Source organism: Chitinophaga caseinilytica, from assembly GCF_038396765.1.
Classification (GTDB): domain Bacteria; phylum Bacteroidota; class Bacteroidia; order Chitinophagales; family Chitinophagaceae; genus Chitinophaga; species Chitinophaga caseinilytica.
Map to the genome: position 1 here is coordinate 455,858 of NZ_CP150096.1, position 57,671 is coordinate 513,528.

Here is a 57,671-nt window from a genome sequence, read left to right on the forward strand (position 1 = left end):
GTTGGCCACATCATGCTCATCGGTGAACAGGCGCTCTGCAACATATCCCCAACGCACCTGGTCGGAACGCCCCTCGCGGCGGAGGTGCCACAGGCTTTTGTCGTAAGCCGGCTCTTCGTTCTCCAGTATTTTCGTTGTCGCATATGTAAACGTACCACGTACATTGAGCCAGGAATTTTTGTTCAGGGTGCGCTTGTATTCCAGCGTCATATCTATCCCTTTACCTTCACCCACGCCCACGTTGGCCTGCTGGATAGACCGGAGCCCCATGGTGGAGGGAATATTGTAGCGGGACAGCAGGATGTTTTCACGGCGCTCCTTGAAAATGTCGGCCTGCAATGAGAAATCCTTGAACATCTCCAGCTCCAGGCCGATATTGGTTTTGTATGCGCGCTCCCAGGTAATGAACGGGTTGGGGTAACGGTTGATAACCGTACCGCCGCCGCCGTAATTGAACTTGTCGCCAAAATAATACCCGTTACCGCCGCCCAGCGAAAGGTTGGCCAGGTAGAAGAAGCGGTCGGTTTCGGAGCCGATCTGGTCGTTACCCACTACACCGTATGTTCCGCGGAATTTCAGCCTGCTCACAACGGGCAGCAACGGCTCAAACCATTTCTCCCCGCTCACATTCCAGCCCGCGCCCACAGATGGGAAAAAGCCGAAGCGGTTACGCCTTTCGAAGCGCTCCGAGCCATTGTAGCCGAAGTTGAATTCCACGAGGTAGCGGGAATCGTAGTCGTAGGTGAAACGGCCAGATAAGCCCTGGTTGCGCCGGGGAAGCGCCAGCAACAGATCGTTCGCATTACCGTCTACGTTGTTGGAAAGCAGCGTAATGAGCATCCCGCCGATATTGTGCTTTTTAGCGATCGTAGCGTTGTAGTTCAGCGCAGCCTCCATGTAAGTGTAAATATTGGCTCTCTTGTCTCCGCCCTGGAAGTTGAGATATTTGGTACCGCCTCCGGGATTGAGGGGCTCCAGGCCACGAACGCCTTCTTCCGGATCCACCGTCACCGTATAATAGAACGGATAGAACCGGCGGTTGAGGTTAAACTCGGCATAACGCTGGGTATACGCCATCACCCGGCCGCTGAGCCCAGGCACGAGGAACCCGAAGTCCTGCTTCAGTTCCAGCTGCGCGATGAGGGTGGAGTTGTTGTTCTGCGTAAACCCGGAAACCGCGTCGGCAAAGGGGTTCATCATCAGGCTGCCGTTCGTCATGCGCGCACTGCCGAACAGCGGGTTTTTCTCGTCCGGCGCAAAAGAAGCCGGGAAATAGGCCGGGAAAGCCACCGGGTTGGCGCGCGATGCGTTCGTGAACAACTGGTTGGAGCCGCCCTGCGGACCGCGGTAATCGTAGAACCGGCCCGTGGTACGGATAATCGCTTCCGTCGTTTTGGTCAGCTTCACGTTGATATTGGAACGTATCTCGTAGTTACGCGCCTTGATGTTACTGTTGAACGAGTTGTCGGCGATCGTGCGGAGGAGGCCGTTGTCAATATTGTAAGTCCCCGAAACATAATACTGTGCCCTTTCCACACCGCCACTCAGGTTGAAGTTATAACGCTGGTTGTTGGTGCTGTTTTTCAGCAGCAAGCCCATCCAGTCGTTGTTGGGATAGACATAAGGATTGTCTTTGTTCACGCGGTGGCGGATGGCGTCTTCGGTATAGCGCCGGGTTGTGGCGCCCGAATTGAATCCCGCTTCGTTGGCAAGGCGCATGTACGTGATATTGTCTGCCAGCTTCAGGCTCTGTGTATTGCTGGAATTGGAGTTTTCTACCCGCACGTTGAAGCGCGTACTGGTGATGCCGCCCGATTTCGTGGCCACGAGGATCACGCCGTTGGCGCCGCGGGCGCCGTAGAGCGAGGAAGCCGTCGCGTCTTTGAGGATGGAGAAGCCGGCGATATCGTCGGGCTGGATGCGCGCCAGGTCGCTGGGCGTGCTTTCCCGGCCATCGATGAGGATGAGGGGATTTACTTTACCGCTGCCGAAGGTGGTGACGCCGCGGATGAAGAAGTCGGCATTGTCTTTCCCCGGTTCACCGGAAGTCTGCATGGCGATCACACCCGCCAGGCGGCCGGCGAGCATGGTGGTAAGGTTACTGGTAGGGCCTTTCAGCTCTTTGGGATTGATGGTGGTCACGGAGCCGACCATCGTGGTTTTCTTTTGGGTACCGAAGGCCACGATGGCTACTTCGCCCAGCATTTTGTCGGAACTTTTCAACTCCACGTTCAGCGTGCGGCTGTCGGTAACGGCCAGTTCCTGTTTGATATAGCCCATGAAAGAGAAAACGAGGGTCGAGGGGCCGGCGATCTTGATGGTGTATTCCCCGGAGCCGTTCGTTTGCACGCCTTTCAGCGGGTCGGTTTTCAGTGTGATGGAAACCCCGGGCAAAGGCATCCCCGTTGAATCGGTCACGCGACCTTTCACGACGATGCCGGTGTCTTTCGGAGCGAAATAGGCGGCGGGTATAGCGCCGGCGCTGACAGTGGATTTCGCGTTATCCGGACGGTCTTCCGCCAGAGGGCTGGCTGCCATGGCGGCGCCGGCGGCGAAAAACAATCCCAACGTCAATTTCAAGCGCAGGATCGCCCTGTCGGCAGTAATGCCGGAATTGACCTTCAGTGGAAATAACATAGCGTAGGTTGTTGCTTGATTTAAGTGATTTAATACATCGGTACGTGGACCCGTTGCAGACAAAACACTGCCCGTGCGCGAAGCGGTCGCACAGGGTTGGTTATCTGTAACAGTAATAAGTGTGGCGGTTACTGCATATTCATCTTGTAGCGAATTTGTTTTGCTTTTGGCTGATTACGTTCTCATGTTTCGGGAAGGAAATAGGTATCCCCGTCCGCGCATGCGCGCAAACCTGCTTCGCTATCCATTCCCAATTTGATTTTTTGCTGATTGATCAGGAAGCGCACCTGCCTTCCCCTGTTTCTCCCCCGGGCCGGATTTAAACACGCTGCATCAGTTCGTTTGCGTTCGTTGGGTTCCCGGGCTTCTCTAACGTGGTATTACCTCAAATTTTCATCGTACAGGCTAAAGATAGAAAATAATTTTAAAAATACTAAGCTAGTAAGAAATATTTTTAGATAATTATCGCCAACTAACGGGATGTTTTTAATTTTATTTACAAACTAAACCGATTTTGCAAGACCGCTCCGCCGGGGCTTACATCCCTCGATACCATAGAAAACGATATACGCGTAGCACAGGATGGGGATGATGAAAGCCGTTGTCCACGATGCGCTATCGATCAGCCATCCCTGCAGCACCACGATCACCGCGCCGCCGGAAATGGCGGTAGACAAGATCCCCGACGCCTGCGTGATATGCTTCCCCACGCCGTTTACCGACAACGAGAAAATAATGGCGAACATCACCGAATTGCAAAGCCCCACGCTGATAAGCGCCCACACCGCCAGCGGCCCGCCGCTCGTCATCGACACCACGATCCCCGCAATCGCCGCCAGACCATTGATCACCAGCATCCTTTCCGGCCGCACCACGCGCAGCAACCCCACGCCCAGGAGCCGCCCGATCAACATCGCCCCCCAATAAAAAGATACATACCGGTTCGCCTCCTGCTCCGTGATAGCCAGCGTATCGGCGATGTAATTGGTCAGGAAAGACCCCACCGCCACTTCGGCCCCTACATAAAAAAAGATCGCCAGCGCCCCCAGCTTCAGGTTCCTGAAACCCAGCGCCGATCCGCCTTCCGCCTGCCCCTCTTCCACAGGCCGCACCTCCGGCAGCTTCATCCGCCACAACACCGCACTGATCACCACCAGCAACAACGCGATCCCCGCATAAGGATATTTCACGGCCGACGAGCCGCCGGCCGCCATCCCGGGCAATATCACCGCCGCACCGAACAACGGCGCCATGATCGTGCCCACGGAACCTACGCTCTGGATCATGTTCATGCGCGACGAAGCCGTTTCCGGCCGCCCCAGCACCACGATGTACGGGTTGGCAGACACCTGCATGAAAACGATCCCCACCGCTACGATGAACAGCGCCGCCAGGAAAAGGTAATACGCATGCAGCAAAGCCGCCGGGTAAAACAACAGCGCACCCGCCGCCGCCACGAGAAAACCCGTCACCATGCCCTTCCGGAACCCGATGCGCGACACGATCCGTCCGGCAGGAATGGAAAAAATCCCGTACACGGCGAAAAAATAAAACTGCACGAGCGACGATTCCGTGTAACTCAGCGTGAACCCTTCCTTAAAATAAGGGATCAGCGTATCGTTGAGACAGGTGATGAAACCCAGCATGAAATACAGCACCGCAAGCGATAACAGCGCGGGCAGATAATTGCGGGACGAGGGAGTAGCGCCCTGGTGGACGCTCATTTCGGGCGAAAGTACGTTGGCCATAATACGATCAAATCTGGTTGGTTATACAGTTACGGTTTGCGAAACGGCGATCTCCTCCAGCGTTTTCCAACTGAGGAACAGCGAGCGCGGAACATGGAAACAACCTTTCCATTTCCCGCCCTTCAGCGGCAGCAGCACTTCTCCCCTGCGGTTTAGGTACCCGAACCATTCGCCGAACTCGGCGTCGCGGAAATGCCGCCAGGTATAGTTATGCAGCCGGTGAAACCACTGGCGGCAACGCTCGTCGCCGGTGTAGCGATAGCCTTTCAGCATGGCCACAATGGCTTCGTGATGCACCCACCAGAGCTTCTGGTCCCATTCCAGTTGTTGCGGAGGCCGTCCTTTCGCGTCCATAAAATAGAAAATTCCTTCGAATGATGTATCCCATCCAAATTCGAGCATGCGCAAAGCGATGTCTTTACACCTGATCATGAGGGCTTCATCGCCCAGGCGATGTGCGATGTCCATGAGGAACCACATCGATTCCAGGCTGTGCCCGGGCGATACGAGACGGCCTTCGAAGGAATCCGACAGGCGCCCGTCTGGCGTCACGTTTTCCATGATGAGCCCGGTTTCCGGATCGTAGAAATCTTCCATCACCGCACGCACACATTCGCGGATGGTGCTGTCTACCGTTTCGTGCGGCAGCACGTGCTCCACTTCCAGCACCAGGTTGGAAAGGATCATGGGGAGCGATAGCCCCTTCAGCGGCCGCGTTCCGGGAACGGCTTTGGAGTAGCTGCCCTTCGGCTGGCTGAACCGGGAAAGGATGCTTTGAAACGTGCGCAGCGCCACATCATTATATTCCGCCTTGCCGGTAGCTTTGCCCAGCTGCGCGAACGCCATGGCGGCGAAGCAGTCGGAAAAAATGTTGTACGCCTGTACGAGGGGACGGCCTTCGCGAGTGAGGCTGAAATACCAGTTCTCATGGGCGTCGCGCCCATGGCGCAACATAAAATCAGCCCCGTGCTCAGCGGTTTTCAGCCATTCGTCGCGCCGGCCCAGTTTGTTGCAGAGCATGGCGAACGTCCACACCTGGCGGCCCTGCAGCCAGGCGAATTTATCGGTATCGAAAACGTTCCCTTCCCGGTCGAGACAGGTGAAAAATCCACCAAACTCCTCGTCTATGGAATGTTTCAGCCAGAATGGGATCACATCGTTCAGCAGGTTGTCGCGGTACTGCTCCGCGATTTGTAACAGGTTCATAAGTTGATAATAAAAGTTCTGAATCGGGTCGTAACAAAAGATGCGGCGGCGGGCCGTTGCGAACAGCCTTCCCTTCACCCGACAATAATCGATTGCATGAAAAGCGGTTTTTAGATGAAGGCGGAACGGTCGCTCAGAAGCACAACTTCTCATAACGCGGCCACCGGTCCACGGTTTTTCGATCATATCCGGTGCGCGTCCCGCTTCGACGGCGCCCGGCATAATGCAGGACTCTAAATAACAATTTTATTTAGAATACTGCAACTAGTTTTTTAATTATTTTAATAAATATGGGAGATATAAACCTTGGGGCAAATTTTGCTACTTTGACCCCTTCAATGAAGTAGCAGCGAAATGAGCCGTCATACCTTTTTCGAAGATCTCCGGAACGATGCCATCACGGGCGTAGCGTACAAGAACCTGCAACAGAAGAAGCAGGTTTTGTCGTGGTTCGTGAATGCGGGCAACACCACCATCGCCGATCTGAGCCGCGAGCTGAACGCCAGCGTACCGAAAGTGGGCGAGCTGATCAACGAGCTGATCGCCGACGGACTGGTAAAGGATTACGGGAAGATAGAAGCGGCGGCGGGCCGGCGGCCCAACGTGTACGGCCTGGAACCGGATTCGTTCTTTTTCGTGGGGGTGGATATCAAGCAATATTATGTGAACCTCGGGCTGGGGGATTTCAGGAACAACCTCGTCCGCACCCAGGAAAAGGTGCCTTTCCATCTCAAGAATACCCCGGAGGCCCTCAACCGATTGTGCGACATTATCACCGAGTTCATCGCCGCTTCGGGTAAAGGGAAAAAGAAAGTCATCGGCATCGGCGTGAACCTTTCCGGCCGCATCAATTACCGTTCGGGCTACAGTTTCAGCTTCTTCCATTTCCAGGAAGACCCGCTCAGCAAGGTGATCGAGCAGCGGCTGGGCATTCCTACTTTCCTGGAAAACGACTCCCGTGCCGTGGCCTACGGTGAATTCAGCAGCGGCGCCTATCACGAGAAAAATGCGTTCTTCATCAACCTCGAGCACGGCATCGGCATGGGGCTGTTGTTGAACGGACAATTATATTACGGTAAATCCGGTTTCGCCGGAGACATTGGCCACATCCCGGTGTTCGACAACGAAATCCTTTGTCATTGCGGAAAGAAAGGCTGCCTGGAAACGGAAGCTTCCGGCGCCGCGCTCACCCGCCTGTTCATCCGCCGCCTCCGCGAAGGGGCGAGCAGCATCGTAGCCAAGCGCATCCCCAACCCGGACGATGTGCAGCTGGAAGACATCCTCGCCGCCGTGAAGCAGGAAGATACCCTCGCCATCGAGCTCATCGCGGAAATCGGGGAGAAACTCGGCCGGGGGATCGCCATCCTCATCAATATCCTCAACCCGGAAGTGGTGATCCTCGGCGGGGCACTCGCTTCCACCGGCGATTATATTTTACTGCCCATCCGCAGCGCTATCAATAAATTTTCGTTGACTTTGGTGAATAACGATACCAAGCTCGTGCTGTCCCGCAAGGGGGAACATGCGGGCATGGCCGGCGCCTGCCTGCTGGTGCGCGACCGCCTTCTGGCGCTGATCGATTAAGGAAAAATGGAGCGGCAAATGAAAATTTGCACCCTGTATGCTATTTCACTTAACACGTATCTAAATCAGCAATTATACTTTACGGTCTATGCCGATCTCGTGCCGAGTGAAGTCTATCATCCAAGAATTTCAGCGCAGGGATCGGGATAGGCGGCCAATGTTATCAACTGTTGCGGCAGCGGCCCGTTTTGCCAAACGCCATGCAATGCCAGCGCGGCTCCCAGGGCGGTAGCCTGCGGCACGGTAGCCGCAAACACCTCCATTCCACGGAACTGCGCCGCCAGCATGCGCATGAACACTTCGTTCTTCCCGAACCCTCCGTCCACAAAGATCTTCCGTACCGGCGCACCTTCCAGCACGAGCGCGGTGGAATGGTATTGCGCGGTCACGAGGTCGTATATCAATTGATGGTAAGCTGCTGTATCGGAATGGAAACCGGCCAGGTCACGGCTGGCGAAATCTCCGCCAGGCAACATTTCTCCCATCATCGCCGCGATGAACGGCACTGATTGGTAATGCGCCGGCTCCCGGTTGAAATGCGCCGCGATGCGCGCCACTTCCCGCTCGTGCACGAACCCTGAAAACAGCCGCGCCGCTTTCACCGGCCGCGCGTCGTACGAAAGGTAGCACAGGCAATCCTGCTCCAGCTCCCCGGCCGTGAGCGGCGTGTCGTTGAAAGGGTTCAGCGAAATGCACCAGGTGCCGGTGGAAATAAGCACGAACGGTTCCCTGAATTGCAACAAATACGGGATGAGCGCGGCGGAAGAATCGTGGAGGCCCGGCCCGGTGGGGATTTCCCGTCCTGCCACAGTTCCGTTCACCACTTCGCCCGCGTTCCGCAACGGCCCCATCACGCCCGCCAGTCGCTCGTTTTGCACCCACGCATGGTAATCCCGTTTTTCGAAATCCCACAGCGCGGTATGGCAGCCGATGCTGGTGATATCCGCGCAGGGCGCGCCCGTCAGCAGAAAACTCACATATTGCGGCAGATGCAACGCATGTTTGACCTGCGTAAAAAGCTCAGGACGCTCCATTCGCAGGCGATACAGCTGCAGCCCCGAATTCAGGCTATCCAGCGCGGGAGACGCCGTTTGCCGGGAGAACCCCGATTTCCCGCCGTATCGTTCGTATAGCCGGTTACGTAGCTCCGCCGGGTAAGATTTGAGATAATTGTACAACGGCGTCAGCGGCTTCCCACCGGCATCGATATACACGAGGCTCGCGCCGTAGGCGGACACATTCACCGCACGCACGTCCACACCCGGCAGCGCCAGGGCTTCTTCCAGCGATGCGTGCACGAATTCGCGGAGACTGTGGAGGCACTCGCAGGGATCCCCGTCTTCGTCGGCCGTTTCGGGCAGCCGCACGTTTTTTTCATGCACCACGCGATACGCCCCGTCGAAGAGGAACAGTTTTTTATTGGTTTTGCCGATGTCGAGCACGGCGATAACGGGAATTTTCGTCATGGTTTATAAACCTGTAGCAATGGTCGATACCCCTCTCCTGCTGATGAGCCCCGAACGGACTTTCTCGCCGCGGTACACGCCCAGCGGACTGAGCGCACCGCCCGCCCGGAGGCGCGCTTCGGCTACCAGCGGCCTTACATCGGTACGGTACGCCTGTTGCAGGATTTCCTGCGCGGCCACCACATCGTTCCTTTCCTGCGCAGCGGTGAGCGCGGCGCGGTCTACCAGCAACGCCTGCGCATAGGCGATGAGGATCGCTTCCACGGATTGCAGCAGGTCTTCCAGCGGGTCTTTCACGTTGTGGGACGCGTCGATCATCCAGCCCAGGTCTGTCGCGTGTTTCATATTGCGCGCATTCATCCCGTCTACCAGTTCACAGAAAATCAGGAACAGCTGGTAAGGCTTGATGCTGCCCACGGTAAGGTCGTCGTCACCGTATTTCGAATCATTGAAATGGAACCCGCCCAGTTTGCCTTCCATGAGCAGCAGCGAAACGATCTGTTCGATGTTGGCGTTGGGAAGATGATGGCCGAGGTCTACCAGCGTGTATGCCTTTTTGCCCAGTTTGGAAGCGAAGAGGTACGACTGGCCCCAATCGCCGACGGTCGTGGAATAAAAATTCGGTTCGAAGGCTTTGTATTCGACGAACATCTTCCAGTGGTCGGGCAGTTCCGCATAAATCTCGCTCAAACCTTCCAGCGTGTTTTCGAACGCTTTGCGGAAGCTCAATTGGCCGGGGAAGCACGATCCGTCAGACAGCCAGACGGTGAGCGATTCTGAGCCGAGTGCCACGCCTTGGCGGATCACTTCGATATTATGTTCGATGGCCTGTTTGCGGACATCGCGGTTTACATGTTGGAGGGAGCCGAATTTGTAGCTGTGCTCCTGGCCCGGCTGGTCCTGGAAGGTGTTCGAGTTCATGGCGTCGAACCGGATCCCGTGCGCGGCCGCGAGGGCGCGGATGTGGGCGGGGTCTTCCGGGATATCCCAGGGAATATGCAGCGAAATGGCGCCGCTGGCGCGGTTGAGGCGATGCAGCAGCCCGATGTCTTCGATTTTTTCTTCGAGATTGCGCGGCTCGCCACCGGCGGGGAACCTGCCGAACCGGGTGCCCCCGGTGCCGAGGGCCCAGCTGGGGATCGCCACCTGGAATTCGCCGAGCAGGCGGAGGACTTCCTCGGCATGGGGGATTTCTCCCTGTAGATAAGCCAGCGCCCGTTCATGTTTACGGAGCGCCTGGCCATTATAACCGTCTATCTTATTCTGGTCGATTTGCATGGTGTACTGTTTTACTATCTGACAAAAGCCATGGCCACGCCGCCGTCTACGTTCAGCACGTTGCCCGTCGCTTTCTGCAATAATCCTCCAACGAATGCGAAACATGCGTCTGCAATGTCTTCCGGCAAAATCACCTGGTTGAGCAATGTGCGTTTCGCGTAATAAGCCGGCAGTTCTTCCACTTTCACGCCGTAGGCTTTGGCCCTGCCTTCCGCCCATGCGCCGGCCCAGATGGTGCTGTCGGCGATCACGGCATCGGGGTTCACGACGTTCACGCGAATTCGGTCTTTCCCCAGCTCTGCGGCGTTCAGACGGCTCAGATGCAGCTGCGCCGCTTTCGCGGACCCGTATGCGGCGTTGTTGGGGCCGGATACGAGGGCGTTTTTGCTGACGATGTTCAGCACATCGCCACCGAGATTCTGTTTCCGCATCATTTCCACACCTGCCTGCGTCACGAAGAACTGTCCTTTGACGAGCACATCGTACAACAGGTCCCAATCCTTTTCCGTATGCTCTTCCAGCGGTTTGGAGATGGAAAGCCCCGCACAGTTGACCACAATATCTATCCCGCCAAACGCCAGCGCAGCGGTGTGATAGGCGCTGGCCACGTTACCGCCGTCTTTCACGTCGAGCAGCGCGGCGGCGCAGGCATCTTTCCCGAATTCCTTTTCGAATGCGGTTTTCGCTTCCGCCAAACGGTCTGCGTTGTTGTCGGACAGCACTACCACGGCGCCTTCCTGCGCAAACTTCCGGGCGATGGCCTTCCCGATGCCGCCCGCGCTCCCCGTCACCAGGGCGATGCGGCCGGTAAGGGCTTTGGGCCTGGGCATGCGCTGTAGTTTCGCTTCCTCCAGCAGCCAGTATTCGATATCGAACGCTTCCTGCCGCGGCAGCGAAGTGTAGGAAGATACGGCTTCGGCGCCGCGCATCACGTTGATGGCGTTGATATAGAATTCAGCGGCCACGCGTGCCGTTTGCTTGTCTTTCGCGAAGGTGAACATACCAATTCCCGGGCATAAAATCACTACCGGATTTGCATCGCGCATGGCCGGGCTGTTCGGATGTTTGCACTTGTCGTAATATTCCGCGTACATTTTCCGGTAATCGTCGAATGCGGACGCGAGCTTTTCGCTGTTGGCGGCCGTTTCCGGATGTACGACCAGCGGACTGATCTTCGTTCGCAGGAAGTGATCGGGGCACGAGGTGCCGAGGGGCGCGAGGCGCTCCAGGTCGTTGGAATGGATGAACTGCAGCACGCGCTCATCGTCCGTGAAATGCCCGATCATCCGCTGGTTGGACGAGGCGAGGCCTCTTAGTACCGGCGCCAGCTCCGCGGCTTTGGCGAGCCTTTCCGCCTGGGGAAGCGCTTCCATGCGGGCGCCGCCGAAAACGGGGCGCGATTTGCCGAGGTGTTTCTCCAGGTATTCCGCACACTGCTCGATCACTTCGAGGGTGTTGATATAGGATTCGTACGCCGTATCTCCCCAGGTGAACAACCCGTGCGATCCCAGCATGATGCCGCGGATGCCGGGGTTCGCGTCCAGGCAGGCTTTCAGCTGTAGTCCCAGGTCGAAGCCCGGGCGCTGCCAGGGCACCCAGCCGATCTTCCCGCCAAACAGTTCCTGCGTGATCTTTTCCCCGTCTTTCGCCGCCGCAATGGCGATGGCCGCGTCCGGGTGCAGGTGATCGATATGTTTGAACGGCAGGAAACCGTGCAGCGGCGTGTCGATAGACGGCGCTTTGGATTTGAGGTCGTATATGCAATGATCGAAGAGGGCTACCATTTCATCTTCCATCTGCATGCCTTTGTAGATGGATTTCAGGCTGCGGAGGCGGTCTACGTACAACGCGGCGAGGCCGCTGCGCTGCAAGGTCCCCAAATCGCCGCCGGAACCTTTTACCCACATCACTTCCACGGGGTTGCCGGTGAGGGGATCGGGCGCGGTGGCCTTGCAGCTGGTGTTGCCGCCACCGTAGTTGGTGAGCCGGAGGTCTGCACCCAGCAGGTTGGAACGGTAGATCAGCAGGGCCACTTCATCGCCCGCCATCGCGGCGGCTTTGCCCTCATCCCATAAATAACTTACATGTTTGAATTGCTTCGTCATCGATCAATTAATTTTCAAGTGAACTGCCGTACCCTACCAGCAAGACAGACAAAATAATGGTGGCGATGCCCGCCAGCACTGTCCGGTAGGTTTTGGGGGTTACGCCTTTCCATTCTTTCAGCGCAAAACCCCACAACGTGGAAATGAGAATGATGAACGCCATGTGGAGTATCCACGAGCCGGCGCCGTTGCCGAGCTTGCTTTCGCCCATGCCGTAGAAGAAAAATTGCATGAACCAGGTAGTGCCGGCCAGTGCGGAAAAGAAGTAATTCGCGGCCAGGGGCGTTTCCCGGTTCGTATAATCCTTGAAAGAACGGTTGCGCGCGTTGAGGACCATGCACCAGATGAAGTTGGTCGTGAGCCCGCCCAGCATGATCACCACGAAGGTGACGTTGTTGGCGAAAAGCGGGTTTGCGCCGTTGACCACCGCTTCCTTCCCCATCGAGCCGCCTGCCGAAATGGCGAAACTCATGCAGGCGCTCAGAATGCCGGAGATGCTCGCCACCGTCAATCCTTTCTTCAAATCGAATTCCTTTATATTTTCCTGTTTCTGATCGTCCGTCAACTCTTTCTCTTTCCGCATGCCCGCTTTGCCGCTGATCATGATCCCCAGGAGGCAGACCGCCACGCCGAGCAACACGAACAATCCGCCGTGCGTGCTCACCATCGTCCCGAAATTGTTATCGCTTTCCGCAACAATGCTGCGGTAAATGGGCGGGATGAGCGCGCCGAAAGCGGAACAGAACCCCAGCGCCACGGCCATCCCCAGGCTCATGCCGAGGTACCGCATCGATAAACCGAACGTCAAACCGCCGATCCCCCACAACACCCCCAGGAAGTACGTCCAGAAAAGCGTGGTGCCGTCGGTGTTCAGAATGATGTCCATGAACCCCGGCACAGTGATCCATGCGGCGATGAAAGGAACGATGAGCCAGGAAAAAGTCCACCGGTGATCCAGTAACTTTCCCAGTTCCAGCCCCTGACTTTCTTGTACGGCAGGTAAAAACTTCCGGAGGCGAAGCCGCCCAGTAAGTGGAAGAACAATCCCAGGATAGCATGCATAAAAACGTGGATTTTGTATGTGGATCGCAAAATATGCATTGCGTGCGGAACCACTGTCATGCCCCGTCCTGCCTGTGTTTTTTCAATTATTTCACTACTTTGGACAACGTTATGAAAACACCAGACATCCTCCGGCATATCGCCATCGACGACTTCTCCGCCACGCCCAAATACCAGCAGCTGGCCGATGCGCTTTTGCAGGCGATCGGGGAAGGAAAGATCCGGCAGAACGACATCCTCCCGTCCATCAACGAGCTTTCTTACAAACTCGACATCTCGCGCGACACGGCCGAGAAATCGCTCAAGCTGCTGAAAGCCCGCGGGATATTGGGTTCCGTGCCGGGGAAGGGGTATTTCGTACAGCAGACGGGGCTGCGCCAGCAGTTCAAGATCCTGTTGCTTTTCAACAAGCTCAGCGAGCATAAAAAGATCATCTACGACGCGTTCGCCGGCAAGCTGGGCGATGCGGCGAGCATCGATTTCTATATCTACAACAGCGATTTCGGGCTGTTCAAAAAACTGCTGCAAAGGAACCTGTCGGAATACACGCATGTGGTGGTGCTGCCGCATTTCCGGGAGCGCGTACAGGTGGATGCGCTGCTGAACGACATCCCGCGCGAAAAACTGTTGCTGCTCGATAAAAAACTCAAAGGCGTGACGGGCCCATACGGCGCCGTGTACGAAAACTTCCGCGAGAACATTTATGAAGCGCTGGAGGCGCTCCGCCACCGGCTGGAGCATTACGGCGCGCTGACGCTTATTTTCCCGGAGAACACGTATTACCCGGACGAGATCCGCGAGGGCTTCCTGCAATTCTGCCAGGATTACGCGTTCCCTTCGCGGGTGGTGCATGCGTTGAACGATGGCGACGTGCGGGCGGGTGAGGTCTATATCAACCTCCGGGAAAGCGACCTGGTGGAGCTGATCGGGAAAACGCGGGCGCAGGGGCTGATGCCGGGCAAAGACACGGGGATCGTCTCCTATAACGAAACGCCACTGAAACCCTTTATCCTGAATGGTTTGACGACCATTTCGACCGATTTCCAGCTGATGGGGGAACTGGCGGCGGGCATGATCCTCGACGGATCGCTGTCGCAAGTGGAGGTGCCATTCCGGGTTACGCCGCGGGCTTCGCTCTGAGGGCACGCATGAAGATCGGCCCTAATATGACTGCCACGGGGCCATAATTTCGGGAAAACGAACTATCTTCGCGCTTCGCCGGCAGTGGCATTTTTTCACAAACCGTTGAGATTAACTGATTTAGAGGGGGCTAAAATTCCGTTTGAGGCCCGGTCGGTGATATTCTGTCGGTCTGGCGGCCCGCCCGCCCTGCTAAAAAGGCAGGTTTTCCGCACTGCGGGCCCGTGGCACAATCTTGGTTGACAGGATTGGGCACGGAAAGACGAACAAGTATATTTTCTGTGTTTTTAATATTAACAAAAAGCAAAAATGGCAACCGTAACCAGAGAGAACATTGGTTTATTAAATGATAAGATCACTGTGAAAGTGAGCCAGGAAGATTACCTTCCTAATTTCGAGAAAGCTGTCAAGCATTTTTCCAAAACCGCCAACATCCCTGGATTCCGGAAAGGCCAGGTTCCCGCCGGCATGATCAAAAAAATGAGCGGCCAGGCGCTGTTTGCAGACGAAGTGCTGAAAACGGTGGAAAAGGAACTGATGGGTTATATCCAGTCCGAAAAACTGGAAATCTTCGCCCAGCCCCTCTCCCTCGAGAACGAACCGAAAAACTTCGATTACAATACACCTGCGGAATTCGACTTCGCTTTTGAAGTAGGCCTCAAACCTGCGTTCGACGTAGATCCCCTGCTGGCGAAAACTTCCCTCACCCGCTACAGCGTATCGGTGACCGACGAGATCGTTGACCAGGAACTGGACCGTCTGCAACTGAAAGGCGGCAAATCCAGCGAGCCCGAAACCGTTACTTCCGAGAACAACGTGCTGAACCTCGAGTTCATCGAGACAGACAGCAAAGGCAACATCGCAGAAGGCGCAGAGAAAAAAGAAAACTCACTGCTTGTAAAAACCTTCTCCGCCGCCGCACAGGAAAAACTGATGGGCAAAAAAGTAGGCGACACCATCGTATTCCAGCTTTCCAAAGCTTTCGATAAAGACCGTATCGAATACATCACCAAAGACCTCGGCCTCGCTAACGATAAAGACGCTGCGAAAAAATACTTCCAGCTCACCATCACCAAGCTGACCCTGATCGAAAAACGTGAACTGAACGAGGAATTCTTCAACGAAGTGTACCCCGGCCAGAACATCGCTACCGCCGAAGCTTTCCGCGAAAAACTCCGCGAAGAGATCGGTAAATACTGGAAACAGGAAGCCACCAACCACCTGCACAACGACCTGTTCGAGACGCTGGTGCACGAAACGCCCATCGAGCTCCCGAAAGAGTTCCTGAAACGTTGGCTCCAGAAAGGCGGCGAAAACCCCAAAACGGAAGCCGAAGCCGAACAGGAATACCCGAACTTCGACCATCAGCTGCGCTGGACGCTCATCAGCGACAAACTGATCCGCGATAACAAAATCGACGTTTCTTTCGATGAACTGAAAGACAACGCACGCACCAAGCTCATGTCTTACTACGGCCTCGGCGGCGACCAGGCGGAGTGGATGGACAGCTACCTGGAGCGCCTGCTGCAAGACGAGAAATACGTGGACCAGACTTATCGTGAGCTCATCACCCAGAAGCTGTTCGACTGGGCCGAAACCAAGGTGAAAGTAAAAGAAGAGGAAATTACTGCAGAAGATTTTGTTAAATTACCTCATAAACATCACCATCATGAACATTAATGACGAATTCCGGAAATATGCGATTCACCACCGCGGAATCAGCAGCCTGGTTGTAGATAGTTATGCCCGTAACTCCCGCATCAATTCGCTCACTCCTTATATCATCGAGGAGCGCCAGTTGAACGTTACGCAGATGGACGTGTTCTCCCGCCTCATGGCAGACCGTATCATCTTCCTGGGCGATCCCGTGAACGACTATGTGGCCAACGTAATCACCGCACAGTTGCTGTTCCTCGAATCGGCCGACCGTAACCGTGATATACAGATGTACATCAACAGCCCCGGCGGCTCCGTATATGCCGGTCTGGGTATCTATGATACCATGCAGATCGTTTCGCCCGACATCGCCACCATCTGCACCGGCATGGCCGCCTCCTTCGGCGCCGTACTGCTGGTTGCCGGCACCAAAGGCAAACGCACTGCCCTGAAGCACGCCCGCGTAATGATCCACCAGCCTCACGGCGGTGCGGAAGGCCAAACCTCCGACATCGAGATCACCGCGCGCGAATTCGTGAAGCTCAAAAAAGAACTGAACGAAATCATCGCCTCCCACTGCGGCCAACCCGTGAAAAAAGTGGAAAAAGACGGCGACCGCGACTTCTGGATGACAGCCGACGAAGCCAAGGAATATGGTATCATCGACGACGTTCTGGACAAAAATCCCCGCAAGAAAGCTGTGGAAGGTGGCAACACACCCCAGTAATCGACGGACAAACGCATAAAAAAACGCTCCCGGCCGGGAGCGTTTTTTTATCTCCGCAACCCGCCAAACCGGGCTACGAACGGCAATAATCCATCATATGTAAGAATTTGTTAAGTTTAAAGCGGGATGGGGCAACAGGTAGGTTTTCCCCTTCCGAAACCCGCCAAAAAACCGTAATTTTGTAACCTCGTAATCGAGGCTGCAACAGCCTTACACTAAAAACCAGATAAATGAAAGAATCCAAGATACGCTGTTCGTTCTGCAACCGGAACAAAGACGAGGTAAGGATATTGATCGCAGGTGCAGACGGCCATATCTGTGAAAACTGTGTGGCCAACGCGCAGGAGATCATCGAGCAGGAACTGAGCCCCGCCGGCGAAGCGCCCCGCAAAAGCGGCCCCTCGCACTTCGTCCCGAAAGTGTCGAAACCGGTGGAAATCAAGCATTTCCTGGATGAATACGTGATCGGTCAGGACGATGCGAAGAAAATCCTCGCCGTGGCCGTTTACAATCACTACAAACGCCTCAACCAGCAGGTAACGGAAGATGATGTGGAAATCGAAAAATCGAATCTCATCATGGTCGGCGAAACCGGTACGGGCAAAACCCTCCTCGCCAAATCCATCGCCCGCCTCCTCAACGTTCCCTTCACCATCGTAGACGCAACGGTTTTCACCGAAGCCGGATATGTGGGAGAAGACGTGGAAAGCATCCTCACCCGCCTCCTCCAGGTCTGCAACTACGACGTGGAAGCCGCCGAAAGAGGGATCGTATACATCGATGAGATCGACAAGATCGCCCGCAAGAGCGATAACCCGTCCATCACCCGCGACGTGAGCGGCGAAGGCGTTCAGCAAGGCCTCCTCAAACTCCTGGAAGGCACCGAAGTGCTCGTTCCCCCGCAAGGCGGCCGTAAGCACCCCGAACAAAAACTTATCAAGGTAAATACCCAGAATATCCTGTTCATCTGCGGCGGCGCGTTCGACGGTGTAGACCGTATCATCTCCCGCCGTATCCAGACCCATTCCATCGGGTTCACGGTGAATAAGGAACAGGAGGAACAGAACCGCAAGCACATCCTGCGTTACGTGAATTCGCAAGACCTCAAGCAATTCGGCCTCATCCCCGAGCTGCTGGGCCGCCTGCCGGTGGTAACCTACCTGAACACCCTCGATAAAGACGCGCTGAAAGCCATTCTGACCCAGCCGCGCAACGCCCTCATCAAGCAGTACAAGAAACTGTTCAAAGTGGAAGGTATCGAGTTCGAAGTGGAAGACGATGCAGTGGATTACATCGTGGAAAAAGCCCTGGAATACAAACTGGGCGCCCGCGGCCTCCGCTCCATCTGCGAAGTGGTACTGGCAGACGCCATGTTCAACCTGCCCAGCACCACCGAGAAATCTTTCGTGCTCACCCGCGCCCTGGCAGCCGAAAAGCTCGAAAAAAGCACGCTCGTGGCACTCAAGGTAGCCTGATCACCCGAATTCCAAACCGATAAAATTTGTCCAGATGCAAGAGCTCATCCAGCAAGTGAAAGATAAAGCCGGCGTTAACGACGAGCAGGCTGTAAAAGCCATCGAAGCCGTGAAAGATTTCGTAAAAAGCAAGCTGCCCCCCATGATCGCGGGCAACGTAGACGTGTGGTTCGCCGGAATGGCGGGCGGCGCCCAACCCAAAAAGCCGGACGCCGCTGAAGATTTCCTGGATTAACAACAGTTAGGCCGCGCGGCGGATGCTGCGGCAAGCGTCAGACACCAGGCAATAAATGAAATCACGCGAATTCTGCGCGGCAGACACTAGCAACAATAACATATTCATCGTTTTTATACAGAGGCGCTTCCCGGCGCCTCTGCCTGTTTATAATAATGTTCCAATTCCTTCGCCTCCCGTCCTGATGGGGTTATGTGAGCGGGCGACATTCATATAACGCCGCATCCACCGCTTCCCCCTATGCCGTTCCAAAATATTCTTCCAACTTCCCCGTTCACTCCTGTCACCGGATGGTATATCGTTCTTGGAAGGGCCATAGTTACAGGGTTTTTAAATATCTGTACAATGCGGTCAGCTCTTCGTCCGAATACTTGCTGGTCATCTGCCAGGGCATATCGTCGTTTTTCAGGGAACGGCCGTCGGGCGTATTGCCCGTCCGCAGTACGGCGATGAATTCCTTTTCCGACCATTTGCCGATATTGCCCGAGGGCGTGATATCCCGCACGAAAACGCCGCCGGGAATGGGGCTTTCGCCACCTTTCAGGTTGGGTTTGTGGCAGCCGGTGCAGGACATGGAAAGATATTGGCCGTATTCAGCGGTAGGGCCTTTCGCTATCGGGGTCCCGGGCTGCCAGGCGTGATCGATTTTTTCCGCAGGGATGAGCGGTATCTGGCCGATGCCGGAAAGCACCGTGCCGAGGGGGCCCAGGCTGGGCGCGGCCGTTTCGTTATCGCGCGGGGTGGCGGATTTGAGATAGGCGATCAAGCTGCCGAGGTCTGCATCCGTCATTTTGTAATACTCGTACGAAGGCATGACCAGCAAAGGTTTCCCGTCTTTCCGGATGCCATGGCGCAAGGCCAGCAGCCAGTCGCGGTCCGTGTAATCTGCCGGCCGGCCGCCTTTACCGCGGGTGAGGTTGGTACCGTATATCCTGCCGATGGGCCCTTCGTCGAGGAATTTTTTTCCGCCGAGATCGGTACCATGACAGTCTCCACAGCCACGCGTTGCGTAGATATGCGCACCAGCCGCTATGGAAGCGGAATCCGAAGGAATATCGAACATCCGTACTTCTACGTTGTAGATTTTGTCTCTACTATTTTTCACCATGATATGCATGATGAAATAAAAAATAAGTACCCCGGTAATCAGAACGGCGATGATTCCGCCCGTCCATTTCAGTATTTTCCGCAACATGAGATTGATTATTTTTGTGACATCAAAAGTACGTGCCACTACAACCCCAGGTGGTACGCAAAACGGATAATACTGTACGATAAACGGATTACGTTATGACCCCAAAAGCTTCAATAACCGCGCAGGACGCGGTTTCCACGCATGCATTCTTCATGGACCACGTTACCGTGGCCGAACCTGATTTCGCAGGAGACTGGGATCCCCTGCAGGCATTACTTCACTTTCAAATGAAAGCCGGGCCCGGGCGTATCATTCCCCCGGCCGATGTTTCGCGCCTGCAATCCGTGAAGGATTTCCTCCGCGAACATTTCCTCGACCAGCAACTGAGCCTTAATTTTCTCTGTCGCCGGTTCGGGCTCAATGAATTCAAACTGAAAAAAGGATTCAAGCAATTATTCGGCAACACCGTGTTCGGATATGTGCAGGAAATGCGGATGAAAACCGCGCGCCGGCTCATCATCGAAGAAAAAAGAAATGTGAACGAAGTGGCCGACTTTCTCGGCTACAGCTCGCCCAATCACTTCTCCGCAGCATTCAAGCGGCTGTACGGCTTTCCGCCGGCAAAGCTGAAGGCCTGGCAAATGTGAGGGTGAAATGATGGAAAGAAATACTGCGAAACTCCTCCAGGGGCAAAAATAAAAACCGCCTCAGAGTGAGGCGGTTTCTTTTTGGAGTAAAATTTTCTCGATCTTTCTTAATGTTTAGGTTGATAAATTGGTAAGGAAAGTAATTAACTCAAATTTAACTTTCTGTTATCAATTTTCCATCACACTAAGGTGTAAATATTCAAAATAATGTAAAAAAAGCGATCGTTATCACTAAGTTATGCGATAACAGCGTCTTTACAATTTATTAAAATATATACTTTGTCGATAAAAAGTTCGAAGATTGGGCACTTACGATCTCATTTATGAGCGCTTTGTTCTCTTCGGTCTGTTTTGTAGCCACTAAAGAGCGGATGGAAAACGCGCGTAACGCGTCGAAAACGGAGAGTGTTGCTTCCGCGGAATCCTTTCTGCCGGTGAACGGAAAGATATCTGGCCCTCTTTGACATTGGCAATTGATGTTGACGCGGCTCACCTGGTTCACCAGCGGATCGATGAGCGAAGCCAGTTCTGCCGCGTCGTTCGAGAACACGGCAACCTGCTGGCCATGGTCTGCTTCGATGAGGTAGCGGATGGGCGTTTCGATATCGTCGAACGGCACCACCGGGATCACCGGGCCGAATTGCTCCTCGCGGTAGAGTTTCATTTTTTCATTGACGGGATACACGATGGCGGGGTACACGAACGATGCGTTGGCCGCGCCGCCGAAGGGATTGATCACCTTTGCGCCGTGGGCCACGGCATCCGCCACGCAGCTCTGGAGGTAGCCTGGCTTCTGCGGTTCCGGCAGCGGCGTGAGGAACACGTCTTTTTCCCAGGGCATCCCGGATTTGAGTTGGCCTACGGCCGTCGTCATCTTCTCCAGGAAAGCCGCTGCCACACTGCTGTGCACGTAAATGATCTTGATGGCGGTACAACGTTGACCATTAAACGAAAGCGATCCCAGCACACATTCTTTCACGGCGAGGTCGATATCGGCTTTTTCGGTGATGATCGCGGCGTTCTTGGCGTCGAGGCCCAGGATCGCGCGGAGGCGGTTCACTTTCGGGTGCATTTTCTTCAGCTGGTTGGCCACTTTGCTGGAGCCGATCAGCGTGAGCACGTTGATTTTCCCGGACTCCATGAGTGGCGCGATGATCTGGTTGCCGCGGCCGTAAATGGTGTTGACCACGCCCGCCGGGAAACAGTCGCGGAAGGCCTCGAGCAGCGGGAAATGCAACAGGGTACCGTGTTTCGGCGGTTTGAACAGCAACGTGTTCCCCATGATGAGCGCGGGAATGAGCGTCGTGAAAGTTTCGTTCAGGGGATAATTGAAGGGCCCCATGCAGAGCACCACCCCGAGCGGACTGCGGCGTATCTGCCCGATGATGCCCTGCTCGATGGCGAAGGAAGACGACTTGCGGTCGAGGTTCTTCAGCGCGTCGATGGTAGCGTGGATGTATTCTACCGTGCGGTCGAACTCCTTCACGGAATCGGCGTAGGATTTACCGATCTCCCACATGATGAGCTTTACCACTTCCTGTTTTTTGGCGATCATCCGGCCGGTGAATTTTTCCACGCAGGCGATGCGCTCGGCTACCGACATGGTCGGCCATTCTCCCCTGCCGTCTGCATAGGCCGCCACGGCGGCGTTGAGGGATTCCATGGCTTCGTCGGGCCCGCATAAGGGGTACGACCCGATCACGCGGCGCTCCAGGCCTGTGGGGGTTTTGACGCAGATGGGCGATAACACGGTATGCACGTCTCCATGCCAGTTTTTCATAACGCCGTCAGACAGATAGCTCCGTTGGTGGATTTCCCCGGGCAGATCGTACTCCGCCGGAATGGCGGAAGCCTCGGGGAAGAGGTGATTCAATTGGTCTTCTAAGGTTGTCATATGTCAGGATTAATGGGTCGCAATTTATGAAAGTTAACATTAAAAAGTAACGAAATCATTCTCAACAAATTGTAAAATTGCAATCGATTGATCATATCTTTTCCATGGTGTATTGGAAACAGGAAAACGCCGGTAAAATAGTATGATGATGGGGTAATATAGACACTGGTTGGCCCAGTGAAGGGGATCATATTTATGTTGAAAAGATGGCCAATTATCGAAGCGGGTTGCGGGTGAACAACAGCGGGAACCCGTCGTGGAATGTATCTCCAACCGGTGCGGTTACAGCGATACAGCATTCCCTTTCCAGCTGCGGAATAACTGCAGGATTTCTTCCGCACGGTCCGTGGAAACATACCGCGTCTTCCCATTGCGCAGCTGTAACTTCAACAACTGCTTTCCACTGAAAATATACCCCCATCCATCTCCTGCATACCGGATGCCCCATCCGCCAAAGTTGCGACCTGCAGGCTGTAAAGTCATCTCTTCCAGCTCCTCCCATAAAAAATGCCGTTTCAGGCGGACCACCGGCCGGATTTTTACCAGCATCCCCTTTTCATCCGCTTCCAGCTGCATTTGCAGCCACATCAGCATACCTCCCAAACCCAATAATAATACCACCGAAGCCAGGCCCATTTCCAGCCAATCTCCGGTAGTTATGGCTATGTATATGAAAAGTACAAGCAGCGGAACGAGGAGCACCCCTCCGATCCACCGGACCAACCCGGGCATAAATTGTGTTTCTGTTATCATGGAATATTTTATTTCATCCAACCGGGAAATCCCTACCCTGAAATTACGCGAAAAGCCGTGCAATCGGGCATATCCGCGGTAAAACCGCAGCGGCCGGCCCCTGTGGGAGCCAGCCGCTGACTATGAGTTGACCTTTTACTTTTACTGTCAGGATTTGAGGACTTCCCGCGCGATGACGATCTTCTGGATCTCGCTCGTGCCCTCGCCGATGGTGCATAACTTCGCATCGCGGTAAAACTTCTCCACCGGGAAATCTTTCGTGTAACCATATCCCCCGAACACCTGCACGGCTTCATTGGCAACGGACACCGCGATCTCCGAAGCGTAGTATTTGGCCATGGCAGCCTGTTTCGTCATGGGCAAATGCTTGTTCTTCATATCGGCCGCCTGCATGGTCAGCAGCTCCGCCGCGGCGATCTGCGTGGCCATGTCCGCCAGTTTGAAGGAAATACCCTGGAAACTGGAGATAGGCTTATCGAACTGGTAGCGTTCCTGCGAATACTTCAAAGCCGCATCGTACGCGCCTTTCGCGATGCCAAGCGAGAGCGCGGCAATGGAAATGCGCCCGCCGTCGAGCACTTTCATCGATTGGATGAAGCCGTCGCCTTCCTTGCCCAGCATGTTCCCCGCCGGGATGCGGCAATTATCGAAAATCATTTCGGCGGTCTCGGAAGCCCGCATGCCGAGTTTGTTTTCCTTCTTCCCGCCGCTGAAACCGGGCGTTCCGCGCTCCACCACGAAGGCCGTCATACCATGACTGTCGCGCACCGCGCCTGTTCTGGCGATCACAACGGCTACGTCCCCGCTTTTCCCGTGCGTGATCCAGCACTTGGTACCGTTGATCACCCATTCGTCGCCCTCCTTCTTCGCCGTACATTTCATGTTCATGGCGTCTGACCCGGTGTTCGGTTCCGTGAGGCCCCATGCGCCGATCCATTGGCCGGACGCGAGTTTGGGCAGCCACCGCTGTTTCTGTTCTTCATTGCCGAATTGCAGGATATGCCCGGTGCACAAGCTGTTATGCGCTGCCAGGCTCAGCCCTACCGCGCCGCAAATCCGCGCCACTTCGCTGATGACCGTCACATATTCCAGGTAACCGAGCCCCGAGCCGCCATAGGCTTCCGGCACCAGCACGCCCATGAGCCCCAGCTCACCCATACGGTGAAACAGGTCTGCAGGGAAAGTCTGCGATTCGTCCCACTCCATAATATGCGGCTGGATGTTCGTTTTCCCGAAATCTTTGATCACCTGGGCGATCTGTTGTTGCATGTCCGTCGGCTGAAAGTTCATAACCTGAAATACGTTTTAAGGGGCGATTAAGTATTTTTCAATTTTACGATAAATGGAGTCATTCACCAAAGGCAGCGCCTTTAGGTCGCTCACCTGCCTGAAACGCCCGTTGGCACTACGATATCGTATGATAGCACGGGCCAATTTCGTGTTGATGTATGGATGATCGGCCAAAGATTTTTCATCTGTCTCGTTGACATCGATCTTTCTTAGAGATTCATCACCCAGTCGTAAATAAGGTTGAATTTTTTTAAATACGGAATCGGGCAAACCATAGGTTTCACCTACTTGTATGACACTGTGGAAGCCGCCGAGGCGCTCCCGGAACCGCACGATCCGCCCCGCATACCCCGCGCCGATGTATGGCAAACGTTCCCATTCCGCACTGTCTGCCACGTTAATTCCGATCACCGGCGGCGGCTTCCGTTCCCAGGATTTCTTCCACGCGGTATCGCGCTGCCAGGGTTTGCGAAATGCACTGTCTTTGCGGTAGGATTTACCTTTCCAGCTGGCGCGCATACTGTCGTACCGCCGCGTCTTTTCGCGCGCCCCTTCCGCCAGGAGCCCCGCTACCGCGCGCTCCGCCTCCGCCATGCCCAGCGTATCCGCAGGTGGCGGCAATGGGCGGACGTGCAGCCAGACGACCGGTACACATTGGAAAACGACGATGAGGATTAAAAGGCAGGCAATGCCCTGCCGTTCCCGACGGGAAAAATCAAAAAGAGAATCCGGCACAAACAATGGTTTTAATGAGCGCCGAATGTACTTTTTTTCGATCACAAAATTATTTCGAGACCATCATAGGCAAGGTGCATCCCTTCGGGCAGCATTGGTTCCACTTCCGCATGCAACCCAAGCTGGTGGCTGATATGCGTAAACAGCACCTGCGGCACTTCCAGTTCCCGGCCCAGTTCGATGGCTTCGTCGAGCGTGAAATGGGAGATATGTTTTTCGCGGCGCAGCGCGTTGAGCACAAGCACTTTCGATCCGCGGATCTTTTCCTTTTCCTCCGGGGCGATGAAATTGGCGTCGGTAATGTAGGTGAAGTCGCCGAAGCGGAAGCCCAGTACGGGCATCTTATGATGTAAAACGTTGACGGGCGTGAATTTCAGGCCGTTCACGGAAAACGGCTCATTCCCGATCGATCGCAAATTCAGTTCGGGTATACCGGGGTATTTGAAATCGGCGAACGCGTAGGAGAATTCGCGCATGATCACGTCCTGCGAATAATCCGAAGCGTAAATATCGATGGGTTGCTGCTGGAAATAGTTGAAGGCGCGGATATCGTCCATCCCCGCGATGTGATCTTTGTGGGAATGCGTGATCACCACGGCTTCCAGCCGCTTCACCTGTGCGCGGAGCATCTGGTAGCGGAAATCGGGCGTGGTATCGATGACGATATTGCCGGCTTTTTCGTCGGAGATGAGGATACTGGAACGGAGGCGGTTGTCTCGCGGGTCTGAAGAGGCGCAAACGTTGCACGGGCAGGCGATGACCGGCACGCCCTGTGAGGTGCCCGTACCGAGGAAGGTTACTTTCACGGCTGCGGGGTTTCCGGGTTTTCGTCAGCGGTCCCTTCTTCTGCCTCGTCTTTACCGGCCTCGTTTTTAGACGCTTCTTCCCTGGCGGCGGCAGCGGCCATTTCAGCGCGGCTGTCGATCACCTGGCGGTAGAGCTTCTGCGATTCCGGCGTGAGGAAACCTTCTTCCAGGGCGATGGACGGCAGAATGTCGAGCAGGGTATTGATACGGCCTTCCACGTTCAGGAATTTGTTCACCACCACTACTTTCTTGTGTTCCAGGATGCAGTAGCCGGAGTTGAACGTTCCCTTTTCGTAGCGAATGATATATTTCGCCTCGTCAAAAATCTTCTCCAGCTTCGCCAGGTTGGCGGGGGTACTCTTCAGGTTCATATGTTCTCCCGTTGTTTAGCTATTTGCTCACCATCTTCGCTACCGGCACGATCATTTCTTCGAGCGAGATCCCGCCGTGCTGGAAGGTGTTGCGGTAATAGTTCACAAAAAAATTATAATTGTTCGGATAACAGAGGTATCCGTCTCCACGGGCAAAGATATAAGAAGAATTGACATTCGGCCGCGGCAGCCCGGCATCTTTCGGGTCGCGGAAGGCCAGTACTTCCTTGGGATCGTAGTTCAGGTTGCGGCCGTGCTTGTATCGCAGGTTGGTGGTGGTCTGCTTGTCGCCGATCACTTTCACCGGCGTTTTCACGCGTACGGAGCCGTGGTCTGTAGCTATGATCAGGTTGATCTTCTTGTCCGAAATCTTCTTCAGCGCCTGGTGAAGGGGCGAATGTTCGAACCAGCTGGTGGTGATGGAACGGTAGCTCACTTCGTCGCCGGCCAGTTCTTTGAGCACTTCCATTTCCGTCCGGGCATGGCTGAGCATGTCCACGAAGTTATAAACGATCACGTTCAGCGGATAGTTCAGCAGGTTGTGCATATTGTTGACGAGATGCTGCCCGTCTGCATGGTGGACCACTTTCGTATACGAGAATTTCGGGTCCATTTTGAGGCGGGCCAGCTGTGCCGCGATGAATTTCTCCTCGTGGAGGTTTTTGCCGCCTTCTTCGTCGTCGTTCTTCCATTCATCGGGGAATTTCGCCTCGATGTCGATGGGCAGCATACCGGAAAAAATAGCATTCCGGGCATATTGGGTGGAAGTGGGGAGAATGCTGTAAAAAGTGTCTTCCTCCACCACCCGGAACGATTCGGAGAAGATGGGCTGGATGGCTTTCCACTGGTCGTACCGGAGGTTATCGATGAGGATGAAGAAGTTGGGGACGGAAGGGTCGAGCAGGGGCAGCACTTTCTTCGAAAAGAGGGTGTGGCTCATGATGGGCGCGTTTTTGGCGCCGGGGGCCACCCAATCCGCATAATTCCGGGCGATGAATTTGGCGAACTCGGTGTTGGCTTCGGATTTCTGGGACTGGAGCACTTCCAGCATTTCGGGCGAGTCGGATTTCGCCATTTCCATTTCCCAGTACACGAGTTTTTTGTAGATATCGGCCCATTCTTCGTGGTTCGGGTTATCGTTCAGGGCCATGAACAGCGTCCGGAACTGTTGCTGGTAGGCCGTTGTGGTTTTTTCTGCCACGAGGCGCTTGTTGTCGATGATTTTCTTGAGCGACAGCAAAACCTGGTTGGGGTTGACGGGTTTGATGAGGTAATCGGTGATCTGGGACCCGATGGCCTCGTCCATCACGTTTTCCGCCTCGTTCTTCGTGATCATGACCACGGGTATCTGCTGGTTGATCTCCTTGATCTTCCCGAGGGTTTCAAGGCCGGTGATGCCGGGCATCGACTCGTCGAGCAGCACTACGTCCACGATATTTTCGCGGAGGAATTCCAGCGCGTCGTACCCGTTGGTGAGTGCGGAAACGTGGTAACCTTTATTTTCCAGGAAGATGATCTGCGATTTGAGGGAATCGATCTCATCGTCCACCCAGAGTATATTGATTTGATTCATGTATACGAATTACGAATTTATTTAGAATATATTGGCAAATATTTAGATACGGTCAAAAATCGTACCCATGCGGTGTAAAAACGCCGGGGCGGGGCTTTCCCATCAGCAAAAGTTAGCGCGGATGGCGTAGATTTGTACCGATCGATATAAAACGACCGAATGACTGACCGAAAACGCAAGATTGTGAACGACCCGGTGTATGGGTTTATAACAATCGATCATCCATTGATATTCAGCCTCCTGTCGCACCCGTACTACCAGCGGCTGCGGCGGATACACCAGATGGCGCTGGCGCACCTGGTATATCCGGGCGCCATGCATACCCGTTTCCATCACAGTATGGGGGCGTACCACCTGATGAGCTGTGCGCTGGCGGAGTTGAAGGGAAAGGGGGTGGAAATATCGGAAGAAGAGGAAGTGGCCGCGAAAATGGCCATATTATTGCATGATGTGGGGCATGGGCCTTATTCCCATGCGCTGGAGCATTCGCTGGTGGAGGGTGTTTCCCATGAGGAGATTTCCCAGCTGCTTATGCAGACGCTCAACCGGGAGATGGACGGCGCGCTGGACCTGACTTTGGAGATTTTTAACGACCGGTATCATAAAAAATTCCTGCATCAATTGGTTTCCAGCCAGTTAGACGTAGACCGGATGGATTACCTGAGCCGCGACAGCTTTTACACGGGCGTTTCGGAGGGGGTGATTTCGTACGACAGGATCATCAAAATGCTGACGGTGGCCGGCGGGGAGCTGATGGTGGAGGAAAAAGGGATTTATTCCATCGAGAAGTTCATTGTGGCGAGGCGGCTCATGTATTGGCAGGTGTACCTGCATAAAACGGTGCTGAGCGCGGAAAACATGCTGGTGCGCGTGCTGATGCGGGCCAAAGTGCTTGCGGGGCAGGGCGTGGAGCTGTTCGGTTCCCCCGCGCTGCGGTACTTCCTGTACCGGCGGGTGGGGCGCCAGGAGTTCGGGCACGACCCCGAGGTGCTGGCACAGTTCTGCCTGCTGGACGATTACGACATCATGGGCGCCATCAAGGTGTGGGCGGGGCATGAAGACAAGACGCTGGGCACGCTGTGCCGGTGGCTCGTGAACCGCCAACTTTTCAAGGTTACGCTGCGGAACGACCCGTTTAGCGCGGCCGAAGTGGCCGGGCTGCGGGAAAAAGCGATGCAGGAACTGGGGCTTTCCGCGGAGGAAGCGGAATATTTCGTGTTCACCGATGCGGCCAGCCTCAAGGCCTATGATGCTGAAGATGAAAAGATTAACATATTATATAAGGACGGCAACGTGCGGGATATTTCTTCCATCGACAATGCCCTTGTATCGCATACTTTGGCAAGACCGATAAAAAAATTCTACATTTGTCATCCAAAATTCTAGGCTAACAACGTTTTACACGAACTTAACATGTTAGTGAATACGGTAATATTATCCGGAGGCGGCCTGGAAGGTAACATTTCAACATTATAACTATGCAATTCAGCGCATTACAGCTGGCTACCATACTGAACGGTAAGCTGGAGGGGGACCCGGAAGTGAAAGTGCACAATATCGCCAAAATAGAAGAGGCAGGGGACGGCATGTTAAGTTTCATCGCCAACCCCAAGTACGAAGAATTCATTTACACCACGCAGGCTTCCATCCTCATCGTGAATGATACCCTGGAGATCGACCGGCCCGTGAAGCCCACGCTGATCCGCGTGAAAGACGCATACAGCTCCTTCGCGCTGTTGCTGGAGAAATACCAGCAGCTGACGGGCGCGGGCAACAAAACCGGCATCCAGCAGCCTTCCCACGTTCCGGCCACCGTAAAAATGGGCACCGGCGTGTTTATCGGCGCTTTCGCCTATCTTGGCGAAAACGTGCAGCTGGGCGATAACGTGAAGATCTACCCCGGCGTGTACCTGGGAGACAATGTGAAGATCGGTTCCGGCTCCGTGCTGTACCCCGGCGTGAAAGTGTACGACCATTGCGTGGTGGGCAACCGCGTGATCCTCCATGCCGGCTGCGTGATCGGCGGGGACGGGTTCGGGTTTGCGCCGCAGGCGGACGGTTCCTATAAAAAAGTGCCCCAGGTGGGCAACGTGGTGATCCACGACGATGTGGAGATCGGCGCGAACACGACCATCGACCGGGCAACCATGGGCTCTACCGTGATCCTTTCCGGCGTGAAGCTCGACAACCTCATCCAGATCGCCCACAACGTGGAAATCGGCCAGAATACCGTGATCGCGGCGCAATCGGGCATTTCCGGCAGCACCAAGATCGGGCGGAACTGCGTGATCGGCGGGCAGGTAGGCATCGTGGGGCATATCCAGATCGCAGACGGCACCCGGATCAACGCGCAAAGCGGATTGTCGAAATCCATCACCACGCCCAATACCGCCCTTACCGGCTCCCCGGCGTACGATTATAAAAGTTCACTGAAAAGTCAGGCAATTTTTAGAAATTTGCCGGAATTGGAAAAGCGCGTCAAAGAACTTGAAGATATGGTGAAGCAACTGCTGGCGGAAAAAGCCGGTGTTTAAATAATTAAAACGAAACTGAATACGTAGCTATAATGATGGACACTCAGCAACAGAACCAGCAGACCCTGAAAGGCCCTGTGACCATTTCAGGCGTTGGTTTGCATACAGGAGCGCATGTGAACATGACCCTCAAACCGGCAATGCCCGGTTTCGGCATCAAATTCCAACGCATCGATCTGCCGGACCAACCAATCGTTAAAGCGGATGTGGACTATGTGGTGGATACCGCCCGCGGCACCACACTCGAGCATAACGGCGCCCGCGTAAGTACCGTGGAACACATCCTCGCCGCCCTCGTAGGCATGGGGGTAGACAACGTACTGATCGAGCTGAACGGACCGGAAATCCCCATCATGGACGGCTCCTCCCTCCCTTTCATCGACCTCATCGAGGAAGTGGGCATCCAGGAACAGGAAGCCAAAAAGATCTGGTATTCCATCGACACCAATATCAACTATTACGATGAAGTGAAGAAAGTGGAAATGTCTGCCCTCCCGGCGCCGGACTACCGCATCACCACGCTCATCGACTTCAATTCTCCCGTGCTCGGTACCCAGCACGCCAACCTGAAGAGCCTGGCCGATTTCAAGAAAGACATCGCGCCGTGCCGCACTTTCGTGTTCCTGCATGAGCTGGAATACCTGCTGGCCAACAACCTCATCAAAGGGGGAGACATCAATAACGCCATCGTGGTGGTAGACCGCGCCGTGAGCGAAGAAGAGCTGAACAGGCTCGCCAAGGCTTTCGACCGTGCGGAAATCTCCGTTCACCAGCGCGAAGGCATCCTCAACAACGCACAGCTTCACTTCCCCAACGAGCCCGCGCGCCACAAGCTGCTCGATATCGTGGGAGACCTCGCCCTGATCGGCTACCCCATCAAGGCGCATATCATCGCCAACCGTCCGGGGCACGCTTCCAACGTGGAGTTTGCCCGCAAGATCAAGGCGTATATCAAGAAGAACAAGCATAACCGCGACGTTCCCATCTATGATCCCAATCAGCCCGCGATCTACGACATCAACCGCATCGTGAAAACCATGCCGCACCGTTACCCGATGCTGCTGGTAGACAAGATCATCGAACTGAGCGATACGCTGGTAGTAGGCATCAAGAACGTCACCTTCAACGAGCAGATCTTCCAGGGGCACTTCCCCAACAACCCGGTAATGCCCGGCGTACTGATCTGCGAAGCCCTGGCACAGGTAGGCGGCATCCTCGCCCTCAACCCGAAGCCGGACCCGGAAAATTACGATACCTATTTCCTCAAGATCGATAATTGCAAATTCAAGCAAAAAGTGATGCCCGGAGATACCATGGTACTGAAAATGGAGCTGCTCAGCCCCATCCGCAGAGGCCTGGTGGAAATGCGCGGAACCGCTTTCGTCGGCAATAAAGTGGCCGCGGAAGCAGACATGGTTGCTCAAATTGTAAAACGCGAAGGATAAAATAACAGCATGATTCACCCGCTCACATACATCCACCCGGACGCCAAAGTTGCGCCCAATGTAAAAATCGATCCTTTTACCGTTATTCATAAAAATGTCGAGATCGGGGAAGGCACCTGGATCGGTTCCAATGTGACCGTCATGGAAGGTGCCCGCATCGGCAAAAACTGCCGCATCTTTCCCGGAGCGGTGATCGCCGGCATTCCGCAGGACCTCAAATTCGAAGGCGAGGAAACCATCGTGGAAATCGGCAACAACACCACCATTCGCGAGTATGTGACCGTTAACAGGGGCACCAAAGACCGCTGGAAAACATCCATCGGCAATAACTGCCTCATCATGGCCTATAGCCACATCGCGCACGATTGCATCATCGGCAACAACTGCGTGTTCTCCAACAACACCACCCTCGCCGGGCACATCACCATCGGCGACCACGTGGTACTGGCGGGCATGGTAGCCGTTCAGCAGTTCTGCAAAGTGGGCAACCACGCCTTCGTGACCGGCGGCTCCCTCGTCCGTAAAGACGTGCCGCCCTACGTGAAAGCCGCCCGCGAACCGCTGTCGTACGTCGGCGTTAATTCCATCGGGCTCAAGCGCAGAGGGTTCTCGCTGGACAAGATCAACCACATCCTGGACATCTACCGCATCCTCTTCGTGAAAGGCAACAATATTTCCAAAGCCATCCGCATCATCGAAGCCGAATTCCCCGCCACGGACGAAAGGGACGAAATCCTTTCCTTCATCCGCGACTCCGGCCGCGGCATCATGAGAGGATACAGCACCCGGGCGAATGACGATCTCGCTTAACCAGGTCGGAAAACGGTATAACCACGACTGGATCTTCCGTCGTTGCACCCATACTTTCTCCGGCACGGGCGGCTCCGCCATCCTCGGGCCCAACGGCTCCGGCAAAAGCACCCTGCTGCAGATCATCAGCGGCCATCACCATCACAGTGAAGGCAAACTGGAATATTTCTTCAACGATCAACTGCTCCCGCAAGACCAGTTCTTCCGCCATTGCGCCATCGTAGCCCCCTACCTGGAAGTGGTGGAAGAACTGACCCTGCAGGAATGCTTCGAATTCCATCTACAGTTCAAAACCTTCCTCCCCGGATTCAAACCCCGGGAAATCGCCGGCATCGTGGGTCTCGACGCCGCCTGGCACAAACAGGTAAGGCATTTCTCCTCCGGCATGAAGCAGCGCGCCCGACTCGCACTTGCCATCTTCTCCGACGTCCGCGCCCTGCTGCTCGACGAGCCCTGCACCAACCTCGACGCCGCCGGCATCAGCCTCTACCAGCAGCTGATCCGCGAATACGGCGGCAACCGCCTTATCATCGTTTCCTCCAACGACCCCGCCGAATACAGCTTTTGCCAGGAACAAATCCGGATCAGCGACTACAAGTAATAATTTGTACTTTCAGGGCGTCATTGTGAATGATTAAATTCTCCCTATGAGCATTCCGAACAAAAAAGTCGTGAACGGATGGGCCATGTATGACTGGGCCAATTCCGTGTACAACCTCGTGATCACGACCACTTTCTTTCCGCTTTACTTTATTTCCATCACCAACGCCGAATTCGGCGGCGACGTGGTCGATTTTTTCGGCTGGAAACTGAAGAACTCCGTACTGTACGACTACGCACTGGCTTTCGCCTATCTCCTCATCGCGTTCGCCATGCCCATCCTCGGCTCCATCGCGGATACGCGTGGCAATAAAAAGAACTTCCTCCGCTTCTTCACCTATCTCGGCGGGCTTTCCTGCATGGCGTTTTTCACTTTCACCACGAACTCCTCGCTCGAGCTGGCGGTACTGTATTTCGTACTGGCCACGGTGGGATATTGCGGTGGATTGGTGTTCTATAACTCGTACCTGCCCGAAATTGCGCCGGTTGAACTGAGGGACCGGGTTTCGGCGCGCGGATATTCGTTCGGCTATATCGGCAGCGTATTGTTGCAAATCATAGGGTTCGCCCTGGTATTGGGTTTCGATGCTATGAAGCTCCCCGGTGACCTCGCCCCCAGGATCACTTTCCTCCTCGTAGGGCTCTGGTGGATCGGGTTCGCGCAGATCCCGTTCGTCCGCCTCCCCAAATCTCAGCCTTCCATCGAAAATCATAAAGGCAGCATTTTTTCCGACGGTTTCGCGGAATTGAAGAAAGTGTACGCGCAGGTACGCCGCATGCCGGTACTGAAACGCTTTCTCAGGGGGTTTTTCTTCTACTCCATGGGCGTGCAGACCGTGATGATGGTAGCCACGATCTTCGGACTGAAGGAACTGAAAATGCCGCAGACCAACCTCATCGCCTGCGTGGTGATCATCCAGCTGGTAGCGGTGCTCGGCGCCTGGGGCATGGCGAGGCTATCGGAACGGTACGGCAACTTCCGCATCATTATGCTGACGGTTTTACTGTGGATCGGGATTTGCCTGGCCGCCTATTTCATGACCACGCAGACGCAGTTCTATTTCCTCGCCGTGGGCGTAGGGCTCGTAATGGGCGGGATACAATCGCTCAGCCGCTCCACTTATGCCAAGCTGATCCCCGAGACCAGGGACACCGCATCCTTCTTCAGCTACTACGACGTAACGGAAAAGATCTCCATCGTGATCGGCCTGTTCAGCTTCGGGTACATCGAACATCTGACCGGCGATATGCGGACGTCTGTGCTCGTTTTGACAGGGTTCTTCGGCATAGGGCTTCTCTGGGTTTTCTCCGCCTTGCAGAAACAACGTAGCTTAGCAGCAGCGGAAAAATCCGCGGCTTATGAAACCGAAACTATCTGAAGCATGAAATTACACACGATCAATACCGGCCTTTTCAAGCTCGACGGCGGCGCCATGTTCGGCGTTGTGCCCAAAAGCATCTGGAACAAACTCAACCCGGCAGACGATAACAATATGTGCTCCTGGGCCATGCGCTGCATGCTCGTGGAAGACGGCAACCGGCTCGTGCTTATAGATAACGGCATCGGCAACAAACAGGACGCCAAATTCTTTTCCCATTACTTTCTGCATGGAGACGATACGCTCGACAAATCGCTGGGCGCACTGGGCTTTCATCGCAACGATATCACCGACGTTTTCCTCACCCACCTCCACTTCGACCACTGCGGCGGCAGCATCGAGCGCGAGGGCGACAAGCTCGTGCCCGCGTTCAGGAACGCCACGTACTGGAGCAACGAGGCCCACTGGAAATGGGCCACGGAACCGAACGACCGCGAAAAAGCTTCGTTCCTCCGCGACAACATCCTCCCCATCCAGCAAAGCGGCCAGCTCAAATTCATCGACCAGCAAGACGGCATCGCTTTCACCGACCACATCCGGGTGCGTTTCGCCTATGGCCACACCGACGCCATGATGCTCCCCGAGATCCGGTACAACGGGCATACGATCGTCTACATGGCCGACCTGCTGCCGTCTACCGGCCACATTCCCCTCCCCTACGTGATGGCGTACGACATGTTCCCGCTCACTACGCTGGAAGAGAAAAAACGCTTTCTCATGGAAGCCAACGAGCGCAATTACGTGCTCTATTTCGAGCATGACCCCGTAGTGGAATGCTGCACGCTGCAAAGCACCGAAAAAGGGATCCGCGTGCAGGAAACCTTTCCGCTCAGCAACCTCTAAACGTTAAACCGAAACATATGCATATGAACATCTTACGTACGCTGCCAGTTGCTGCAGCCCTTTTCCTCACCGCATGCCAGGGCGGGAACACCAATTCGCAAGACGCTACCGCCGTGCAGGACTCCCTCGCCATCGATTCCCTCAGCACCGAAGTGATGGCCATTCACGACGAAGGCATGGCCAAAATGATGGTCATCCGCCGCCTCCGCACCCGCGTCACCGAAGTCACCGATTCCCTCGGCAAAGCGAAGGCCGATACCGCCGTTTACCACACCGCCGGCGCCCTGCTCGACAGTGCCAACAGCGCCATGAACGCCTGGATGCACGGGTACGACATGGAACTGGCCGATAAAGACAACGCACAGAAAAAAGCCTACCTCGAATCCGAGAAAAAGAAAATCAGCGAAGTGAAAGACCTCATGCTCAAAAGCATCGACGGCGCCAAAGCTTTGCTGAAAGAACAATAAAAACGATCCATCAAACCGCTATCTTCACGTAAACAGATCGCTATGTCCAAGCAGGAAGATTTCTTACAATACATCAACAACGGATACACGTTCAAAGGAGAACATTTCAAACTGGGCTGCGCCATGCTCGACGGTGAGGTGATCACCGGGGCAGACGTTTTCCTTCCCCTCAAAACCCTCAACCGCCACGGCCTCATCGCCGGCGCCACCGGCACCGGTAAAACCAAGACCCTCCAGGTGATCGCCGAAGGCCTCAGCGACGCCAGCGTGCCCGTGTTGATGATGGACATCAAGGGAGACCTCAGCGGCATCGCCGCCCCTGGCACCTCCAACGCCAAGATAGCGGAGCGGTATGCCAAAATCGGCGGAACATGGACACCGTCCGGTTACCCCGTGGAACTGCTCACACTGAGCCATGAAAAAGGCGCGCGCCTCCGGGCCACCGTCAGCGAATTCGGCCCCGTGCTCCTGTCCAAAATCCTGGAGCTCAACGATACGCAAGCGGGGCTCGTGGCCATGATCTTCAAATATTGCGACGATAATAAACTGCCGCTGCTCGACCTGAAAGACTTCAAAAAAGTGCTTCAGTTCGTAAGCGACGAAGGCAAGAAGGAACTGGAAAAAGACTACGGCAAGATTTCCACCACTTCCACCGGCACCATCCTCCGGAAAGTGATCGAACTGGAGCAACAGGGCGCCACCGTGTTCTTCGGCGAAAAATCGTTCGAGGTAGACGATCTCATGCACATCGGCGACGATGGGCGGGGAATGATCTCCATCGTTCGCGTGGCCGACATCCAGGACCGCCCGAAACTCTTTTCCACCTTCATGCTCAGCCTGCTGGCCGAACTCTACGCCACGCTCCCGGAAGAAGGCGATATGGAAAAGCCGAAGCTGGTCATGTTCATCGACGAAGCGCACCTCATTTTCCAGGAAGCCAGCGATGCGCTGCTGCAACAGATCGAAACGATCGTGAAGCTCATCCGCTCCAAAGGCGTCGGTATTTTCTTCTGCACCCAAAACCCCATGGACGTTCCGGCGTCTGTACTGGGGCAACTGGGCCTGAAGGTGCAGCACGCCCTGCGCGCGTTCACCGCCAACGACCGTAAAACGATCAAACAGACAGCGGAGAACTATCCCTTGTCGGATTTCTATAAAACCGACGAGCTGCTCACGCAGATCGGGATCGGCGAGGCGCTGGTGACCTGCCTCAGCGAAAAAGGCACGCCTACGCCGCTGGCGGCCACCATGCTCACATCGCCGCGTTCCCGGATGGATATTCTGAGCGATGGGGAGATAGACGACCTGGTGGCCAAATCCAAGCTGGTGCGGAAATACAACCAGGAGATCGACAGCGAAAGCGCCTACGAGATCCTCACCGCCAAACTGGAAGAAGCCGCCGAAAAAGCGAAACAGGAAGAAGAAGAAAAACCCGCTGCGAAAGGCCGGCAGAAAGAAGAAAAAGGCCTGCTGGAATCGGTCCTGACCAGTTCCGCCGCCAAACAGGCCGGCCGCACCGCCGCCAATATAATTACCCGCAGCCTGCTGGGCGCGTTGGGACTGGGTGGCAGAAGCAGCAAGAAAAAAGGGACCAGCTGGTTTTAAACACTTGTTCCATGGCATTAATTTTTCTTATAATTGGAGCGGTTTTTACTTTGGCGGGATTGAGATCCATGAAACATCCTGCTCCGCAAATCAATCGTTTAAACGGTTACCGCAGTCGCCGCTCTAAAAAATCGCAAGCGGCCTGGGATGCCGCGCAAACATATTCTGCCCGGATTTACCGGAATACGGGATTGGGGATTTTGGCTCTAAGCATTCCGGTATGGCTGATCAACAATCGGGAGTTGCTTCATTTTTCCTTGACATGGAATTTGGGAGTGTCGCTGCTATTCAGCATTTTACCGCCGCTGTTGATAAGGCTCCTGACGGAAACCTATCTCAAAAACACTTTCGACGAAGACGGCCACCACCGTGCACATGCCGCCAATATTGAATAAAAACCGAATCGCATGGTTTTGATTATTCTTTTGATCGGAACGATTTTTACCGTGATGGGATGGATTTTCGGAAAGTTCCCACCGAAAAACATCAATCCCATCTATGGCTACCGCTCACCCCGGTCGAAAAAGTCGCAGGCGGCGTGGGACGCCGCGCAGGTCTACTCCGCCCGGATCATGCGGAACACCGGCATCGGCATACTTGCCCTCAGCATTCCCGTCTGGCTCACCAGCGGCATGGAACTGCAATACGTCCCCGAAGTATGGATCATCGTGCTGCCGTTGCTGTTCAGCGTTGTGCCGTCGGTGATCATTATCCTGCAGACGGAAAATTTCCTGAAGAAAAATTTCGATAGCAGCGGCAATCCTTTAAAAAACAACTAAAAGATATGTCAACACCCATCAAAACCGGGCTTTGCTCCTACGGCCACAGCGGATATGCCTTCCATGCGCCGTTCCTGCACGTGCATCCCGGCTTCGAGCTGACGGCGGTGACCGAACGCTCCAAACACCTCGCGCAGCAGCGCTATCCTTCCGTAAAAATCTATCCCGACGTGATGAGCATGATCGGCGACGCGTCGCTGGAGCTCATCATCGTCAACACACCGAACTATTCCCACTACGAATACACCAAAGCCGCACTCCTCGCAGGCAAGCACGTGGTGGTGGAGAAGCCGTTCACCGTTACTTCCGCCGAAGGCGAAGAACTGATTGAACTGGCCAAAAAACAGCAAAAACTCATCATCGTATATCAAAACCGCCGCTACGACAGCGATTATAAAATCGTTCGCCGGGTGGTGGAAGAAGGGCTCATCGGCGATGTGCTGGAAGTGGAATTCCACTACGACCGGTTCAAGGAAGAACTGAGCTATAAAAAACACAAGGAAGCCGCTTCGCCCGGTACTGGCGTGTTGTACGATCTCGGGTCGCACCTGATCGACCAGGCACTGACCATTTTCGGGATGCCTGAAGCTGTATTCGGCGATGTGCGCATCATCCGCCGGGAATCTGTGGTAGACGATTATTTCGAACTGCTGCTGTATTACCCCTCGCTGCGGGTGCGCCTCAAATCGAGCTACCTCGTGAAAGAAGCCCTCCCCGCCTACATCCTGCACGGCCGCAAGGGCTCGTTCATCAAAAGCAAGTCAGACATCCAGGAAGCACTGCTCATGAAAGGCGTGCTGCCCGATGCGCCCGATTGGGGCGCGGAATCGCCGGCAGAATGGGGCCTGCTCCACACCGAGAAAGACGGTAAAACGGTGAAGGAATTCCTGCCCGGCGGCAACGGCAACTATCTTGATTTCTACAAAGGCGTGTACGGCGCCATCCGCGAAGGCAAGCCCAATCCCGTTACGCCCGAAGAAGGCCTGAACGTGGTGAAGGTGATCGAAGCGGGATTCCGCAGCAGTGCGGAACGCCGTGTTGTGACGCTGTAATTTTTTCAGGGCTTCGCCGCGAAGAGCAACCCGTCTCCATCGCGCAGAACGCAGCCTTCGGCGATGAGGAATTGCAGGGTATCCAGTATCCTGCTTTCCTCCGCGTCGAGCTTTTGCATGAGGTTTTGCATGCTCGACTTTTCACTGAGCGCGGCCAGGATGGCTTTCGCCAGTTCACCGAACTCCCCGGCCTTCAGTTTCCCCCGGTCTTCCTTCACGCATACATCGCAAACGCCGCATCTTTCGGCGTCCTTTTCCCCGAAATACCCCACCAGCTGGCGCGTCCGGCAAACATCCGCGTTTTGCGCATACTTCGTGATGGCGTTGATCTTCGCTTCCATGATCTTTTTCCGCTGCGCGAGGCGCTCCATATCGATGCGGAGCTGCTGCGCGCGGGGGCGCTCCTGGAGGAACGACAACTGTGGACTGTCTTTCCGCGGATAATACCTCACCACGGCCTGGCGGTGCAATTGCTTGAGGTTGTCCACGATCTCGTCTTCCGTGCAGTTGAGGATGCGCGCGAGTTGTTTTTCGAAGATGGGGACGGGCATATCGAGAATTCCCTGGTAAGTGCGCAGGAGTGATTTGATGAGTTGATCGAGGCGGGGATTGATGTTTTCGTATTCGAAAAGCGTTTCGCGGTTGGTGATGATTTCCGCTTTGGAGGGCATGTACACGCTTTCACTGAGTTGCCAGACGCCTTCCTGCTCGATGATCTTGATGGCGCTGTGCGCCACGGTGACGTTGAGTTTGAACCGCTGTACGAATTCATTGAAATCGAAATCGAAATACACGCCTTCCACGCCGCCGGCGGGCGCCTGCAGGTAGTTCACCACGGCCTGGAACACTTCGCGGATGGTGTCGAGGTCGGGGAATTGCAGTTCGAGGCGGGCTTTCATCTGTTCGAGGTCGTTTTGCGTGTAAAGCAATACGGCGAAGGCTTTCTGCTCGTCGCGCCCTGCGCGGCCCGCTTCCTGGTAATAGGCTTCTACGCTGTCGGGCACGTCTGCATGCACCACGAGGCGGACGTCGGGTTTATCGATCCCCATCCCGAAGGCGTTCGTGCAAACGATGACGCGGGTTTCGCCCTTGATCCAGGCAGATTGACGGGCGTTGCGCTCTTCGTTCGGGAGGCCGGCGTGGTAATAGTTCGCCGAAATCCCCTGGGCCTGGAGCAGCCCTGCCAGCTCCTGCGTCTGGCGGCGGTTGCGGCAATAGACCACTGCGGTGCCGGGCACCCTGTCGAGAATAGCGCGGATGCGCGCGGGCTTGCTTTCCTCTTCCAGCACGCTGTAGGAAAGGTTCGGCCGCGCGAAGGATTTGATGTAGATGTTCGGTGCGCGCAGTTGCAGCTGGATGCAGATATCTTTCTGAACGGCGGGCGTGGCGGTAGCGGTAAGCGCGAGGATGGGGGCGTTGGGAAATTGATCGCGGATAGTAGCGATCTGCAGATAGGCCGGCCGGAAATCGTATCCCCACTGCGAAATGCAATGCGCTTCATCCACCGCGATCAGCGTCACGGGCAATACTTCGCAATACCACAGGAACCGGCGGCTCTGGAGCCTTTCCGGCGAAACGTAAAGGAACTTGATATCGCCTTCCCGCGCCATCGCCAATACTTTTTCCACATCCTTCCCCATCATGCCCGCATAAATAGCGAACGCCGGAATACCGCGCTTGTTCAGGTTTTCCACCTGGTCTTTCATCAGCGCGATGAGCGGCGTCACCACGAGGCAAAGCCCCTCTCGCATCATGGCGGGCACCTGGAAGCAGATCGACTTACCACCGCCCGTAGGCAGCAGCGCCAGCGTATCTTTCCCCGATGCCACCGCCTCCACGATTTCCTTTTGCATGGGGCGGAAACCGGAATATCCCCAGTATTGCTGTAATATTTGCTGTGCCGTAGACATGTGTTATTTCTTCTCCAAATAGGGTAACGACCAGCCTTTGCGCAAGGCCGTCAGCCGGATCGTGATCACAAGAATAATGCTGGCCACCATGTTCCAATCCTGCTCCACACCGAGGTGCCGCAGCCCGATGTACAGCGCGGCGCCGGCGAGGCAGGCTGTTGCGTAGATCTGACGGCTGAAGATCAGCGGGATTTCGTTCACCATCATATCGCGGATCACCCCGCCGAAAATGGCCGAGATCATCCCCAGGATCACCGCCGCCCAGGGATGCACCCCGAACGCCAGAGCCTTCTGCAAGCCGATCACGGTATAAAAACCGATCCCCAGCGTGTCGAACAAAAAGATGGAACGCCGGTACTTCAGGAACCGCGCACGGAACAAAATGGTCACGATCACGCCGAGAATGATGGCGATCACATACCGGGAATCGTTCACCCACACCGGCCGCGTGCCCAGGATCAGGTCGCGCATCGTGCCGCCGCCGATGGAAGTAACGAACGCAGTGAAGCTCACCCCGAATATGTCGTGGTACATCTTCTTGTCCCAAGCCGCCAGCGCGCCGGATATGGCGAACACGAAGGTGCCGATGAGGTCTAACCAGTATATCATTCACGAACGGATTTCGATATACGAATTAACGACAAATTTTAATGGCTTACACGCTTGAAACGAAGTCGAACGGAATTGATGGCCAGCACAACATCCGACAGCCCCATCACCAGCGCGCCCACGATCGGGTTCAGGAATCCGAGCGCCGCCACCGGAATGGCCACCACGTTGTAAATAAAGGCCCAGAAAAGGTTTTGCTTGATGGTAAGATAGGTATGCTTACCCAGTCCCATAGCGAGCGGAAGCGCGCCGAGGTGGTTGTTGAGGAGGATCACGTTTGCGCTCTGCATGGCCACCTGCGTGGAATCGGAGAGCGATACGCCGATGGTCGCCTTCGCCAGCGCCGGCGCGTCGTTGATACCGTCGCCCACCATGGCGGTGGGGGCAACTTGCATGAGGGCGTCGATTTTTTCGAGCTTCTGCTTGGGCGACTGTTCGGCGAACCATGCGTCCATCCCCAGTTCTTCCGCCATTTCGCGGCATTTGCGGGTAGTGTCGCCGCTGAGGAGGATGGTTTTAATACCGGCGGACTGTAGGCTGCCGATGACGGTTTTGGCTTCGGGGCGCAGCTCGTCGGTAAAGTCGAGCCAGCCGGCCAGGGCGCCGTTCTTCAGGAGGTAGATATTGTGGGAATCGTCTGTGGTGAGGTCTTTGGCGAGGAGGAACGATCCCAGTTTCCATTCGTTCCCGTCTTTATCGCTGGCTTGCATGCCGAGGCCTTTTACTTCGCGGACCTGCCGGAGCGTGGTTTCCGGCGTGCCTTTCCACGCGGCGGTGATCGACCGGGCGATGGGGTGGGAAGAATATTTTTCGATGCTGAAAACGAGGGATCGGAAAGTGGCTTCATCGATGCCGGTGGCTTGCCATTGGCCGATGCGGAGCTTCCCGGTGGTGAGGGTGCCGGTTTTATCGAACACGATCTGGCGGATGTTGCGGAACTGTTCGAGCGTGTTGGCGCCTTTGATGAGGATGCCGTTTCGCGCGGCCCTTCCCAATCCTACCATTACCGCCGCAGGCGTGGCGAGCCCCATGGCGCAGGGGCATGCGATGACCAGCACTGCGATCGCCCGCATCATGGCCACCTGCAAAGGCGTTCCGCCGATAAAGTACCAGCCCAGGAACGTCAGCAGCGCGATCCCCAGCACCAGGGGCACAAAAATGGCGCTGATCCTGTCTGCCAGCTTCTGCATGGGCGGCTTGTTGCCCTGCGCCTGCTTCACGAGGTCGATGATGTAAGACAGCACGGTATCTTTCCCCGTAGCCGTGATATATATCTTGATGGAACCGTCTTCCAGGATGGTGCCCCCGATCACTTTATCCTTCTCCTGCTTGCCGACCGGCGCGCTTTCCCCCGTGATCATGGATTCGTTGACGTGGCCGGAGCCCCAGTAAATGGTGCCGTCCATGGGAATTTTATCGCCCGTGTTGACGAGCACGCGGTCGCCGGTGCGCAGGGCACCGTTATCCACTTCGTCTATATGTTCTTCGCCGTTTTCGTGCACATGCAGCCGGCGGGCGGTGGTGTGCTGGAGCCTCGCCAGTTCGGCGATGGCGGTGGTGGTGGATTTGACGGAACGTTCTTCGAGGAGGTTGCCGAGGAACACGAGGGTGAGGATGGCGGCGGTGGTTTCGAAAAAGAGGTAATTTTCTCCCAGGCCCTGCAACGCCCCGATGAGGCTGTAGGCGAAGGCAGCCGTGGCGCCCAGCGTCACGAGCACGTCCATGTTCGCCACGCCGTTGCGCAGGGAGCGGAAGGCGCTTTTCCCGAAATGCGCCATACCAACGAGGTACACCGGTACCGTGAGCGCCAGTTGCACCCAGGGGTTATGCAGCCAATGCCAGTTTACCCACATATGCAGGAGCAGCGGGGCGGTGAATATGGCGCAGAATATGAATTTGAAGGTGAGGGAGGTATAGAAGGGCCGCTGTTGCGCCTCGGCGCCGGGGAGCACCACTTCGTACCCAAGCCCGTTGATGCCGTTGATGATGTCGTTCGCGCTGGCGCCTTCGGGAAGGGTGAAGCGCAATTCTTCCGTGGCCACGCTGATCGCCACCTCTTCCATGCCTTTATTTTCGAGGAATTTGGAGATGGTGAGCGCGCAGCTGGAGCAGTTCATGCCTTTTACCTTGCAACTGATCGTTTCCATATGGAACAAAATTACCGCCGGCGCCCCGCAAACCCATGGGTTTTTAATGCAACAGCGGTGCTATTTCGCCCGGGCGGCGGGCTATCCCGGGCGCCAATGCTGCATTTGGCCGGACGGCGGGAATTATTGCAACACCGGTGCTTTTCCGCCGCCAATTTCGCCGTCAAAACACCTGAAAACGGCATAAAACGGCCGTAAATGCGCGGGAATTGCTAAATTTAGGCTTTGTTAAGGGAAAGACACGTATGAAATTGATTTTCTCTCTGGATGAATTACAGGATGCGGCCCGGCAACTTTGGGCCAATTACCCAAAAGCGCGCGTTTTCGCGTTCAACGGCGATATGGGGGCGGGCAAAACCACCTTCATCAAAGCCCTTTGCGCCGCCAAAGGCGTAAACGGCACCACCGCAAGCCCGACTTTTTCCATCATCAACGAATACCGGTATAAAAACGGCGACGGGCAGGAAAGGACCATCTACCACCTCGACCTTTACCGCCTCAAAAACCTGGAAGAAGCCGTGGAAGCCGGCGTGGAAGATTGTCTCTACCACCCTTCCGCCGTGTCTTTCGTGGAATGGCCGGATGTGGTGACCGACATCCTCCCGGCAGATACCGTACATATCTTCCTGTCCGTCACCCCGGGCCAGCAACGCCAGCTGGTGGCCGGTTCCGCCCATCCGGGGGAATTCAGGCCTTCGCTGCAATAATAAACGTAACTTTGGAAGCCACCCAAACATACAACTGTCATCAATATGGAGCATAGGCCAAAACCTGTTGTGAGTGCCGGTTTCACGTATTCGCCCCTCGAGGAGACGCTGGACATCCCGCAGAAAAATTCCCGCCTTTACATCGGGATACCGAAGGAAACGTCCTTCCAGGAAAACCGCATCGCGCTAACGCCCGACGCGGTCAGCATCCTCACCAATAACGGGCATCATATCGTGGTGGAACATAAAGCCGGCGACGGCTCCCATTTCTACGATACCGACTATTCCGAAGCCGGCGCCGAAATCGTGTATGACAAAAAAGAGGTCTTCAAGGCAGACGTCATCGTGAAATCCGCTCCGCTCAACGATGAGGAGATCGAGCTGCTGCACCCGCACCAGATCGTTATTTCACCCATCCACCTGTCTGTCCTCAAAGCGGAACAGCTGCAGAAAATGATGGACAAGCGGATCACGCTGCTGTCTTTCGAAAACCTGAAAGACGATTCCGGCACCTACCCCATCGTTCGCGCCATGAGTGAGATCGCGGGGTCGGCGGTGATGCTGATCGCGGGGCAATACCTCAGCACGAGCAGCCGCGGGAAAGGCATCCTCCTGGGCGGCATTACCGGTATCCCGCCAACGAAAGTGGTGATCATCGGCGCGGGGATCGTGGGCGAATTCGCCGCACGCACGGCGCTGGCGCTCGGTTCCTCCGTGAAAGTGTTCGACAATAACATTTACAAACTGAAACGGCTCCAGAATAATATCGGCGTTCGCGTTTTCACCTCGGTTATACAGCCGCGGGTGCTCGCCGATCAGCTGCGGACGGCCGACGTGGCCGTGGGCGCCCTGTCTTCCCAAAGCGGGCGCACGCCCATCGTAGTCACCGAATCGATGGTATCTCACATGAAAACCGGGTCGGTGATCGTGGATGTAAGCATCGATCGCGGCGGCTGTTTCGAAACTTCGGAAGTGACCTCGCACGAGAATCCCGTGTTCAAGAAATACGACGTGATCCATTATTGCGTGCCCAACATCCCGTCGGGCTTCGCCGGCACGGCGTCGCAAGCCATCAGCAACGTACTCATGCCGCTGCTGATCGAGGCGGCGGACGATGGCGGGTTCGAGAACCTCGTCTGGATCAAGCGCGGCGTCAGGAACGGGATTTACCTGTACAAAGGCGCCCTCACCAACTATCACCTCAGCGAAAAATTCAAGTTGAAATACACGGACCTGGAGCTCCTCCTCGCCGTGAAAGGATAAAAAAAGGCTGACCACATCACGCGGTCAGCCTTTTTTCATGTATTTGATTTCCTATTTGTTCAGGAAAATTGTCGCGATAATGATGATGCCTACCACGATCCGGTAGTATCCCCACATTTTGAACCCGAATTTCTGTAAGGTCCCGATAAAGAACTTGATGGCGAGCATGGCCACAATAAAGGCCACCACATTGCCGATCAGCAGCAGGCGGATGTTGTCGGGGGAACTGGTGAGCACTTCGTGGTTCTTCAGCAGTTTGTACCCGGTGGCTGCGGCCATGGTGGGCACGGCGAGGAAGAAGGAGAACTCCGCGGCGGCGTGGCGGGTCAGTTTTTGCTGCATGCCGCCGATGATGGTGGCCGCGCTGCGGCTTACGCCGGGAATGAGGGCAATGCATTGGAAAAGACCGATGCGGATGGCGCGGAAATAGTCCATCCCTTCGTCAGACGTGATGGTGGGGTTTTGGAACCATTTATCGACCACCAGCAGTACGAATCCTCCCAGCAGCAGGGTGCAGCCTACGATGAGGGGGCTTTCCAGCCAGGCGTCGATGTAATCGTGGAGCAGGAACCCCAGGATCAGGGCGGGCATAACGCCGAGGATGAGTTTCACATAGAACTGCCATTTGCCGAAATCGATGAATTTCTTCCAGTACAGTACTACCACCGCGAGGATGGCGCCCAGTTGGATGGCGACTTCGAATAATTTGGTGAACTCGTCTCCGTTAATGCCCATCACACTGCTGGCGATGACCATGTGGCCGGTAGACGAGATGGGGATGAATTCGGTTAATCCTTCGATGATGGCTATGATTACGGCTTCTAATGTGCTCATGGTTCAAAATAAGAAAAAGCGATGAGGGCGTCATCGCTATGATTACAATGTGGGTTTACGGTATTGATAATCAGGCTTTCGGCTTTCTCATGATGGCCCAGGCCTCTACTGCGAGGCCGAGGAGGATCACGATGGGGGCCAGGGTGATACGGCGGAAGCTGTACACTTCTTCAGGTGAGAAGCGCGCAGGATCGTCGGAGCTGCCGCCCATCATCAGGAGGAACCCGATAGCGATGAGGATTACACCTGCCAGCATGAGCTGGTAATTGCCTTTCCCGAAGAGAGACCCGGAGGTGGACGGCTTATTTGCTTCTTTGGACATATCTGTAGATTAAATTTGGATCAATATAAATCATCAAGTTTCAACTTGAGGTATTTCATCACCGAGCGATGGGTGCTGAGGAGGGAAATACCGATTCCGAGCCCGACCAGCGCCAGGAACAGGAGGCCCGTCAGCCAGTAGTCGCGCATCCCGCGGAGGCCCGGCAGGGCGGATTCCGCGAAGGAAATCAGACCGATCAGGCAGGCGATGGCCAACACCGCGCTGAGGCCGCCGTTGATGATGCTCCGCCTGTCGAACGGTTTGGCGATGAACCACCGGGTGGCCCCTACCATCTGCATCGTTTTGATGAGGAAACGGTTGCTGTACATGGCGAGGCGGATGGTGTTATCGATGAGGAACAGTACCACGATGCACATCAGTGCGCTGATCACCAGCAGTACGATCCCGATTTTCTTTGCGATTTCCAGCACTTCCGATACGAGCGATTTCTGATAATACAGCTCGCGGACGTTGGCGCGGCTCTGGATCTGCTGCTCGATCACCTTCAGGCTGTCTGGCTGCACATACCGGGCGTGCAGGCTGATATCGACGCTCGCGTACAGGGGGTTGAAGCCCAATACGGCGAAATTCTCTTCCGGATTCTCGCGTTTGAACTTCTCGGCCGCCATGTCTTTCGATACATATTGCGCTTTTTTCACAAACGGCATTACCGCCAGGGAATCGCGCAGGGCGATGGCCTGGTCTTCCTTCACATTATCGCGCAGGATCACCTGCAGCTCGATATTTTCTTTGTAATACTCGCTGAGATTCTTGGCATTGATCATAAAGAGACCGAGCACACCCAGCAGGATGAGCACCAGGGTCACCCCGATGATCGAATATATATAAGACGGCTTCGATTTCTTTGCTGACATTTTCCCGGGTTGAGCCATTCGTCTATAGTTTAGGAGCGAAAATAATAAAAATTGGGACTTATGTTTACTTTTGCCATCCCAAACGGTATTTTAACAATTTTTATTATATGGTAAAATGCCCGGTTGGAAAATCTTTTGTGAATAAGTAATTTACAATAAAGCGCCCGGCAATACCGGGCTTTAGATGATTATGGAGTACAATTTCAGGCAACTTGAGCGGAAATGGCAGGACCATTGGGTGAAAACCGGCGCCTACAAGGTCAGCAACAACAGCACCAAACCCAAATGTTACGTGCTGGACATGTTCCCCTACCCTTCCGGGGCCGGGCTGCACGTTGGGCACCCGCTGGGTTTCATCGCGTCAGATATCTATGCCCGTTACAAACGGCTGAAAGGCTTTAATGTGCTGCACCCCATGGGGTACGACGCGTTCGGCCTCCCCGCGGAGCAATACGCCATCGAAACCGGCCAGCACCCCGCCGTGACCACCGAAGCCAATATCCGCACCTTCCGCCAGCAGCTCGACAATATCGGGTTCAGCTTCGACTGGGAGCGCGAGATCAACACCAGCGACCCGTCGTATTACAAATGGACGCAACATATTTTCCTGCAGCTTTACGGCAGCTGGTATAACCGCCATGCCGCCAAAGCAGAAAACATCGAAACGCTCATCCGCATTTTCGAGCAGGAAGGCAATATCCACCAGGAATGCCCCGGCGACCGCAGCCTCCGCTTCAGCGCCGACACCTGGAACAACTGGACTTACGAAGAGCAGCAGCAGGCCCTCATGGAATACCGCCTCGCCTATCTCGCCTACGCCGAAGTGAACTGGTGCCCGGTGCTCGGCACCGTGCTCGCCAACGACGAGGTGATCAACGGCGTGAGCGAACGCGGCGGCCATCCCGTCATCAAAAAGAAAATGCGCCAGTGGTTCCTGCGCATCACCGAATATGCGGACCGCCTTCTCGAAGGGCTCGAAACGGTCCAGTTCAGCGACGCCATGAAAGACATGCAGCGCAACTGGATCGGGAAAAGCCAGGGCGCCGAGATCAAATTCAACGTGGCCGGCAGCCTCGAGAACATCGTGGTCTACACCACCCGTCCAGACACCATTTTCGGCGTCGACTTCATGGTGGTTGCCCCCGAGCACGAGCTCGTGGACGCTATCACGACCGATGCGCAAAGCCAGGCGGTGAGCGATTACCGCGAGTATGTGCAGAGCCGTTCCGAACGCGAGCGCATGGCCGAAGTGAAACAAATCACCGGATGCTTCACCGGCGCCTACGCCGTGAATCCTTTCGACGGCCGTCAAATTCCCATCTGGATTTCCGAATACGTACTGGCGGGATACGGCACCGGCGCCATCATGGCGGTGCCCTGCGGCGACGCGCGCGATTTCGGCTTCGCCCGTCATTTCAACATCCCGATCACCAATATCATCGGCGACGCCTTCAACGGCGAAGAAGCCAATGCCACCAAAGACGCCATCCTCCAGAACAGCGGCTTCCTCAACGGCAAGCCCATGCGTGAAGCGATGGACATCGTAGCCGAAAAGATCGAGCAGCTGGGCATCGGCAAGCGTCAGATCAACTACAAAATGCGCGACGCGGGATTCAGCCGCCAGCGATACTGGGGCGAACCTTTCCCCATCGTTTTCCGTAACGGCGTTCCCGAAGCGCTGGATGTTTCCGAGTTGCCGCTGGAACTGCCGCACGTGGAGAATTACCGTCCGGGCGAAGAGGGCGAAGGGCCGCTCGCGAACGTGACCGAATGGGTGAACCTGCCTTCCGAACCGGGCACCTCCCTGAAGCGCGAAACCAATACCATGCCCGGTTACGCCGGATCCAGCTGGTATTTCCTCCGGTATATGGACCCGAACAACGCGGAAACTTTCTGCGACAGGAAGGTGTCTGATTACTGGGGACAGGTAGACCTGTACATCGGCGGCACCGAACATGCGGTGGGCCATTTGCTGTACAGCCGTTTGTGGACGAAAGTCCTGTTCGACCTGGGGCTCATCGGTTTCGACGAGCCTTACAAGAAACTGGTGAACCAGGGGATGATCGGCGGAAGCTCGCGCCTGGTGTACCGTGTGCGGGGAACGAACCAGTTCGTGTCTGCCGGCCTGCGCGACCAGTACGAGACCGACGAGCTTCATGTGGATGTGAATATCGTGGATGGGGTGGAGCTGGATACCGAGGCTTTCCGGCAATGGCGTACCGACTATGCCAATGCGCAGTTCATCCTTGAGAACGGTAAATATATTTGCGGAACGCAGCTCGAAAAAATGAGCAAGCGCCTTTTCAATACCGTGAACCCGGATATGGTGGTGGAGAAATTCGGTGCCGATACGTTCCGGATGTACGAAATGTTCCTCGGGCCGATCGAGCAGAGCAAACCCTGGGAAACCAAGGGCATTGAAGGCGTTCACCGGTTCCTGAAGAAAGTATGGCGCCTGTTTTACGATGAGAACAAGGGCCTCGTGGTGAAAGATGAAGCGCCTACGGCGGAAGAGATGAAATCGCTGCACAAGGCGATCCGCAAGATCGATGAAGACAGCGAGCGCCTTTCGTTCAACACCGCGGTGAGCGCGTTCATGGTGTGCGCCAACGAACTGACCGACCAGAAATGCCACAAGAAAGCCGTGCTGGAACAGTTGCTGGTATTGCTCACGCCGTATGCGCCGCATATGAGCGAAGAGCTGTGGGCAGCCATCGGCAACAGCGGTTCCATTCTGGATGCGGCGTTCCCGGTGTTCGAAGCGAAATACGTGGCGGAATCCACGAAGGAATATCCCGTTTCCGTGAACGGTAAACTTCGTACGACCATCAATATTTCCCTGGACGTGGAGCAGGCGGAAGCTGAGCAGATCGCGCTGGGGAATGAAGTGGTGCAGAAGTGGCTGGAAGGGAAAACGCCGAAGAAGATCATCTTCGTGAAAGGTAAAATGATCAACGTGGTGGTGTAAAAACCATTTTTCGATACTGAAGAGCCGGCCTGTGAGGGCCGGCTTTTTTTTAAGTGGGTAACGCTTGCCGCAAAAAACAATAATTCCGGTTATCGGATTGGTCTATTTAGAAAAGCTTTCAGGAACAATTAACCTTTACCTGCCCGGCAGGCTCCCGGAAAACCAGTAGCTTCATCCCCCCAAAGCGCCCCAGGGACACAAATCCCGCGAAAAATGTTCCGAAACCGCCTCCTGACGTGATAAATGGTTTCCGGGTACAGGGAATCCTCATTATCTTTCTATCCTTAAATTCCCCTGTTATTATGAGACCAATCTACACGGGTATCCTGGCGGTAGCATTATCCCTGCCGGCCGTAGCCCAACAGTCGGACACTTATTTCACCACCTCTCCCACCCTTACCCCGGACGGACAAACGGTTATATTCAGTTTCGAAGGCGACCTCTGGAAAGCGGACCTCCGCAATCCACAAGCCACCCGCCTCACCGCCATGCAAGGCAACGAAACGCTCCCGAGGGTTTCTCCCGACGGGAAATGGATCGCTTTCACCGGCACCCAGTTCGGACGGCAAGACGTGTTCATCATGCCCATCAGCGGCGGAGATATCAAACAGCTCACCTTCCATGACGCACCCGACCTCATGGACTCCTGGAGCTGGGATTCCAAATCCATCTATTTCACCTCCAACCGCGAAGGGTCTGCCACCTCTTTCAAACAAAACATCAACGGCGGAACACCCGTTCGCGTATTCCCCCACTATTTCAACCAGGTACACAACCTGTCGGAACACCCCGCCTCCGGCGAACTGTTCTTCAACGACACCTGGGAATCCAGCTGGGCCGCCAACCGCAAACGATATAAAGGCGATTTCAACCCGGACATCCAATCCTACAACCCCGCCACCAAACAATATAAACAATACACCGACTACCGCGGCAAGGACTTCTGGACCACCATCGACCGCAAAGGCAACATATTCTTCGTTTCCGACGAAGCGAACGGGGAATACAACCTCTACACCTTCGCAAACGGCCAGAAGAAAGCCCTGACCAAATTCTCCACCTCCATCAAACGGCCCAACGTCAGCGCAGACGGCAGCAAGGTCGTGTTTGAAAAAGACTACCAGGTTTGGGTGTACGACGTCGCCTCCGGAAAATCCGAAAAAATCGCGCTCCAGCTCTTCCGGAACCCCGTTCTCTCCAAGGAACAGGCTTTCGACGTGCGCGACCGCATCTCCAACTTCGATGTATCGCCCGATGGCAAGAAACTCGCCTTCATTTCGCGGGGCGAGCTCTTCGTGTCTGATATCGAGGGCAAGTTCGTCCGCCAGATACCGCGCAACGGCGAAAGAGCGACCGAAGTGCTGTGGCTCCCCGATAACAAAACCCTCCTGTTCAACCAAACGCTCAACGGCTACCTCAACCTATACACCGTTGCCGCTGATGGCAGCGGGACCGTCAAACAGCACACGAGCGACAAACGCAACAACCGCAGCCTCAACCTGAACCACGACCGCTCGCAGGCCGTTTACTTCAGCGGCCGCGACGAAGTACGGATCATCGATCTCAAGACGCTGCAATCCCGCACCATCGCGAAAGAGGAGATATGGGCGTTCCAAAGCCCCGATCCCCGTTTTTCGCCCAATGGCGAATACGTGGTATTCAATGCACATCGCAATTTCGAAAAGGACATCTTCGTACACAACCTCAAAAAGAACACGACGGTCAACCTCACCAATACAGGTGTGTCTGAAGTCGATCCGTTCTGGTCGCCCGACGGGAAGTACATTTACTTCGCCTCCTCCCGCACCCGGCCCGCGTATCCATTCGGCATGACCAACCCGAAAATTTACCGGCTCGCGCTCGACAAATACGACGATCCTTATCGCTCCACAAAATTCGACGAGCTGTTCAAGAAGAAGGAAGACGATAAAAAGAACGACGACAAATCCGGCAAATCAGGCAAAGACGGTAAAGACGACAAAACTGCGAAATCCGACAAAAAATCCGACAGCGCAGACGCTACCAAGAGCATCACCATCAATATGGACCGGCTCATGCAGCGCGTAGAACAGGTGTCTCCCGGCTTCGGTTCCCAATACGGCCCCTACCATATGTCCGGAAAAGGCGATAAAACCACGATCTTCTTCGGCTCCAACCACGAAGGCCGCGGCGCGCTTTACAAAATGGTAAGCGAGCCTTTCGAAGAAACCAAAACGGAACGCATCAACGGCAGCGAACGATTCGACGGCAACATCGTGGAAGTAGACGGCAAACTCTTCGCACTTGCCGGCGGAAATATCTGCAAACTCAATGCAGACGCCAACAAGATCGATCCCATCAGCATCGGGCAAACCTTCTACCGCAACCTGCAGGAAGAATTCCAGCAGATCTACTACGAAATGTGGGCGAACGTAGAAGAGAACTTCTACAATGCCGATTTCCACGGCACCAACTGGCCCAAACTGCGCGACGAATACAGCCGCTATCTTCCATACGTGAACAACCGCGCCGACCTCCGCGTGCTGCTGAACGACCTGCTCGGCGAACTGAACTCTTCGCACCTGGGCTTCAACACCTATGGCGACGACGAGCGCATCGCCCTCAGTTATCAGACCATGGAAACCGGCGTTCTCTTCGATCCCCAGCAACCCTACACCGTGCAGCGCATCGTGGCCAACAGCAGTGCCGACAGAACGGGCATCGACATTCAGCCCGGTGATGTGCTCACCCAGGTAAACGGCAAAGCCGTGGATCCCAAACAATGCCGCGACCAATACTTCACCCGGCCCTCCATGGAGCGCGAAATCACGCTCACGTTCGAGCGCAGCGGCAAGCCCTTCGAAGTGCGGCTCCACCCGCAAAGCTCCGGCGCGCTCGACCAGCAGCTGTACGACGAATGGATTTACGGCAACGAACAGAAAGTTGACAAGCTCAGCAATAACCGCATCGCATACACGTATATGAAGAACATGGGCGGCGGGGAGCTCGACAAATTCCTCATCGACATGACCGCGAAATTATCCGGCAAAGACGCGCTCATCCTCGACCTCCGTTACAATACCGGGGGCAACGTGCATGACGAAGTCCTCAAGTTCCTTTCCCAACGCCCGTATCTCCAATGGCAATACCGTGAAGGCAAGCCCTCGCCGCAGCCGAACTTCGCGCCGGCAGGCAAACCCATCGTATTGCTGATCAACGAACAATCGCTCAGTGATGCTGAAATGACCGCTGCGGGCTTCAAGGCACTGGGGCTCGGAAAAATCATCGGCACCGAATCTTACCGCTGGATCATTTTCACCTCCGGCAAAGGGCTCGTAGACGGTTCCTTCTACCGCCTCCCTTCCTGGGGCTGCTACACCCTCGACGGTAAGAACCTCGAGAAAGAAGGCGTGGCTCCCGACATCTATGTCAAAACCACCTTTACCGACAGGCTGGCGGACAAAGACCCGCAACTGGAACGCGCCGTACAGGAACTGCTGAAAAGCGTTCGCTGATTTCAGCGATAACATACCAGGGGACCGGCAGGAATGCCGGTCCTTTTTTATGCTGCTTATGTCCACCGCTGCCGCCGGTTACCCGGCGAACAATGGTACTAACCCCATCGTTGCGCGGCATTGTTACCGCCTTTCAACACCCCATTTCATTGCACAGTCAACCGCAATGCGCGGGTATGTGCATTTCATTTACATAGCACTCCACCAATTCCTTCTTATCGAAATTTCACATCCATTCATTACATCACGCATCCAGCCACGTAAGTCCGTAACGGCCTAACTTCGGGCCGTTCGTTTCCCACAACAACTACATGGTGTTACACGGTTCTCTTCAATGCGTGGGAAAATGCATTCCAATTACATGTCCCTACACCAGTCCCTCTTCGAACTGCCATATCAGGCACCAGGTACGATAGTCCAGCAGCTCATCCTTCGCAATACCGTTCCCCACAACTATTCCGTGTTTCACCTCTCCGCGGTATATAGATTAGCGCATCCCATCAAATCTCCAGGCACAAATTCCACGTTATAAAAAAGCCTCTTTCCCGTTCCGCAACCTCACGTCTCCCCAGTCAGATAAGCCCTCAAGGCATCCATCGAGGCACTCGTTTCCCACTACAACAGCACGAACCCATGCACAAATTCCACGGTACAGAAAGCCTCTTTCCCGTTCCGCAACCTCACGTCTCCCCGGCCAGATAAGCCATCAAGGCATCCATCGGGATTCCCGTTTCCCGCAACACCTGGCGGATGACAAATGGCGGCACCGGGCACACCGTGCGCGACAACACCACCGGCCGCCGCTTCCGAACACCCTCCCACTGCTCATGCCCGCCTCCCAACAAGCGGAAATGATAACCGTTCAGGCAAAGGAAATCCCGGAACGTATCCAAAGACACGTCCTCATTACATTCCAGCGTTTGCATATCCCTATTGATTGATTACGAACCCCGCGCCAGCGAGCCCTCTTCCAGCAATAACCCGAACGGCCGCATTATCGCCCCCCTTCGCATATATCCCAACACTTCCCGCAATTGACCATACCCCATCAACGGCGCATACCATTCTCCCTCCTCCACTTTCCATCCCCCTTCCTCCATATCCTTCGTCATATCCTTCGTCATATCCTCCATCAAATCTTCTATCACTCCCTCCATCCCCCGCACCGCCCGCAAATACACACGCACCACCACCTCCAACGAACCATAGGCAGCCTGCCGCGACCATCCATAACCCGTCAGCCCCAAAGCCGGTACATGCGCATGCCAACACCCTCCCGCATCCTGAAACAACACCCCGGCAGCCCGTACCCGGCGATCCCCCCGCCCCTCATGTACTATGCGAATCGTTTTCATGATGATGTTGCAGGATGATCACGGACGGCAATACATCCTGATGCAAAACTAGCGGGAAGAGGAACCCGGGCAATGAAAAAAAGGCGAGAATATCTCAGAGTTAACGTAGAATATCTCCGAAAAACGAAGATTGTAATGTATTTTGACCACATGAAAAGGATTCTATTGCTCCTCATCGCCGCTTTCACCGGCTTCCAGGCCGGCGCACAAGACCGCAGCATCCAGGTCATGACGTTCAACATCCGCATGAACACGCCCAAAGACAGCATCAACGCCTGGCCCAACCGGAAAGACCGCCTCGCGTCGCAAGTCCTCTTCCACCGCCCGCAACTCCTCGGCGTCCAGGAAGCCCTCTGGGAACAAATGCAAGACCTGCAAAAATCTCTCCCGCATTACAAATACCTCGGCGTCGGCCGCACCGACGGCGATAAAAAAGGCGAATTCTCCGCCATCTTCTACGACACCACCCGCCTCAAACTCCTCGAATCCCACACCTTCTGGCTCTCCGAAACACCCGAAACCATCGGCGCCAAAGGATGGGACGCCGCCATCGAACGCATCGTTTCCTACGGAAAATTCCGCGACAAGATCACCGGCAAAATATTCTTCCACTTCAACACCCACTTCGATCATATGGGCAAAATCGCCCGCCGCGAAAGCGCCAAACTACTGCTGGACAAAGTAGCCGCCATCTCCGGCAAACTGCCCGCCGTTGTCACCGGCGACTTCAACGCCACGCCCGGCGACGAGCCCATCCGCGTCATCATGGACGCCGCCAATCCGAAACACCTCAAAGACGCCAAAGCCCTCAGCCAAACGCCGCACTACGGCCCCACAGGCACTTTCAACGGCTTCCGCTCACAGGAAATCGGCGACGAGCCCATCGATTACATCTTCCTCAAAGGCCCATGGAAAGTGCTCCAGCACGCCACCATTTCGCAAACCTGGAAAGGCCTCTTCGCTTCCGACCACTTTTCGGTTATCGCGAAACTCCAGCTTTAATCAAGATTCTCCCAAATACAACAAGGGCGGGCCTTTCGGTCCGCCCTTGCCATTTTATCAACTCTGCAATTTAATCTTCCTTCGCCACGCGGGTAGGCGTATCCTTTCCGCTCACGATGGTACCCGAGCTCACGGCGATTGCGTCAATGATATCCGCGATGTTCTGCAGGTCGAGGGATTCGACTTCGTCGTCTACACTATGATAGAGTTTGTCTTTGTCGATCTGCGTCGTGGAAATCGTATGCGCCGGCACGCCGAGCTTCGCCAGCATGGCATTGTCTGAACGATAGAAAAGCTGTTGTTCGGGATAAGGATCGGGATGGAATTTGAAAGCCGATCCTTCGAGGTTGCGCTGGAGGATCTGACCGAAGTCCGAACGCTCGAAACCCGTGATGAACGCGCTGTTGCGGCCGAACTTGGATTCCTTGCCGATCATTTCGATGTTGAACATGGCCACCACGCTGTCTGGATGCACTTCTCGGGAGAAATAGCGCGAGCCGAAGCCCCCGATCTCCTCTGCCGTGAAGCACGCGAAAATCACCGTGCGCTCGGGCGGATGCTGTTTGAAATGACGGGCCAACAGGATCACCGCCGTAATGCCGGAAGCATCATCGTCCGCACCATTGGCGATCGTGTCCTGCGTTTCGGATTTCAGGATGCCGATATGGTCGTAGTGACCGGAAAAGATCACGAACTCGTTGGGTTTGCTCGCGCCGCGGATGAGGCCCACCACGTTGTGGAGCGCCTTGGCACCGGGCACCAGTTCCAGCGAATCCGCCGGATAGATCGATCTGCCTTTCATGGCGAATGGCTGCCGGTAACTCGTTGCGCCGGGCAACTTCTCCAGCCCCGCTTTTTCGAATTCCGCTTCAATGAAAACGGACGCTTTCTCGATCCCGGGCGTAAAAGTCCCGCGCCCCATCATATCGTCGGCGGCAAGTGTGGAAATGATCCGGCGCACCTCGTTCACGTCGGTCTGCTGCGCAACGGCGCCCAGGCTTATGGTGAGCAGCGCGGCGGCGGCTATTAATTTTCTGGTCATAGGTCGATGCAAGATTTGCCTAAAAATAAACGATATTCATATCCTCGCCAATTTCTCATTACTTTTGACGCTGAAAGGCAACAAACTTACATGTCCAATCCGAACC

General features: G+C 55.2%; 48 protein-coding genes and 1 pseudogene (2 of these 49 running past the window's edge). 25 read left to right on the forward strand and 24 right to left on the reverse strand.

The window, feature by feature from the left end; all coding sequences use genetic code 11:
* The 3 genes from WJU22_RS01855 to WJU22_RS01865 form a co-directional block, all read right to left on the reverse strand.
* Positions 1-2,637, reverse strand: the 5' portion of a protein-coding gene (locus tag WJU22_RS01855; RefSeq protein WP_341841599.1) for a TonB-dependent receptor. 627 nt of this gene lie to the left of the window's left edge; only the first 2,637 of its 3,264 coding nucleotides appear in the window; its start codon is at positions 2,635-2,637; the stop codon falls past the left edge of the window.
* A gap of 503 nt (positions 2,638-3,140) precedes the next feature.
* Positions 3,141-4,385, reverse strand: coding sequence for a sugar MFS transporter (locus WJU22_RS01860; RefSeq protein WP_341841600.1), 1,245 nt, complete (start codon positions 4,383-4,385; stop codon positions 3,141-3,143).
* Positions 4,386-4,406: 21 nt separating this feature from the next.
* Positions 4,407-5,591 carry an AGE family epimerase/isomerase gene (locus WJU22_RS01865; protein WP_341841601.1) on the reverse strand — a complete coding sequence of 395 codons (1,185 nt, stop codon included), beginning with the start codon at positions 5,589-5,591 and terminating at the stop codon, positions 4,407-4,409.
* Positions 5,592-5,945: 354 nt separating this feature from the next.
* On the opposite strand from WJU22_RS01865, the gene WJU22_RS01870 reads away from it, so the two are divergent.
* Entirely contained in the window at positions 5,946-7,175 is a 1,230-nt protein-coding gene (locus WJU22_RS01870; RefSeq protein WP_341841602.1) for an ROK family transcriptional regulator, read from the forward strand.
* Positions 7,176-7,291: 116 nt separating this feature from the next.
* Here WJU22_RS01870 and WJU22_RS01875 read toward each other — a convergent pair whose 3' ends face one another.
* The 4 genes and pseudogenes from WJU22_RS01875 to rhaT form a co-directional block, all read right to left on the reverse strand.
* On the reverse strand, positions 7,292-8,641 hold the full coding sequence (locus WJU22_RS01875; protein WP_341841603.1) for an FGGY-family carbohydrate kinase: 1,350 nt from the start codon (positions 8,639-8,641) through the stop codon (positions 7,292-7,294).
* Between the two features lie 3 nt (positions 8,642-8,644).
* A complete protein-coding gene (locus WJU22_RS01880; RefSeq protein ID WP_341841604.1) occupies positions 8,645-9,919 on the reverse strand; it encodes a sugar isomerase in 1,275 nt (424 codons plus the stop codon).
* Positions 9,920-9,933: 14 nt separating this feature from the next.
* A complete protein-coding gene (locus WJU22_RS01885) occupies positions 9,934-12,024 on the reverse strand; it encodes a bifunctional aldolase/short-chain dehydrogenase (protein WP_341841605.1) in 2,091 nt (696 codons plus the stop codon).
* Positions 12,025-12,031: 7 nt separating this feature from the next.
* A pseudogene (rhaT, locus tag WJU22_RS01890) lies at positions 12,032-13,224 on the reverse strand (L-rhamnose/proton symporter RhaT).
* Between rhaT and WJU22_RS01895 the strand changes: the two are divergent.
* The 5 genes from WJU22_RS01895 (at position 13,198) to WJU22_RS01915 (ending at position 18,319) form a co-directional block, all read left to right on the forward strand.
* Positions 13,198-14,226, forward strand: coding sequence for a GntR family transcriptional regulator (locus tag WJU22_RS01895; protein ID WP_341841607.1), 1,029 nt, complete (start codon positions 13,198-13,200; stop codon positions 14,224-14,226). The pseudogene rhaT and the gene WJU22_RS01895 overlap by 27 nt on opposite strands.
* 309 nt (positions 14,227-14,535) lie before the next feature.
* Positions 14,536-15,906, forward strand: a complete 1,371-nt coding sequence (gene tig / locus WJU22_RS01900) for a trigger factor (RefSeq protein ID WP_341841608.1) — start codon at positions 14,536-14,538, stop codon at positions 15,904-15,906.
* Positions 15,896-16,609, forward strand: a complete 714-nt coding sequence (gene clpP / locus WJU22_RS01905) for an ATP-dependent Clp endopeptidase proteolytic subunit ClpP (RefSeq protein ID WP_126244202.1) — start codon at positions 15,896-15,898, stop codon at positions 16,607-16,609. The genes tig and clpP overlap by 11 nt, the downstream gene beginning before the upstream one ends.
* 230 nt (positions 16,610-16,839) lie before the next feature.
* Positions 16,840-18,084 carry an ATP-dependent Clp protease ATP-binding subunit ClpX gene (gene clpX / locus WJU22_RS01910; RefSeq protein WP_341841609.1) on the forward strand — a complete coding sequence of 415 codons (1,245 nt, stop codon included), beginning with the start codon at positions 16,840-16,842 and terminating at the stop codon, positions 18,082-18,084.
* Positions 18,085-18,118: 34 nt separating this feature from the next.
* Positions 18,119-18,319 carry a DUF2267 domain-containing protein gene (locus WJU22_RS01915; RefSeq protein WP_126244204.1) on the forward strand — a complete coding sequence of 67 codons (201 nt, stop codon included), beginning with the start codon at positions 18,119-18,121 and terminating at the stop codon, positions 18,317-18,319.
* 319 nt (positions 18,320-18,638) lie between these two features.
* Here the strand turns inward: WJU22_RS01915 and WJU22_RS01920 are convergent, their stop codons facing one another.
* Positions 18,639-19,514: a c-type cytochrome gene (locus WJU22_RS01920; RefSeq protein ID WP_341841610.1), complete on the reverse strand. Its 876-nt coding sequence runs from the start codon at positions 19,512-19,514 to the stop codon at positions 18,639-18,641.
* A gap of 95 nt (positions 19,515-19,609) precedes the next feature.
* Between WJU22_RS01920 and WJU22_RS01925 the strand changes: the two genes are divergently transcribed.
* Positions 19,610-20,101, forward strand: coding sequence for an AraC family transcriptional regulator (locus tag WJU22_RS01925; RefSeq protein WP_341841611.1), 492 nt, complete (start codon positions 19,610-19,612; stop codon positions 20,099-20,101).
* Between the two features lie 265 nt (positions 20,102-20,366).
* Here the strand turns inward: WJU22_RS01925 and WJU22_RS01930 are convergent, their stop codons facing one another.
* From WJU22_RS01930 to WJU22_RS01960, 7 genes are all read right to left on the reverse strand, one after another.
* The gene (locus WJU22_RS01930; protein ID WP_341841612.1) at positions 20,367-21,995 is read right to left on the reverse strand and encodes an NADP-dependent glyceraldehyde-3-phosphate dehydrogenase; all 1,629 of its coding nucleotides are present in this window, start codon (positions 21,993-21,995) and stop codon (positions 20,367-20,369) included.
* A gap of 282 nt (positions 21,996-22,277) precedes the next feature.
* On the reverse strand, positions 22,278-22,727 hold the full coding sequence (locus WJU22_RS01935) for a hypothetical protein (RefSeq protein WP_341841613.1): 450 nt from the start codon (positions 22,725-22,727) through the stop codon (positions 22,278-22,280).
* Between the two features lie 168 nt (positions 22,728-22,895).
* Positions 22,896-24,038 carry an acyl-CoA dehydrogenase family protein gene (locus WJU22_RS01940; RefSeq protein WP_341841614.1) on the reverse strand — a complete coding sequence of 381 codons (1,143 nt, stop codon included), beginning with the start codon at positions 24,036-24,038 and terminating at the stop codon, positions 22,896-22,898.
* 15 nt (positions 24,039-24,053) lie between these two features.
* Positions 24,054-24,818 (reverse strand): helix-hairpin-helix domain-containing protein, encoded by a 765-nt coding sequence (locus tag WJU22_RS01945; RefSeq protein WP_341841615.1) that lies wholly within the window; start codon positions 24,816-24,818, stop codon positions 24,054-24,056.
* Entirely contained in the window at positions 24,815-25,579 is a 765-nt protein-coding gene (locus WJU22_RS01950; protein ID WP_341841616.1) for an MBL fold metallo-hydrolase, read from the reverse strand. The genes WJU22_RS01945 and WJU22_RS01950 overlap by 4 nt, the downstream gene beginning before the upstream one ends.
* The gene (locus tag WJU22_RS01955) at positions 25,576-25,950 is read right to left on the reverse strand and encodes a hypothetical protein (protein WP_341841617.1); all 375 of its coding nucleotides are present in this window, start codon (positions 25,948-25,950) and stop codon (positions 25,576-25,578) included. The genes WJU22_RS01950 and WJU22_RS01955 overlap by 4 nt, the downstream gene beginning before the upstream one ends.
* A 19-nt stretch (positions 25,951-25,969) precedes the next feature.
* Positions 25,970-27,523: a response regulator gene (locus WJU22_RS01960; RefSeq protein ID WP_341841618.1), complete on the reverse strand. Its 1,554-nt coding sequence runs from the start codon at positions 27,521-27,523 to the stop codon at positions 25,970-25,972.
* Between the two features lie 159 nt (positions 27,524-27,682).
* Between WJU22_RS01960 and WJU22_RS01965 the strand changes: the two genes are divergently transcribed.
* The 12 genes from WJU22_RS01965 (at position 27,683) to WJU22_RS02020 (ending at position 39,037) form a co-directional block, all read left to right on the forward strand.
* Positions 27,683-28,909: an HD domain-containing protein gene (locus WJU22_RS01965; protein ID WP_341841619.1), complete on the forward strand. Its 1,227-nt coding sequence runs from the start codon at positions 27,683-27,685 to the stop codon at positions 28,907-28,909.
* Between the two features lie 92 nt (positions 28,910-29,001).
* The gene (gene lpxD, locus WJU22_RS01970) at positions 29,002-30,057 is read left to right on the forward strand and encodes a UDP-3-O-(3-hydroxymyristoyl)glucosamine N-acyltransferase (protein WP_341841620.1); all 1,056 of its coding nucleotides are present in this window, start codon (positions 29,002-29,004) and stop codon (positions 30,055-30,057) included.
* Between the two features lie 32 nt (positions 30,058-30,089).
* A complete protein-coding gene (locus WJU22_RS01975) occupies positions 30,090-31,502 on the forward strand; it encodes a bifunctional UDP-3-O-[3-hydroxymyristoyl] N-acetylglucosamine deacetylase/3-hydroxyacyl-ACP dehydratase (RefSeq protein ID WP_341841621.1) in 1,413 nt (470 codons plus the stop codon).
* Between the two features lie 9 nt (positions 31,503-31,511).
* Positions 31,512-32,312, forward strand: coding sequence for an acyl-ACP--UDP-N-acetylglucosamine O-acyltransferase (lpxA, locus tag WJU22_RS01980; RefSeq protein ID WP_298707709.1), 801 nt, complete (start codon positions 31,512-31,514; stop codon positions 32,310-32,312).
* Entirely contained in the window at positions 32,296-32,913 is a 618-nt protein-coding gene (locus WJU22_RS01985) for an ABC transporter ATP-binding protein (RefSeq protein ID WP_341841622.1), read from the forward strand. Before lpxA ends, WJU22_RS01985 begins: the two co-directional genes overlap by 17 nt.
* 46 nt (positions 32,914-32,959) lie before the next feature.
* Positions 32,960-34,291, forward strand: coding sequence for an MFS transporter (locus WJU22_RS01990; protein WP_341841623.1), 1,332 nt, complete (start codon positions 32,960-32,962; stop codon positions 34,289-34,291).
* Positions 34,292-34,294: 3 nt separating this feature from the next.
* Positions 34,295-35,134, forward strand: coding sequence for an MBL fold metallo-hydrolase (locus WJU22_RS01995; RefSeq protein WP_341841624.1), 840 nt, complete (start codon positions 34,295-34,297; stop codon positions 35,132-35,134).
* 23 nt (positions 35,135-35,157) lie between these two features.
* A complete protein-coding gene (locus WJU22_RS02000; protein ID WP_341841625.1) occupies positions 35,158-35,601 on the forward strand; it encodes a hypothetical protein in 444 nt (147 codons plus the stop codon).
* Between the two features lie 42 nt (positions 35,602-35,643).
* Positions 35,644-37,206, forward strand: a complete 1,563-nt coding sequence (locus WJU22_RS02005; RefSeq protein ID WP_341841626.1) for a helicase HerA-like domain-containing protein — start codon at positions 35,644-35,646, stop codon at positions 37,204-37,206.
* 11 nt (positions 37,207-37,217) lie between these two features.
* Positions 37,218-37,601, forward strand: a complete 384-nt coding sequence (locus WJU22_RS02010; RefSeq protein WP_341841627.1) for an SdpI family protein — start codon at positions 37,218-37,220, stop codon at positions 37,599-37,601.
* A 12-nt stretch (positions 37,602-37,613) separates the two neighbouring features.
* Positions 37,614-37,985 (forward strand): SdpI family protein, encoded by a 372-nt coding sequence (locus WJU22_RS02015; protein WP_341841628.1) that lies wholly within the window; start codon positions 37,614-37,616, stop codon positions 37,983-37,985.
* Positions 37,986-37,990: 5 nt separating this feature from the next.
* Complete coding sequence (locus WJU22_RS02020) at positions 37,991-39,037, forward strand: Gfo/Idh/MocA family oxidoreductase (RefSeq protein WP_341841629.1); 1,047 nt, start codon at positions 37,991-37,993, stop codon at positions 39,035-39,037.
* 5 nt (positions 39,038-39,042) lie between these two features.
* Here WJU22_RS02020 and WJU22_RS02025 read toward each other — a convergent pair whose 3' ends face one another.
* The 3 genes from WJU22_RS02025 to WJU22_RS02035 are packed head-to-tail and all read right to left on the reverse strand — an operon-like array spanning position 39,043 to position 43,703.
* Positions 39,043-40,947 (reverse strand): ATP-dependent DNA helicase RecQ, encoded by a 1,905-nt coding sequence (locus WJU22_RS02025; protein ID WP_341841630.1) that lies wholly within the window; start codon positions 40,945-40,947, stop codon positions 39,043-39,045.
* 3 nt (positions 40,948-40,950) lie between these two features.
* Positions 40,951-41,556 carry a trimeric intracellular cation channel family protein gene (locus WJU22_RS02030; protein WP_341841631.1) on the reverse strand — a complete coding sequence of 202 codons (606 nt, stop codon included), beginning with the start codon at positions 41,554-41,556 and terminating at the stop codon, positions 40,951-40,953.
* Between the two features lie 38 nt (positions 41,557-41,594).
* Entirely contained in the window at positions 41,595-43,703 is a 2,109-nt protein-coding gene (locus WJU22_RS02035; RefSeq protein WP_341841632.1) for a cation-translocating P-type ATPase, read from the reverse strand.
* A gap of 245 nt (positions 43,704-43,948) precedes the next feature.
* Between WJU22_RS02035 and tsaE the strand changes: the two genes are divergently transcribed.
* Positions 43,949-44,410 (forward strand): tRNA (adenosine(37)-N6)-threonylcarbamoyltransferase complex ATPase subunit type 1 TsaE, encoded by a 462-nt coding sequence (gene tsaE / locus WJU22_RS02040; RefSeq protein ID WP_341841633.1) that lies wholly within the window; start codon positions 43,949-43,951, stop codon positions 44,408-44,410.
* Between the two features lie 45 nt (positions 44,411-44,455).
* Positions 44,456-45,673, forward strand: a complete 1,218-nt coding sequence (locus tag WJU22_RS02045; RefSeq protein WP_126244227.1) for an alanine dehydrogenase — start codon at positions 44,456-44,458, stop codon at positions 45,671-45,673.
* Positions 45,674-45,724: 51 nt separating this feature from the next.
* On the opposite strand, the gene WJU22_RS02050 is transcribed toward WJU22_RS02045, so the two are convergent.
* The 3 genes from WJU22_RS02050 to WJU22_RS02060 all read right to left on the reverse strand — a co-directional run bounded on the left by WJU22_RS02050 (position 45,725) and on the right by WJU22_RS02060 (position 47,704).
* Positions 45,725-46,507 carry an undecaprenyl-diphosphate phosphatase gene (locus WJU22_RS02050; RefSeq protein WP_341841634.1) on the reverse strand — a complete coding sequence of 261 codons (783 nt, stop codon included), beginning with the start codon at positions 46,505-46,507 and terminating at the stop codon, positions 45,725-45,727.
* A 70-nt stretch (positions 46,508-46,577) separates the two neighbouring features.
* A complete protein-coding gene (locus WJU22_RS02055) occupies positions 46,578-46,829 on the reverse strand; it encodes a DUF3098 domain-containing protein (protein ID WP_341841635.1) in 252 nt (83 codons plus the stop codon).
* Positions 46,830-46,849: 20 nt separating this feature from the next.
* On the reverse strand, positions 46,850-47,704 hold the full coding sequence (locus WJU22_RS02060; RefSeq protein WP_341841636.1) for a cell division protein FtsX: 855 nt from the start codon (positions 47,702-47,704) through the stop codon (positions 46,850-46,852).
* Between the two features lie 184 nt (positions 47,705-47,888).
* Here WJU22_RS02060 and leuS point away from each other — a divergent pair, with 184 nt between their 5' ends.
* Complete coding sequence (gene leuS / locus WJU22_RS02065; RefSeq protein WP_425165448.1) at positions 47,889-50,672, forward strand: leucine--tRNA ligase; 2,784 nt, start codon at positions 47,889-47,891, stop codon at positions 50,670-50,672.
* A 302-nt stretch (positions 50,673-50,974) separates the two neighbouring features.
* On the forward strand, positions 50,975-54,166 hold the full coding sequence (locus WJU22_RS02070) for a S41 family peptidase (RefSeq protein WP_341841637.1): 3,192 nt from the start codon (positions 50,975-50,977) through the stop codon (positions 54,164-54,166).
* Between the two features lie 680 nt (positions 54,167-54,846).
* Here WJU22_RS02070 and WJU22_RS02075 read toward each other — a convergent pair.
* Both WJU22_RS02075 and WJU22_RS02080 read right to left on the reverse strand, forming a co-directional pair.
* Positions 54,847-55,092, reverse strand: coding sequence for a hypothetical protein (locus tag WJU22_RS02075; RefSeq protein WP_341841638.1), 246 nt, complete (start codon positions 55,090-55,092; stop codon positions 54,847-54,849).
* A 15-nt stretch (positions 55,093-55,107) separates the two neighbouring features.
* Positions 55,108-55,413: a hypothetical protein gene (locus WJU22_RS02080; protein ID WP_341841639.1), complete on the reverse strand. Its 306-nt coding sequence runs from the start codon at positions 55,411-55,413 to the stop codon at positions 55,108-55,110.
* Between the two features lie 258 nt (positions 55,414-55,671).
* Between WJU22_RS02080 and WJU22_RS02085 the strand changes: the two genes are divergently transcribed.
* Positions 55,672-56,523 carry an endonuclease/exonuclease/phosphatase family protein gene (locus WJU22_RS02085; protein ID WP_341841640.1) on the forward strand — a complete coding sequence of 284 codons (852 nt, stop codon included), beginning with the start codon at positions 55,672-55,674 and terminating at the stop codon, positions 56,521-56,523.
* A gap of 70 nt (positions 56,524-56,593) precedes the next feature.
* Here WJU22_RS02085 and WJU22_RS02090 read toward each other — a convergent pair whose 3' ends face one another.
* Positions 56,594-57,565: a M20/M25/M40 family metallo-hydrolase gene (locus WJU22_RS02090; protein WP_341841641.1), complete on the reverse strand. Its 972-nt coding sequence runs from the start codon at positions 57,563-57,565 to the stop codon at positions 56,594-56,596.
* A gap of 90 nt (positions 57,566-57,655) precedes the next feature.
* Between WJU22_RS02090 and ruvB the strand changes: the two genes are divergently transcribed.
* A protein-coding gene (gene ruvB / locus WJU22_RS02095; protein WP_341841642.1) for a Holliday junction branch migration DNA helicase RuvB crosses the window boundary here: on the forward strand, positions 57,656-57,671 show its 5' portion. It continues 1,013 nt past the right edge of the window; 16 of the gene's 1,029 nt are visible here — the first part of the coding sequence; its start codon is at positions 57,656-57,658; its stop codon lies beyond the right edge, outside the window.

Coding starts and splice junctions, on each gene's coding strand:
- WJU22_RS02025 (WP_341841630.1), bottom strand. CDS start 40,947: ATGTCTACGGCACAGCAAATATTACAGCAATACTGGGGATATTCCGGT.
- WJU22_RS02060 (WP_341841636.1), bottom strand. CDS start 47,704: ATGTCAGCAAAGAAATCGAAGCCGTCTTATATATATTCGATCATCGGG.
- WJU22_RS01975 (WP_341841621.1), top strand. CDS start 30,090: ATGATGGACACTCAGCAACAGAACCAGCAGACCCTGAAAGGCCCTGTG.
- WJU22_RS02075 (WP_341841638.1), bottom strand. CDS start 55,092: ATGCAAACGCTGGAATGTAATGAGGACGTGTCTTTGGATACGTTCCGG.
- WJU22_RS02015 (WP_341841628.1), top strand. CDS start 37,614: ATGGTTTTGATTATTCTTTTGATCGGAACGATTTTTACCGTGATGGGA.
- WJU22_RS01880 (WP_341841604.1), bottom strand. CDS start 9,919: ATGCAAATCGACCAGAATAAGATAGACGGTTATAATGGCCAGGCGCTC.
- WJU22_RS01985 (WP_341841622.1), top strand. CDS start 32,296: ATGACGATCTCGCTTAACCAGGTCGGAAAACGGTATAACCACGACTGG.
- tig (WP_341841608.1), top strand. CDS start 14,536: ATGGCAACCGTAACCAGAGAGAACATTGGTTTATTAAATGATAAGATC.
- WJU22_RS01965 (WP_341841619.1), top strand. CDS start 27,683: ATGACTGACCGAAAACGCAAGATTGTGAACGACCCGGTGTATGGGTTT.
- tsaE (WP_341841633.1), top strand. CDS start 43,949: ATGAAATTGATTTTCTCTCTGGATGAATTACAGGATGCGGCCCGGCAA.
- WJU22_RS01925 (WP_341841611.1), top strand. CDS start 19,610: ATGACCCCAAAAGCTTCAATAACCGCGCAGGACGCGGTTTCCACGCAT.
- WJU22_RS01915 (WP_126244204.1), top strand. CDS start 18,119: ATGCAAGAGCTCATCCAGCAAGTGAAAGATAAAGCCGGCGTTAACGAC.
- clpP (WP_126244202.1), top strand. CDS start 15,896: ATGAACATTAATGACGAATTCCGGAAATATGCGATTCACCACCGCGGA.
- lpxA (WP_298707709.1), top strand. CDS start 31,512: ATGATTCACCCGCTCACATACATCCACCCGGACGCCAAAGTTGCGCCC.
- WJU22_RS01960 (WP_341841618.1), bottom strand. CDS start 27,523: ATGAATCAAATCAATATACTCTGGGTGGACGATGAGATCGATTCCCTC.
- WJU22_RS02045 (WP_126244227.1), top strand. CDS start 44,456: ATGGAGCATAGGCCAAAACCTGTTGTGAGTGCCGGTTTCACGTATTCG.
- WJU22_RS01995 (WP_341841624.1), top strand. CDS start 34,295: ATGAAATTACACACGATCAATACCGGCCTTTTCAAGCTCGACGGCGGC.
- WJU22_RS01930 (WP_341841612.1), bottom strand. CDS start 21,995: ATGACAACCTTAGAAGACCAATTGAATCACCTCTTCCCCGAGGCTTCC.
- WJU22_RS02070 (WP_341841637.1), top strand. CDS start 50,975: ATGAGACCAATCTACACGGGTATCCTGGCGGTAGCATTATCCCTGCCG.
- lpxD (WP_341841620.1), top strand. CDS start 29,002: ATGCAATTCAGCGCATTACAGCTGGCTACCATACTGAACGGTAAGCTG.
- WJU22_RS01935 (WP_341841613.1), bottom strand. CDS start 22,727: ATGCCCGGGTTGGTCCGGTGGATCGGAGGGGTGCTCCTCGTTCCGCTG.
- WJU22_RS02030 (WP_341841631.1), bottom strand. CDS start 41,556: ATGATATACTGGTTAGACCTCATCGGCACCTTCGTGTTCGCCATATCC.
- WJU22_RS01865 (WP_341841601.1), bottom strand. CDS start 5,591: ATGAACCTGTTACAAATCGCGGAGCAGTACCGCGACAACCTGCTGAAC.
- WJU22_RS01955 (WP_341841617.1), bottom strand. CDS start 25,950: ATGAACCTGAAGAGTACCCCCGCCAACCTGGCGAAGCTGGAGAAGATT.
- WJU22_RS01860 (WP_341841600.1), bottom strand. CDS start 4,385: ATGGCCAACGTACTTTCGCCCGAAATGAGCGTCCACCAGGGCGCTACT.
- WJU22_RS01885 (WP_341841605.1), bottom strand. CDS start 12,024: ATGACGAAGCAATTCAAACATGTAAGTTATTTATGGGATGAGGGCAAA.
- WJU22_RS01940 (WP_341841614.1), bottom strand. CDS start 24,038: ATGAACTTTCAGCCGACGGACATGCAACAACAGATCGCCCAGGTGATC.
- clpX (WP_341841609.1), top strand. CDS start 16,840: ATGAAAGAATCCAAGATACGCTGTTCGTTCTGCAACCGGAACAAAGAC.
- WJU22_RS01875 (WP_341841603.1), bottom strand. CDS start 8,641: ATGACGAAAATTCCCGTTATCGCCGTGCTCGACATCGGCAAAACCAAT.
- WJU22_RS02090 (WP_341841641.1), bottom strand. CDS start 57,565: ATGACCAGAAAATTAATAGCCGCCGCCGCGCTGCTCACCATAAGCCTG.
- WJU22_RS02035 (WP_341841632.1), bottom strand. CDS start 43,703: ATGGAAACGATCAGTTGCAAGGTAAAAGGCATGAACTGCTCCAGCTGC.
- WJU22_RS02000 (WP_341841625.1), top strand. CDS start 35,158: ATGAACATCTTACGTACGCTGCCAGTTGCTGCAGCCCTTTTCCTCACC.
- leuS (WP_425165448.1), top strand. CDS start 47,889: ATGATTATGGAGTACAATTTCAGGCAACTTGAGCGGAAATGGCAGGAC.
- WJU22_RS02005 (WP_341841626.1), top strand. CDS start 35,644: ATGTCCAAGCAGGAAGATTTCTTACAATACATCAACAACGGATACACG.
- WJU22_RS01895 (WP_341841607.1), top strand. CDS start 13,198: ATGAAAACACCAGACATCCTCCGGCATATCGCCATCGACGACTTCTCC.
- WJU22_RS02050 (WP_341841634.1), bottom strand. CDS start 46,507: ATGAGCACATTAGAAGCCGTAATCATAGCCATCATCGAAGGATTAACC.
- WJU22_RS02055 (WP_341841635.1), bottom strand. CDS start 46,829: ATGTCCAAAGAAGCAAATAAGCCGTCCACCTCCGGGTCTCTCTTCGGG.
- WJU22_RS02085 (WP_341841640.1), top strand. CDS start 55,672: ATGAAAAGGATTCTATTGCTCCTCATCGCCGCTTTCACCGGCTTCCAG.
- WJU22_RS01870 (WP_341841602.1), top strand. CDS start 5,946: ATGAGCCGTCATACCTTTTTCGAAGATCTCCGGAACGATGCCATCACG.
- WJU22_RS01920 (WP_341841610.1), bottom strand. CDS start 19,514: ATGTTGCGGAAAATACTGAAATGGACGGGCGGAATCATCGCCGTTCTG.
- WJU22_RS02020 (WP_341841629.1), top strand. CDS start 37,991: ATGTCAACACCCATCAAAACCGGGCTTTGCTCCTACGGCCACAGCGGA.
- WJU22_RS01990 (WP_341841623.1), top strand. CDS start 32,960: ATGAGCATTCCGAACAAAAAAGTCGTGAACGGATGGGCCATGTATGAC.
- WJU22_RS02010 (WP_341841627.1), top strand. CDS start 37,218: ATGGCATTAATTTTTCTTATAATTGGAGCGGTTTTTACTTTGGCGGGA.